Below are 54,956 nucleotides of genomic sequence, written 5' to 3'. Positions count from 1 at the left end.
GCGAGAACATCAACAACCAGGGCAACGTCTGGTACAAGATCCATGCCGCCTACTCGTACAACTACAACGCCACCTACGTGGGGACCGTCTACGTGTACGGCGCTTACGCGGACGGCAACTGGTACTTCCACTACGCCTGGCAGAACGGCGCCATCGGCGAGTGCTGACGGCCGGCTGACCCGGTCCGCCCCGCTCGCGGGCGGGGCGGACCTCCTACCGGGCGGCCGTGCGGGCGGCCGCCTGCTTGATCGCCTCGCGGATACGGGGGTAGGTGCCGCAGCGGCAGATGTTCTGGATCTGGTCGATGTCCGCGTCGGTCGGGGCCGGGGTGCGGCGCAGCAGGGCGGCCGCGGTCATGATCTGGCCGGGCTGGCAGAAGCCGCACTGGGCGACGTCGCAGGCCAGCCAGGCCTCCTGGACGGGGTGCAGGGTGTCGCCGTCGGCCAGCCCCTCGATGGTGGTGACGCGGCGGCCGGCGCAGTCCTTGACCGCCACCGTGCAGGGCTGGAACTCCTCGCCGTCCAGGTGGCTGGTGCAGGCGCGGCAGACGCCGACCCCGCAGCCGTACTTGGGACCGGTGACGCCGAGCTTGTCGCGCAGCACCCAGAGCAGCGGCATGTCGTCCGGGGCCTCGACGGTGACCGGCTGCCCGTTGAGGACGAAGGTGTGGCTGGGCATGGGGAGTTGCGTCCTTCGGGAGTCGGTGGAGCGGATCAGAAGTCGATCGGGAAGGAGCGCGGGCTCATGCCGGTCGCGCGGGCGTACGCGTTGGCGACCGCCGCCGAGGCGGCGGGAACGCCCAACTCGCCCGCACCGCCGGGCGGTCCGCTCGGCGGCATGAGGTGGATCTCGACCGACGGCGGGCTGTGCCGCTGCCGGGCGTAGCGGAAGTCGGCGTAGCTGCCCTCGCGGACGGCGCCGTGGTCGATGTGGTTGCCGGCCTGGAGGACGACCGAGATGCCGTCGATCAGCGCGCCGGTCAACTGGGCTTCCAGGCCACGGGGGTTGATCACCAGGCCGAGGTCGGCGGCGATCACCGCCTTGGTGACCCGGGGCTGCTTCGGGTCGGTGGCGTCCAGCTCGACCAGATAGGCGGCGCGCCCGCCGTTCTCGTCGTGGTAGCCGATGCCCTGGGCCTGGCCGACGGGCATCGCGCGGCCCCAGCGGCCGGCCTGGGCGACCTTGTCGAGCACGGCCCTGCCGACGGCGCCGCGCACCCGCGCCCGGCGGAAGGCGACCGGGTCCTGGCCGAGGCGCCGGGCCAGTTCGTCCATCATGATCTCGTCGGCGACCCGGACCGTGCCGGAGTAGACCGAGCGCCAGCTGCCGGTGTGCATGTCCAACGGGACCTCGGCGAGGAGCTGGGTGGGGATGCCGACGTCGTAGGGGTTCTTCTCGCTGAGCAGGAAGAACGCCTGGGCGAGGCTGATGCCGGCCACCGAGAGGTCGACCCCGGCGGCGGTGAGCGCCTCGCCGAGGCCGTGCCGGAAGTCGGTCCGGACGGTGGCGGCCCGGTGCTCGTAGCTGATGACCTGGCCCAGTCCGTAGGTGGCGCGGATCCGGTGGTGGCTGGCGGGGCGCATCCGGCCGTGGCGCATGTCGTCGTTGCGGGTCCACATCAGTTTGACCGGGCGGCCGGCCGCCCGGGAGATCCGCGCCGCCTCCAGAGCGGCGTCGAAGAACAGCCGGCGGCCGAACGAGCCGCCGCCGCGCACCACATGGACGGTGACGGCGTCCTGCGGCAGGCCGAGGTCGGCGGCGATGGTCTGCTGGGCGACGATCGGGGTCTGCGAGGCGAACCAGATCTCGGCGCGGTTCGGGCGCACGTCGGCGACGGCCGTCAGCACCTCCATCGGCGCGTGGTTGACGAAGGCGAAGTCGAACTCGCCGTCCACGTGCTGGGTCAGCAGCGGCGGGACGAGGAACGGCAGGTGGGCGGCGCGCAGCCGGGCCCGGATGTCGGCGTCGGAGAGCGCGGCGACGGGGCCCGGGTTCCAGGTGGTCTGCAGGGCGTCGCGGGCCTTGAGCGCCTGGTCGAAGGTCTCGGCGAGCACGGCGACGCCGGTCGGGACGGTGACCACGCCGAGGACGCCCGGCATCGTGCGGGCGGCGGAGGCGTCCAGTGACTTGAGGGTGCCGTTGATGGTGGTCGGGCGGGCGACGACGCAGGGCACGGCGCCGGGGACGGCGAGGTCGCCGGCGTACTCGGCGCGGCCGGTGACGATGTCGCGGGCGTCGATCTGGCCGGTGGGCCGGCCCACCAGGCGCTGCTGCTCGGGCGGCTTGGGGGCGGAGGGCACGGCCGGGACGGCGATGCCGGCGGCCGCGGCGGCGAGTTCGCCGTAGCCGGCCCGGCGCCCGTCGGGGGCGAGGACGGCGGAGTCGGCGGTGCGCAGGGTGTCGGCCGGCAGCGACCAGCGGCGGGCGGCGGCGGTGACCAGCCGGGCGCGGGCGGCGGCCGCGGCGGCGCGGACCGGGTCGTACAGCGAGCGCACCGAGTTGGAGGCGCCGGTGAGCTGGTTGAAGAGCAGGTCGGGACGGCCGTCGGAGAGCGGGACGTCGACGTCGGTGAGCCGGGCGTCGAGCTCGTCGGCGACCAGCATGGCGATGGTGGTGGTCAGGCCCTGGCCGACCTCCAGGCGGGGGAGGTGCAGCGCGGCGCGTCCGTCGGCGGTGACCTCCAGCACCAGCAGGTGGGAGGTGGGCAGGCCGGCCAGGATCAGCGCATCGCCGAGGTCGAGGATGTCCGGGATGCCGGGAAGGCCGAGCAACTGGTGCGCGGCGGCGGGCCCTTCGGCGGATGCGCCCTCGGCTCCGGTCCGGACGGTGGCCCGGGCGGTGGCGGGCGCGGCGGCGTCCGGGCCGAGCCGGGCGGCGACGGTGAGGGTGGGGGCGGCGAGCAGGTAGGTGAGGAAGCGCCGGCGGCCGGCGGGGGCCGGGGACGGGTCGGCCGGGAGCTGCGCGGTGGTGGCGTCGGCCGGGCGCTTCTGTGCCGGGCTCTCCTGTGCCGGGGTGGCGGCCGGGGTGGTGGCGTTCCGGGCGCTGTCCGAGGGTGCGATGGAGGTGCTGATGGGAGGAGCCCTTCGAGCCGGTGACGGCTCCGGCCGGGCGGGCCTGGGCGGCCCCGGCCCCGGTGCCGGATCGCGAACGCGGACGAGCATAGGAGGGGGCTACTGGCCGGTCAACACGGGCACTTCGGGCCGGATCGGACATCCCGCCGGCTGTCGGATGGGGCGGACACGGACGGCACCGGACGGGCCGGGCGCGGCTACGGTGCCGCCGCTCGGGTGACGGTTCGTCCGTTCCCGTACCGGAGTTCGGCCCTCGCCGGCCCGTGCGGGGCGACGGCGGCGAGGGGTGGTCGCGGGGTGGGCCCCTGGCGTCCCAAGTGGCCTGCTCGGACGGGCTCCGACTGGACCTGTCCAGTGGTCCACCCGGCCTCTAGGATTGATCATGTCAGGTCAGTGGGGAACGGGCGGTCTTCGGGGCCGCCGTACCGGGGGAGTGTCGTTGCCGATCCGTCTTGCACCACCCGCAGGCGTCCAGCGGACGCTCGCCACCGCCCAGTTGGTCGGCTCGATCGGCGACGGCGCGTACTACACCTGCTCGGCGCTGTACTTCACCCGGGTCATCGGGATGTCCCCCACCCGCCTCGGCCTCGGCCTCGCCGTGGCCTGGGCGGTCGGATCACTGGCGGGCGTCCCGCTCGGCCACCTCGCCGACCGGCGCGGGCCGCGCGGCACGGCGGTGCTGCTGGCGCTCGCCACCGGCGCGGTGGTCGCCTCCTTCCTGGTCATCCGCTCCTTCGTGCCGTTCCTGGTCGCCGTCTGCCTCTACGCCACGACACAGTCCGGGCTGTCCGCGGCCCGGCAGGCACTGGTCGGCGGGCTGGTCGACCGGGCGGAGCGGACGGCACTGCTGGCCCGCCTGCAGGCAACCCTCAACGCGGGCCTGGCCCTTGGCGCCGCACTCGGCGGCATCGTGCTGAGCACCGGGAGCCGGGCCGGGTTCCTCGTCGCCTTCGCGGTCACCGCCGTGGGGTTCCTGGTCAGTGGCCTGGTGCTGCTGCGACTGCCCGAAGTGCCGCCCGCGCAGGCGAGTTCGGGACCGGGGCGGAAGCTGGCGGTGCTCTCCGACCGCCCGTACGCCGTCGTCACGCTGATCAACACCGTGCTCCTGCTGCGGATGCCGCTGCTCAGCCTGGTCATTCCGCTCTGGATCGCGGCCCGCGCCGACCACCTGGCCTGGCTCGGCTCGGCGCTGTTCGTCCTCAACACCGCGGTGGTGATGGCCTTCCAGGTCCGCACGGCCCGGGGTGTGACCGGGCTGCGCTCCGCCTCGCGCGCCGTCCGCGACGCCGGTGTCATCCTGCTCGCCTCCTGCGCCGTCTTCGCCCTCTCGGCCGGGGACGTACCGCTCTGGGTGATGTCCGGGCTGCTCGTGGTGGCCGCGACGCTCCAGGTGATCGGCGAGATGAAGCAGTCCGCGGGCTCCTGGCAGATCAGCTTCGACCTCGCGCCCGCCCACCAGGCCGGCCAGTACCAGGGCTTCTTCGGCTCGGGGGTGGCGGTGGCGCGCACCGTCGGACCGCTGCTGCTGACCACCCTGCTGCTGGACGGGGGCGTGCCCGGGTGGCTGCTGCTGGGCGGGCTCTTCCTGGCGGCCGGCTGTGCGATGGGGCCGGCGGTGCGGTGGGCCGAGCGCCGCCGCCCCGGGGTGGCGGCGCCGGAGCAGGCCGCGGTCGCGGTGCGGGCCTGAGGAGCCGGACGCCGGGCCGCCCCGGCGTCCGCGCAGGGGGCGCGCGGGGCCTGCGCGGCGTCCCCATGGTGGGGTCCGTGTGGCGTCGGTGTGGTGTCGGTGTGGCGTCCGCGTGGCGTCCGCGTGGCGGACGACCGCCACCGGGGAGACGGCCGCGGACTGGCGATGTACCGTCACGGCGCCGTGGATTCTGCGCCCGAGCATCCGTCAGAACCGGGAAATACCGGTCAGATGACGGTTAGCCAGAAGAATCTGCGGCTGTTCATGGTCTTCCGCTCCCGGTCCCCGGCTGCCAGGCTGGCCGGGTTTGCAGAACCGGAGGAGTTCACGTGTCCCGCATATCCAGTCTGGCGTTGACGTTTGCCAGCGCGCTCTCCCTTGTCGCCGGAACCGCCGCCGCGGCGTCAGCCGCGCCGGAACCGCCCTCGGCCGCGCCCGCCGCCGAGGCCCGGGTCGAACCGGTCGCCTGGACGCCCTGCAACCCCGACCCGTCGAAGCCGGACCCCGGCATCTACGACTGCGCCGTCTACCCCGTCCCGCTCGACTACGCGGACCCGTCCGGCGAGAAGATCGGCATCGCCATGATGCGCCGCCGGGCCGGGGACCCGTCCAAGCGGATCGGCTCGCTGTTCCTCAACCCCGGCGGCCCGGGCGGCAGCGGCTACCTCTGGGCCACCACCGGCCGTTTCGACCCCGAGGTGCAGGCCCGCTTCGACCTGGTCGGCTTCGACCCGCGCGGCGTCGCCCGGAGCAACCCGCTGAAGTGCTTCACCACCGACGAGGAGGCGGCCGCCGTCTTCGGCCGGCAGACCGGCGTGCCCGTCACCAAGGCCGAGATCGACGGCACCTTGGCCGCCACCGAGGACTACACCGACGCCTGCGACCGCAACGCCGGCCCGCTGATCGAGCACATGTCCACCGAGAACGTCGTCCGCGACCTCGACCGGATGCGCCGGGCCGTCGGGGACAAGCAGCTCACCTTCGCCGGCTTCTCGTACGGCACGCTGATCGGCGCCACCTACGCCAACATGTACCCGGACAAGGTCCGCGCGCTGATCATCGACGGCAACGTCGACCCGAACCTGCGGTTGCACAACGGCCTGGAGTACGACCGGCAGCGCGCCGCCGGCTTCGAACTCGGCCTGGACGAGTACCTGAAGCGCTGCAAGACGGCCGGAGCCCCGCGCTGCGCCTTCGGCGACGGCGACACCCGGGCCAAGTTCGACGCGATCCGCGACCACCTGCGCACCAGCCCGGTCACCCTGCCGAACGGCACCCAGGTGACCCTCTCCAGCTTCACCAGCCAGGTCGCCGACGCCCTCTACGCGCAGACCCGGCAGGCGCCGCTGGCCAAGTCGCTCCAGGCGCTGCACGAGGTGCTCCAGCAGCAGGGTGCGCCCTCGCTGACGGCCCCGAAGGCCGCCGACGACGCGAACACGCTGGCCGTGACCGTCCCCACCGCCCTGCGCGAGGCCCTGCCGGAGACCCCGTACAGCTCCGACGACTCCTACTACGGCGTCAACTGCCAGGACAAGCCGTACCCGTCGAACCCGCGGGTCTTCGCCAACCTGGCCCGCGCCTGGGAGAAGGACTCGCCGACCTTCGGCCGCTACCAGGCCTTCGACGCGCCCGCCTGCGCCACCTGGCCGGCCCCGGCACGTGACTCCGACCGGTACACCGGCCCGTGGAACCGCCGCACCGCCAACCCGGTGATGGTGATCGGCAACCTCTACGACCCGGCCACCCAGTACAAGTTCGCCCAGAACATGCAGCGCCAGCTCGGCAGTGCCGTGCTGGTCAGCGTCGACGTGATCGAACACTGCGCGGTGGGCCGGAGCAAGGAGCTGAACAAGCTGGTCACCTCCTACCTGGTGGACAAGGCCGTGCCCGCGCCCGGCCGGCTGCTCAAGCCCGACGCCGAGGCCTTCCCGCCGGTCGCCTGACGCCGGGAGCCTGACCGTCGGCCCTCGGCCGCCGGCCGGACAACTGGGCCGCCCCGGGCGACGGTGCTCGGGGCGGCCCTGTGCGGACGGTGGCGGGGCAGCGGCAGGGGGCGGTCAGAGTTCGTTCAGCGGGACGCCCGGGTCGGCCAGGGCCGCAGGGTCCACCGGTCGCCCCGAGCGGACCAGCTCGCGGATCGGGTCGGTGACGTCCCAGACGTTCACGTTCATCCCGGCCAGGACCCGGCCGCCGGACAGCCAGAAGGCGATGAACTCGCGGGCGGCGCGGTCCCCCCGGAAGACCACCCGGTCGTAGCCGCCCGGTTCGACGTAGCCGGTGTACTCCATCCCCAGGTCGTACTGGTCGGTGAAGAAGTACGGCACCCGGTCGTAGACCGCGTCCGGGCCGTCCTGGCCGAGCATCGCCCGGGCCGCGGTCTGCGGCTGGTTGAGCGCGTTGGCCCAGTGCTCGACCCGGACGTGGCGGCCGAGCATCGGGTGGAAGGCGTTGGCGACGTCGCCCGCCGCGTAGATGTCCGGGTCCGAGGTGCGCAGGTGCTCGTCGGTCTTGACGCCGTTCTCGATCTCCAGGCCGGCCGACTCGGCGAGCGTCGTGAGCGGGGCGATGCCGATGCCGACGATCACCGTGTCCGCCGCCACCGTCGCGCCGTCCGCGAGGCGCACACCGGTGACGGCTCCGCCCTCGCCGGTCAGCTCCTCGACCTTGGCGTTGAACCGCAGGTCCACGCCGTGGTCGCGGTGGAGGTCGGCGAAGACCTGGGCGACCTCGCGGCCCAGCACCCGCAGCAGCGGCAGCTCGGCCGCCTCCAGCACGGTGACCTCGGCGCCCGCCGCCCGGGCGGCCGCCGCCGTCTCCAGTCCGATCCAGCCCGCGCCGATCACCGCGACCCGGGCACCCGGCTTCAGCGCAGCCCGGAGCCGCTCGCTCTCCCCGACCCGGCGCAGGTAGAGCACGCCGTCCTGGTCCGCACCCGGCACCGGCAGCCGGCGCGGCACCGAACCCGTGGTCAGCAGCAGCTTCGCGTACTCGATCCGGCCGTTGTCGGCGAGCGTGACGGTGTGCCCGGCCGGGTCGACCGCGACGACCGGGGTGCCGAGGCGGAGGGTGACGTCCTGCTCGGCGTACCACTGCGGCGGATGGACGTAGATCTTCTCGCGCGGCGTCTTGCCGAGCAGGTAGCCCTTGGAGAGCGGCGGCCGCTCGTACGGCCGCTCGTGCTCGTCGCCGATCAGGACGATGCCGCCGCGGTACCCGGCCTCGCGCAGTGCCTCCGCGGCCTTGGCGCCGCCCAGGGAGGCGCCGACGATGACGATGGGCCGCTCGCGCCCGCCGCCGTCGGCCGTTCCTGCTGTGCCCGTGCCCATGCTGAACTCCTCGCTCTCCGGCCGGAATCACGGACAGCCTGCCGCCGTTCGGGGGACCTGTCGAGGCCACGCCAGGCGCGCCGCGACAGGCTCCCCCGAACGGGTGAACCGGGCGAGGGGTACGGGGCGGCCGCCTGCTAGGGAGTCATGGCGTCCCGGACCAGGGCGGTGTCGACGAACTGCTCGAAGCGCACGATCCGGCCCCCGCGCACGGTGAAGTGGTGCGCCACCCGGACCGCCAGCGGGCGGTGGGTGGTCCGGTGCACGGCGGTGTAGCGGGCCAGCACCACCACGTTCTCGCCGTCCACCACGTAGCTGTCGTCGTGGGCCGTCCAGCCGTCCCACTCGGCGGCCAGCCGCTCCATCACGCCGCTGGTGACGCCCTTCGGGGTGCGGTACGTGCCGGCCAGCGGGAATCCGGCCATCTCCGTCCACTCGACGTCGTCGGCGAGCGTGGCGCGCAGCGCGCCCAGGTCGCCGCGCGCCGACGCCAGGTACTGGCGGCGGACCACGTCGGCGGGGGCGTCGGACTCGGCGAAGGAGGCGGCGGACCTCGGGATCTCGATCATCTCGGCTCAGCCCCAGGCCATCTCGCCCTTGGCGACCTTCGTCCCGAGGTCGACCGCCAGCTTCATCCCGAGGTCCGGGAACCGCCGCTCCAGCGCCTCCTTGGCGGCGGCCGCGTCGGTGGCCCGGCCGATCTCGGTCTCGAACGCCCGCAGGTAGGCGCGGGTGTGGTCGATCGCGGTGGTGATGGTGGGTGCGCCGGCCCTCCGGTGGCCGGCCACCACGAACCCGGGCTGCAGCGCCTGCATGCCGTCCAGCAGGTCGATCCAGGCGGCCCGCTGTTCGGGCGTCGGGGTGTCGGCGGTCCAGACGTGCAGGCCCTCGAAGAGCAGCACGCCGCCGAGGATCGTGCGGTGGTGGTGCTGCCAGAGGTAGTGCCGGTCCGGCAGGTGGAAGTCGGCGCCGCGCAGCTCGAACCGGTGGCCCTCGAAGACGAGTTCGTCGCTGTGCAGCACCTCGGGCCGTACCAGCCGGGTCGGCAGCTCGGGGCCGAGGTGCGCCCAGGCCTTCAGCTTGCCCTCGTAGGACTCCTGGATGTGCTCGACGGTGGTCGCCGTGGCCAGGAACCGCGCCTGCGGGAAGGCGTCCTGCACCTCCTGCGCGCCGAAGTAGAAGTCCGGGTCGCCGTGGCTGACGAAAACCGTGGTCAGCCGCTTGCCGCAGGCCCGGATCCGCTCGACCAGCCGGCGTCCGTCGGAGCGGGTGAACCCGGCGTCCACCAGCAGTGCGTCGTCGGGGCCGGTCACCAGGACGGACGTCTTGTTGAGCGAGCTGTCGGGGCTGTCGATGACCTCGAAGTCCAGCGCGCTCATGCCCCCACCCCGCTTCCCTCGGCTCGGGCATGCGCCCGTGCGCGCCCGTCGATGACTCGCTCGCTCTGCTCGCTCATACGGGGTGGTCCTTCCTCGGGCCGTCCCGGCCGTCGGTCCGCGCGCCGGCACGGGCTCCGTGACACCGGGCGCGTGCGCCGCCTGGGAGATGTCAGACAGGCCCCAGCATCGGCGACCGGCGGACCGGCCGCATGTCGGGCGGGGGCGGCGGGTGGTGCCGGCGGGCTGCGGGCCGTCCGGCTCCTCGCCCGGGTCGTACTCCCGTTCGAGCTTCTCGCCGGTCACCGCATCGAAGAGGCCGTGACCACTGCCGGACACCGTCAGCACCAGGTCGTGGCCGGTGGCCGGGGCGGTCGCGAAACCGATGCCGAGCAGCCCGCCGACCGGGATCAGGCCTCGCCCGACCGGCTGCCACGGCGGCGGCGGTGCGACGACGGGCGCGGCGAGGAAACGGTCGCGGAGCAGCTCCTGGTACGCGGTGACGGCCATGGGGAAGATCATCGCACCGGTACTGCGTGGTCGAGGGTGGAGCTGGGGAGCTGGGCGCCGGCGGCGCGGGGCCTCGGCGGCCCGGTGCGGCAGGGGAGCCGGGGCGCCTGCGGGGGCACGTCATCGGTGCGCACCACCATCCGGTGCGGGCGGGCGGGAACAGCGGGCCGAGGGATGGTGTTCGAGCGATCATGACCAGTGACGCCGTGGCCGTGGCCACCCCCGACGCCGACATCCTGCGCTATGCCGCCTTCTCCAGCGACCCGGCCGGGGGGAACCCGGCCGGCGTGGTGCTCGACGCCTCCGGCCTCTCCGCCGAGCAGATGCTCGCCGTCGCCGCCGAGGTCGGCTACTCCGAGACGGCGTTCCTGATACCCGACACCTCGGGTGGCGCCGAAAGCGCCTACACCGTGCGGTACTTCAGCCCGCTGGCCGAGGTGCCGTTCTGCGGCCACGCCACCGTCGCCTCGGCCGTCGCGCTCGCCGAGCGGACCGGTCCCGGCCGGTACGTCTTCGCGACCCAGGCCGGCGAGGTGCCGATCGAGGTCGACAAGGGCGCGGACGGTGTCCTGCGCGCCACCCTCACCAGCGTGGAGCCGCACGTCGAAGAGGTGGGCGAGGCGGACGTCGCCGAGGCGCTCGCGCTGCTCGGCTGGTCGGCCGACGAGCTGGACGCCGCACTGCCGCCCCGGATCGGCTACGGCGGCGCCCGCCACCTGGTGCTGGCCGCCGCCACCCGCGACCGGCTGGCCCGCCTGGAGTACGACTTCGACGGCCTGGCCTCCTACATGACGGCCCGGGACCTCACCACCGTCCAGCTGGTCTGGCGGGAGAGCGAGCACGTCTTCCACGTCCGCGACCCGTTCCCGGTCGGCGGAGTCGTGGAGGACCCGGCCACCGGCGCGGCCGCTGCCGCCTTCGGCGCCTACCTGCGCGAGCGGGGCGCGGTCACCGCCCCGGCCACCCTGACCCTCCACCAGGGCGAGGACCTCGGCCGGCCGGGCGTGCTGAAGGTCGAACTCCGTGAGGGCGACGCCCGGATCCGGGTCTCGGGCACGGCGGTGCCGATCCCGTAGCCGGACCATGGCCGGCCGGCACCCGCGGCGGTCCCGCGGGCGCCGGCCGGGCTTGCGCGGCCCCGGCGGCCGCGTCCGTCCGCAGGGGCGCAGGGCAGCGGGAGGAAGAGACCCCTCGCTCGGAAGGGGGACGACGAGGACGGATCAGCCGGACCGGTGGGGCTGCCGTCGGGTCACCTCCCAGGGCGTCCGGTCAGCGGGACGCTGCGGGGTGCGGTACGTGGAAAAACGGTCGCGCGGGCGGGGCGGATAGGGGAGTCTGCCCGGATGAAGCGAGCGAGCAGCCGGTCCGTCACCGCCCACCTCACCTACGGGGAAGACTACTTCGGGCCGCAGGGCCCGTACGAGGTGAGCGAGGGGTGGTGGTCGGCCGCCGCGCCGGTGGTCGAGCGGCTGTCGGAGGAGCTGGGGGTGCCGGTGGTGGTGCTCCGGCTCGCCGAGGTGGCGGAGGGCGGCGGCGGCCACGGCGGGCATGTGGTCTACCACGTCGAGGCGCTGGAGCGGCCCGCCGGGCTGGTGCCGCGTCAGGCGGGCCCGGACACCGCCGCTCTGCTCGGCCCGGCCGAGCGGCGGGCCGGCTGGGCCACGCCCGCCGGGCTGCGGGAGTCGTTCGACTGGGCCGAGCAGGCCCTCGACCGGGCCGGCCGCCCCGCGACCGGCCGGGCCGAGCAGATCCGGACGTGGAACCTCTCCGGGCTGTTCCGCTACCGCACCGCCACCGGCGGCGACGCCTGGCTGAAGGCGACCAACCCGACGTTCAACGCCCGTGAGGGCGACGTGATCGCGCTGTTCGGCTCCGTCGACCCCACGCTGGTGCCGCCGGTGCTCGGCTCCGACCCCGAGCGCGGGCGTCTGCTGCTCGACCACGTGCCCGGGGAGGACTGCTGGGGGCCGTCCGCCGAGGAGGTCGCCGACGTGGTACCCCGGCTGGTCGCCGCCCAGGCGGCGCTGGCCGCCGACGGCCGCGCCGCCGCGGCCGGCCTGCGCGACCGCACCCTGCCCACGCTGGTCCTCCAGGTGAACGACGTGCTCGACCGGCTCGCGGCCGATCCCGGCCCCGAGCTGACCGCCGGTGAACTCGACGCGGCCCGGGCGCTCGCCGCGCGGCTGCCCGCGCTGGTGGCGCAACTGGCCGCATGCGGGCTGCCCGAGACCCTGGTGCACGGCGACTTCCACCCCGGCAACTGGCGCTCCGACGGCACCCGGTCGGTGGTCGTCGACTACGCCGACTCCTGCCTCGGCCACCCGGCCCTGGACGGGCTGCGCCCGCGCCAGTACGTCGACGACGAGCGGTGGGCTCAGGCCGCCGAGGTGTGGGCGCGGGCGTGGCGGGAGCACGTCCCCGGGTCGTCGCCGGAACGTGCGCTGGAGCTGGTCGAGCCGCTCTACCACCTCGCGTACGCGGTGCGGTACCAGGAGTTCCTGGACCACATCGAGGCCAGCGAGCGGCCGTACCACGAGGGCGATCCGGTGAGCGAGCTTCGGGCGGCGCTGGCCTGCGCGGACCGGGTCTGACGGCCCGCCGGCAGGGGCGGGGTGTGCGCCGCCGCGCGACACACCGCCCCGGCCGCCGGCGCCGCCCCGGCGTGCGGAGCGGCGTCGACGCGGGTCTCATCCGGGCGCCCGGAGGCGGGAGTCATCCGGCTCGGGTCGGGGGCGGCCCTCATCCGGATCGCATCGGCGGGGGCCTCACCCGGTGGGCGTGATCCGGCGGCCGTCGCGGGCGGAGTACAGGGCGAGCGCCTCGACCGGGCAGAAGTCGACCGCCTCGGCCAGCTTCGCCGTCAACGGCTCCCCGACGGGGTCCGCGCCGGCCGGCCGCGGGGTGCGCACCGGGTGGGCCAGTCCGTCGGCGCCGAGCACCAGCGACCCGGGCACGGCGAGCGCGCACATGCCCGAGCCGACGCAGCGCCCGTGGTCGACCCGGACCACCACCGGCTCGTTGAGCGCGGGTCCAGCGGGCCGCGCCGGGTCGGCCGTCACCAGGCGACCTGGAGGGTGTGCGGACTACGGGTCACCAGGCCGCGCCGCCAGTCGATGGCGTCCGTCGGTGTGGTGAGCCGCAGCGCCGGCAGCCGGCGGGCCAGGCGGTGCAGGGCCAGCTCCAGTTCCATCCGGGCCAGCCAGGCGCCCAGGCAGTGGTGCGGTCCGGCGCCGAAGGTCAGCATCGGCGCGGCCAGCGGGGAGAACAGCTCGGTCAGCAGGTCACCGGTGTAGATCTCCGGGTCCTGGTTGGCCGTGCGGGTGTCGGCGGCGACCACGCTGCCGGCCGGGATCACCACACCGCCGATCTCGACGTCCTCGATGCTGCGCCGCAGGAGTCCGGGGAGGTGCGCGGTGTCCACGAGCGGGATGGCGCGCAGCAGTTGTTCGGTCGCGGCCGCCGCGCTCTGTTCGTCGGAGGCGAGCCGCTGCCAGGCCTCGCGGCCGTCGCCGAGCAGGTAGACCAGGGCGTTGCCGAGCGCGGTCATGGTGGTCTCGTGCCCGGCCACCACCAGGCCGATCACCAGCGAGACGAGCTGCGGTTCGGTGATGCCGTCGCTCTCCCCGGCCGCCGCCAGCAGGCTGCTGACCAGGTCCTCGCCCGGGGCGGCGCGGCGTTCGGCGATCAGCTCGACGCTGAAGCCGGCGAACTCCGCCAGCGCCGTTCGGATCGCCTCGGCGGAGTACGCGGTGGTGGCGAGCGCGTGGTCGCTCCAGTGTTCGAGGCGCTTGCCGTCCACGCCGTCCAACCCCATCAGCCGGCTGATGACGGCCGTCGGCAGCGGGCGGGTGTAGGCGGCGACGATGTCGGTGGGCGAGCCCTGGTCGATCAGATCGTCGAGCAGGCCCTCGACCACCGAGGCCACCCACGGCCGCCAGCGGGCGATCGCGCGCGGGGTGAACGCCCGCTGCACGGTGCGGCGCAGCCGCTGGTGTTCGGCGCCGTCGAGGCTGAGCAGGCCCTGCGGGTCGTCCAGGAGGTTCGGGACCAGCGAGACCGGGGGTGCGTCGGGGGCGAGCAGCGGGGCGCGGCCCAGCCGCGGATCGGTGAGCACCTGCCGGACGTCGGCGTGGCGGCTGACCAGCCAGACCGGGGTGCCGGTGGGGAGCGTGCCGAGCCGGGGCGGGCCCGGGGCCAGGCGGCGCACACAGTGCAGCGGGGGGAGCGGGGGCTCGGCGGTGGCGGTTGCGACGGCGGCTCGGGCACTGCCGGTGCCGGCGCGGGTGGCACTGTTCTCGGCGGACATCCGTACTCCAGACTCCAGGGCGGTGGGCGGCGCGAGGCGGCCCGGCGGGGGGCGGATCCGGGGAGGTGCGCGGGGACGGGGAGGTGCGGTCGGGCGGGGGCTTGTAGGGCGTGTACAGGGGCAGGGGCAGAGGTGGAGCCGGCGGGACGGGTGGGTCGGACGGGTCGGGTTCGGTACGACCGTACGTGGGCGGCGCGGCACAGTCAGCAACGATTCCAGCCAACGCCGGGTGGCTGACGGGGTGATGACGGGCGCTCGGCAAAGGCCGCGCGCCCCTGGCCGGCCGTCGGGGCCGGTGGCTCCGTCAGGGCCGGGCGGCTTCGGCAGAGGTGGGCGGCTCGCGGCTCGGGGGGCACGTGGGCCGCCCCGGGTGAGCCGGATCACCGGGGCCGTTCGCCGGGCACGGACCGGCGCGGACGATACGCTTCGTGGGCAAGTCGTTTGAGCAGGTCACGCCGGTGCAGAGCCGCATCGGCCGACGGAGGTGGAATCGGATGGCCCAGCAGGTCAAGGCAGTCATCGCGCGTGCCAAGGGCGCGCCCGTGGAGGTCACGACGATCGTCGTACCCGACCCGGGGCCGGGCGAGGCGGTGGTCCGGATCCAGGCCTGCGGCGTCTGCCACACCGACCTCCACTACCGCGAGGGCGGTATCAACGACGAGTTCCCGTTCCTTCTGGGCCACGAGGCGGCGGGCATCGTGGAGTCGGTCGGCGCCGGGGTGACGGAGGTCGGGCCCGGTGACTTCGTGATCCTCAACTGGCGTGCGGTCTGCGGCCAGTGCCGCGCCTGCAAGCGCGGGCGTCCGCAGTACTGTTTTAACACCCACAACGCCACGCAGAAGATGACCCTGCTGGACGGCACCGAGCTGTCGCCGGCCCTGGGCATCGGCGCGTTCGCGGAGAAGACGCTGGTCGCGGCCGGCCAGTGCACCAAGGTCGACCCGGCGGCCGAGCCGGCCGTCGCGGGCCTGCTGGGCTGCGGGGTGATGGCGGGCATCGGTGCCGCGATCAACACCGGCAACGTCGGCCGTGGCGACTCGGTCGCGGTGATCGGCTGCGGCGGCGTCGGCGGGGCGGCCGTCCTCGGCTCGCGGCTGGCCGGCGCGGCGAAGATCATCGCGGTGGACATCGACGACCGCAAGCTCGCCACCGCGGAGAAGCTCGGCGCCACCCACACCGTCAACTCCCGTACCACCGACCCGGTCGAGGCGATCCGGGAACTGACCGGCGGCCACGGCGCGGACGTGGTCGTGGAGGCGGTCGGCCGTCCGGAGACGTACCAGCAGGCGTTCTACGCCCGCGATCTGGCCGGCACCGTCGTCCTGGTCGGCGTGCCGACCCCGGAGATGAGGCTGGAGCTGCCGCTGCTCGACGTGTTCGGCCGCGGCGGCGCGCTGAAGTCCTCCTGGTACGGCGACTGCCTGCCCTCGCGGGACTTCCCGATGCTGATCGACCTCTACCTCCAGGGCCGCCTGGACCTCGGCGCCTTCGTCACCGAGACCATCGGACTCGACGCCGTGGAGCAGGCGTTCACCCGCATGCACGAGGGCGACGTGCTCCGCTCGGTGGTGGTCCTGTGAGCGGGGGGACCACGGCACGGATCGACCGGCTGGTGACCGCCGGCACCTTCGACCTCGACGGCGGCAGCTGGGAGGTGGAGAACAACGTCTGGATCGTCGGCGACGACGCCGAGGCCGTGGTGATCGACGCGGCCCACGACGCCGAGGCCATCGAGGCCGCGCTCGGCGGGCGCCGGCTGGTGGCGATCGTCTCCACCCACGCGCACAACGACCACATCGACGCGGCCCCGGCGCTCGCCGCCCGGACCGGCGCGCCGATCCTGCTGCACCCGGACGACCTTCCGCTCTGGAAGCTCACCCACCCCGACCGGCTGCCGGACGGCGAACTCGCCGACGGGCAGCGGATCGAGGTGGCGGGCACCGCGCTGACCGTGCTGCACACCCCCGGCCACGCACCGGGCGCGGTCTGCCTCCACGCGCCCGAGCTGGGGACGGTCTTCACCGGGGACACCCTCTTCCAGGGTGGCCCCGGCGCCACCGGCCGGTCGTTCTCGCACTTCCCGACGATCATCGACTCGATCCGGGACCGGCTGCTCTCGCTCCCGCCGGAGACGGTGGTCCGCACCGGCCACGGCGACCCCACCACCATCGGCGCCGAGGCCCCCGCGCTGCCGGAGTGGATCGCGCGCGGCCACTGACGGAACGGTGCCGTCGGACGCCCGGTCCGACCGGGGCCCGGTCAGGCCCGGCCCTGCCTGGGCCCGGTCGGGTCAGGCCCCGGCCTGGCCTGACCCGACCCTGACCAGCCCCCGGCCCGGCGCCTCGGCACCGGGCCGGGCGTCGTACGATCGCGGGCATGGCCCATGATCCGCGCGAACTCGACGAAGCCTTCCTCGCCTTCTGGCAGGAGCGGCACATCTCCACGCTGACCACGCAGCGGCCGGACGGCTCGCCGCACGTGGTGCCGGTCGGTGTGACGTACCAGCCGGAGACCGGGACCGCGCGGGTGATCAGCGGCCGGACCAGCCGCAAGGTGCGCAACGTCCTCGCGGCCGGCCCGGCGGGTATGCGGGTGGCGGTCTGCCAGGTGGACCGGGCGCGCTGGTCGACGCTGGAGGGCGTCGCCGTGGTGCGGGACGAGCCGGAGGCGGTGGCCGAGGCCGTCCGGCGGTACACCGAGCGGTACCGCGAGCCGCGCGTGAACCCGGACCGGGTGGTCATCGAGATCACCGTCGACCGGGTACTCGGCCGGGCGTAGGCCGGACCGGCCCCGACGGGGTCGCCAGCCGCCAGCCCAGCCGCCGCCAGCCCAGCCGCCGCCAGCCCAGCCGCCGCCAGCCCAGCCGCCGCCAGCCCAGCCGCCGTCAGGCGCTCGCTGTCCGTCAGTCGCCGTCCTTGACGAGCTCCCCGGTGTCGTCGGAGGAGTGGGCCGCCCAGTCGCCCTTTCCCAGGGCGGGGGCGGTCAGCAGGTGGGCGAGGCCGGGGCTACTCCGTCAACGGATCGACTGTCACGGAGTTTCGCAGCGAATGACCCGCCGTAGGTGATCTGTGACGATTTGACCAGCGGGCCGCCATGGCCCGATGGGACCCGCGCCCCGCCGTGGGACCGGTGCATTCCACCCGGCCCCGGTGGTGCGGTCGGTCAGCGGCTGCCTTGTTTATCGGGTGTTGATCGTCGGCGCCTAACGTCGGGCACATGAACGAGGGAACGACCGAGGTACAGAGCGTGCGGATGCTGTCCGAGGGGCGGATGACGGAGCAGGACACGGAAAGGTTCCGGGTGTTGCTGGCCCGCCTGGAGAGCTCGCTGATGGCCGACCGGCGGGCGGCGGAGACGGGCTCCGATGCCTGAGGCCGACCCGGCGAGAGCCGGCGGTCTGCGGAGGGTCGAGGTGCTGCCACTGTGGGAGCGCGGCCCGGCGCCGGGGCCGGGGCTGCTGCCGGCGCGTCCCCCGGTCTCGCCGGCGTGGGCCGGTGACGGCGCGCCCGGCCGGGGGCCGGAGCGGGCCGAACCGGACGGATACGTGGGCTACTTCAGGCAGGCCGCCTCCGGGTAGGCCGCCGACGGGTGGTCCGGCAGTGGGCTCAGGACCCGCCGCGCGGGCGGGCTCGCCGCTAGGACGAGCCCGGCTCCGTCTGCGGTCGCGTCAGTTTCCCTCCGAACTCGGGGAGCTCTCCCGGGAAAGGCGTGCGGAGAGCGCTCAGCAGTCGCAGCCGCAGTCACAGCCGTCGCACCCGCAGCCGTCACAGCAGCCGCCGTCGCCACAGCACTGGCAGCAGTCCCCGCAGCCGCTGCAGTCCCCGCAGTTGCAGTCGCAGTCGTTCCGGACGCACCAGCCCTGGCGGTGCTCGCGAGAGAACGGGTCGTTGTGGTCGCAGCACATCAGCTGGCACGTGCAGGCCATCAGCGCCCAGACCGCGCAGCCCGCGAGCAGGTTGCGGCGGTGCGGCGGCCGGGCGCCGGGCGGGTCGAAGCCCGGCCCCTGGGGCACCCACGGCGGGACGGGCGCGCCCGGACCGGTCGGCGGCGCCTGGTTGGGGTCGTACCCGGGCGGTGTTCGGTAGGGGTTGGAGGCGTCCGGCGCCGCTGCGGGCGCCGTCCGGGTCTTGCAGGCGGCGGCGTGCGAGGCCGGGCCGAAGACCCGCTCGACGGCGCGCTCGGTCTCGTGCGCCAGCAGGACGTGCACGAGCGCCCGGTCGGTCAGCTCCACCTCGTGCAGCGCGAGTCGGATGCCGTGGACGGCGTCGCGGCAGAGGCGCTCGGCCTCGGCCCGGTCGGTGCCGGTCGCGGTGAGCGGGTTCCAAGCGCCGGTCGCGGTGTCCGCGGCCTGGTCCTCGGCGGCGTCCAGCAGGTGGGCGAGCCGGCCGAACAGCCGCCCCGCCTCGGCCAGCGGCGCGGCGTTGGCGGGCCGCCCGGCCAGCACGGCGGTGTGCGCGAAGGCGGCGGAGGTGGCGCTCTCGGTGGGCTCGGTGACCAGCAGGACGGACCCGCCCGGCCCCAGCCCGCGCTCCAACTCGCCCTGGCGGGCGGCGGCGTCGAGGAGCACGGCGGTGTCGAAGCCGACCACCGAGGCGCTGCCCGCGCTCTTCCGGTCCCAGTGCCTGGTCACGGCGCGCGCCCCGGCCGCGACCGGCCGGCGGGCGAACAGGCCGTCCCCGTCCTCGACATGGTCACGGATCTTCACCGAGGCGAGTGCCAGCGAGACCGCCGCCGCCAGCCGCGCGCCCTCGCCCTTGGCGACCGACGCCGTCCGCATCCCCCGGAGCGGGCACGGCCCGGCGGTGCGGCGCCAGGAGGCGTCGTCCTTCGCGCTCTGGGCCTCGACCAGCACCGAGATGATCAGACCGTCGTAGTTGGTCGCGGTCCGCGCCAGCTGTCCGTGGTCGTCCCGAAGGGCGAGGCAGAGCCCGCACAGGTGTGCCATCCACGAGCTCTGCAACCGCTCCGAGAGCCGGTGGCGACACGGCCTGATGATGCCGAACATGATCCCCCCTTGACTGCCTGGGCCTTGGCCGGCCCCTGGTCGCGGACATCATATGACCAGCTGGCCGGGGGTCCGAGGAGTCCCGAGGAGCCCCGAGGGGGCCCAAGAGGGTGCGAGGGGGTGCGAGGGACGACGACGCACTCGGCGGCGTGAGGCCCGGCGGCGGCCTGAGGCCTGGTGGCCTGGCGCTACGGCGGCCCGGCCACCCGTGTGCGGGCTCAGCCCGCGCGCAGCGTCGTCGCCGCCTTGTAGGTGCGCAGCACGGGCGCCGTCGCGATCCGCGTCACCGCATCCCATGCCACCCGCCGCGTCAGGTAGTGGTGCAGGGCCTGCAGGGCGTGGATCAGGCGCCGGTCCGGATCATCCAGTTCGAGCACAATCACGAAAATAGCCGACCTTGATGGAAGTGATCACCGATGACGGGTCGTCTACGAGCTCCGGCCAGGACCCCTGCAGTCGATCTCACATCCGGGATAGCATCGCGAATATGGGAATCGACACGGCCGCCGACGAGCGGCTGGCAGCCCGCCTCTCCGAGCTGCGGCTCGAACGCGGGTGGACCTTGGAGGAGTTGGCGCGGCGGGCGGATGTGAGCCGGTCGACGCTGTCACGGGTGGAGCGGGCGGAGGTGAGCCCGACGGCGGCGTTGCTGGGGCGGCTCTGCTCGGTGTACGGGCGGACGATGTCGCGGCTGCTGGCCGAGGTCGAGTCGGCGCCGGCGCGGTTGGTGCGGGCCGGGGAGCAGGCCGTGTGGCGGGACGAGGCGACCGGGTTCGTCCGGCGGTCGGTGTCGCCGCCGCACGGGTCGCTGCGGGCGGAGGTCGTCGAGGGCCGGCTGCCGGCGGGGGTCGACATCGCGTACGACCGTCCGTCCGTCCCCGGGCTGGAGCACCATCTCTGGTTGCTGGAGGGCGGGTTGGAGCTGACGGTCGACGGCGAGCCGCAGCTGCTCGCGGCCGGTGACTGCCTGCGCTTCGTCGCCGAGACCACCCGGTTCCGGTGTCCGGGCCCGGGCGAGGCCCGCTACGTGCTGGTGGTGGTCGTCCCGTGAAGCCGTCCTCCGCCGGTTCGATAGCCGCGGCGCCCCGGGAGCGGTTCGACGCCGCGGGGCGCCGGGTGCTGCTGGTCTGTGTCGCGGGTGGGTTCACCACCCTGCTCGACCAGTCCGTGCTCAACACCTCGATCCCCGCCCTGCGCGAGAGCCTGCACGCCCAGCCGGCCCACCTGCAGTGGATCGTGGCCGGGTACTCGCTCGCCTTCGGGCTGGCGCTGGTGCCCGGGGGGCGGCTCGGGGACGTCCGGGGCCGCAAGTGGTTCTTCGTCACCGGCCTGGCACTGTTCACCATGGTGAGCCTGCTCTCGGCGACCGCCACCGAGCCGTGGGTCCTGGTGGCCGCCCGGCTGCTCCAGGGGGCGGGGGCCGGGCTGGTCAACTCGCAGATGATCGGCACCATCCAGGACGTCTTCAGCGGGCAGCTGCGGGCCAGGGCGCTCGGCATGTACGCCGTGACCGGCGGGCTCGCGTTCGCGCTCGGCCCGCCGGTCGGCGGTGCGGTGCTGGCCGCCGTCGGGCCCGAGCACGGCTGGCGGCTGACCTTCCTGCTCAACGTGCCGTTCGGGCTGGCCACCGTCGCCCTGGCCGCCCGCCACCTGCCGAGGCCGCGCCCGAGCGCCCGGCACGCCGACCTCGACCTGGTCGGACTGCTGCTGGTCGGCGCGCTGACCCTGACGCTGATGCTGCCCTTCGTCCAGCCGCCCGCCTGGACCGGCTGGCTCGGCTTCGCCGGCGGCGCCTGCCTGCTGCTCGGCGCGCTGGCCTGGTGGCAGCGCCGCTACGCCCGGGCCGGCGGCCACCCGCTGATCCATCCGGCACTGACCCGCTCCGCGCCGTACGCGCTGGGGACGGCGGTGGCGATGGCCCAGTTCGGCTCCTCGCTCGCGGCAGGGCTGGTGCTGGCCATGTTCCTGCAGGACGGCCTCGGGCTCTCCCCGATGGGTGCGGCGCTGGTCTCGCTGCCCTCGGCGGTGTCCATGGGGGTCGCCTCCGCGCTCGCCTGGCGGGTGGTGCAGCGGTTCGGCCGGCGGACCGTCACCGCGGGCATGACCCTCTCGGCCCTGGTCATGCTCACCAGCGGCCTGGTGGTGCACTGGGCGCCCGCGGGTGCGCTGCCCTGGCTGCTCGCCGCGCTGCAACTGCTCGGCGGCGCCGCCGTGGGCGTGATGGGGGCCACCAACCAGGCGTACGTGCTGCGGCACGCACCCGCCGAGGCGGCCGGGGTGAGCGGGGCGATTCTGCAGATGACGCAGCGGATCGCGGCGGCGGTCAGCATCTCGGCGCTCTCCGGCGTCTACCTGCGGGCGACCGGGGGCGGCGGCGGGCACCGGGCGGCGTACACGTACGCGAGCGCGGTGTGCGCGGCGCTGGCCGGGCTGGCCGTGCTGGCGTCGGTGTGCGCGGGCCGGGCGTCGGCGGCGCGGGAGGCCGAGGCGGCGGCCGCAGGAGCGGCGGGCCAGGACGAGGCCGTTCAGGAGGACGCCCGGGGAGCGGAGGCTCGACCGGCCGTGCCCGGCCCGGCCGAGGCACGGACACAGCAGTAGGTCGCGGGCAGCGGCGAACCGTTGAGCGGTGGGCGAACGGACGGGCCGGGTGCGGCGGCCACGGCATACGGTGGGCGGCATGACTGATCACCGGATCGTGGAGCTTCCCGAGGTCGCCCTCGCCTACCGCGAGCACGGCACTCCCGGCGGCCCGCCGCTCGTCCTGCTGCACGCGCTCGGCGAGCGGGCCACCGACTGGGACGGCGTCCTGCCGGGCCTCGCCCCGCAGCACCACGTCTACGCGCTCGACCTGCGCGGCCACGGTGACAGCGGCCGGCCCGGCCGGTACGGCTTCGAGCTGATGCGGGACGACGTCCTCGGCTTCCTGGACGCGCTCGGGCTGGAGCGGGTCGACCTGGTCGGCCACTCGATGGGCGGCGTGGTCGCTTACCTGCTCGCGCAGGAGCACCCCGGGCGGATCGGCCGGCTGGTGCTGGAGGACATCCCGGCGCCCTACCCGCGCCCGGCGACCCCGGCGGCCGATGCCCCCGCCGAGCCGGTGAGCTTCGACTGGGCGGTGGTCAGGGCGATCAAGGGGCAGCTCGACACCCCGGCACCGGTCTGGCTGGAGCGGATGGCGGCCATCACGGCTCCGACCCTGGTGGTGGCGGGCGGCCCGGCCAGCCACGTGCCGCAGGACAGGATCGCCGAGATGGCCGACCGGATCCCGGACTGCCGGGTGGTCACCATCGAGGCCGGGCACCTGGTGCACCACCTGCGGCCGGCGGAGTTCGTCGCGGCGGTCGCGCCGTTCCTGAACCCCGCCGGCCGGGAGTGACGGGCCGGCCCTCGGACGCCGTGCTCGGCCTGGGGCGGCGACCCGTCGGACGCCGTGCTCGGCCTGGGGCGGCGACCCGTCAGATGCCGTGCTCGGCCGGGAGCCGGCCCGCCCTTATGGCCGCGAGCAGGTCGGCGTGGTCGGCCTCGGTGCGGTCGGCGTACGCCACCGCGAAGGCGGAGACCGCCTCGTCCAGCGCCTCGTTCTTGCCGCAGTAGCCGGTGATCACGCCGGGGTCGGCGGTGTGCGCGTGGGCCCGGGCCAGCAGGGCGCCGGTGATCCGGGCGTAGTCGTCGAGCTGGCCGGGGAGCAGCGCCGCCGGGTCCACGCTGCCCTTGCGGTTGCGGAACTGCCGGACCTGGTAGGGCAGGCCGTCCACGGTGGTCCAGCCGAGCAGGGTGTCGCTGACCACCTGCATGCGCTTCTGGCCGAGCACCACCCGGCGGCCCTCGTGCGCGTCGGAAGCCGGCGCCGCCACCGCGAAGCCCGCGCGGGCCAGGTGGGGCAGCAGGACCGAGGGGCGCGCCTCCTTCACCTGGAGCACCAGCGGCTGTTCGCGGTGGTCGGTGAGCAGGACGACGTAGGAGCGGGTGCCGACGCTGCCGGTGCCGACCACGCGGAACGCCACGTCCTGCACGTGGTGGCGGGAGAGCAGTGGGTGCAGCTCGGCGGGCACGGTCTGCACGTAGGGGCCGAGCGAGGCGGCGACCGCGCCGGCGGTCGAGTCCGACACCTCGCTGAGGACCGGGGGAGCGGCGGTGAACCGCCAGCCCCCGTCCTCCGTCCGGACGGTGGACTTGGCGGCGAACTTGGCGCTGGTGTTGCCGAGCGCCTTGGCACCGACCTTCTGCAGCGCCTCGGCCAGGTCGTGCGCCTGGGCGAAGGAGACCAACTGGTCGTCGGCGACGGCGTTCCAGGCGTCCAGCGCGGGCAGCTTGGCCAGCGTGCGCATGGTCCGGCGGTAGGAGCCCGCCGCGTCGAACGCGGCCCGGCGGGCGGTCGTCTCGTCGGCGCCGATCTCACGGCCGGCCAGCACCAGGCTGGCGGCGAGCCGCTTGAGGTCCCACTCCCACGGGCCGGGCACGGTCTCGTCGAAGTCGTTGATGTCCATGACCAGCCGGCCGCGGGCGTCGCCGTAGAGGCCGAAGTTGGCGGCGTGCGCGTCGCCGCAGAGCTGGGCGGTGATCCCGGTGGCCGGGGTGGCGGCGAGGTCGGCGGCCATCAGGCCGGCCGAGCCGCGCAGGAAGGCGAACGGCGTGGCCGCCATCCGGCCGAGCCGGATCGGCACCAGGTCGGTGAGGCGGCCGGCGTTGGAGGCCTCGATCGCCTCGACGGCGCCCGGCCGGTCGGTGCCGAGCGCGAACTCGGCGTGCCGCTCGCGCGGGGTGCGCTCGCGCAGTGCCTTGCCGCGCTCGCGGGCGCGGCCGTCGTGGCGTGGCGCGAACCCGTCCACCGCGAACCGCCGCCCCGGCCCCCGGCCGTGCCCCACCGCGTCCGCCCGCAGGCCGGACCCCTCCACCGCTTCGGTCAGCTGCGTCACTGCGCCCCGCCCCCGTCTGTCCGTCGTTCCCGCCCGCGACCTGCGCGGACCCGGCCCCTCGGCGGGCCGGGCAGCAGGCTACCCGGCCAGGGGGCCGGCGTTCGGACCGGCCTGCCGGCACGGCCTGTGGGCGGGGTCCGTCGGGAGGGAGGGACGCCGATCGGGTGGCGGCGGTTCCGGGGGAGGGTGGGCGGCCGCCCCGGGCAGGGCGAGCGGGACGGCGGCGCCGACCAGGACGTTCAGCACCGTTCGACCGGGATGTTCGACACCGTGACTGCTGAATCGATGGATCGGGCCGACTCGTCGAGGCGGCCGCTGCCCTCCTCTCTGCCCGTGCTCAGCCCCTGACTCTCTGCCCGTGCTCAGCCCTTGGCCCGGCGGCGGAGGCCGACGACGTAGCCGATGACCAGGCCCGTCGCCAGCGTCACGGTGAGGACGGCCCAGAGCGGCAGTGTGACGGTGGCGACCCACAGGGTGATGGACACCGATCCGGTGTTGGCCGCGATGAACCACACGGCGAGCACCGCGAGGACGGCGACCCCGATGGTACGCATCCGCACGTCGCGCCCCTTGACCGTGACGGTCGGCGGACGCTGCGGCGGGGGATTTTTCTTCGCCATCTCCCCAGTATGGTGCGTTCCGCGGGCCGGGGCCTGTCCGAAGGGCGGGCGCGGGGTTCTCGCCCCCCGGGACTGCGTGCGTGCCCGTGATCCGGGCCGTGGGTGATCGCCGGGGTGGGTGTCGGGCACCCCTAGGCTGGCCGGCATGGAAGATCTTCGGGGGAGGCGGGCCGGCCGGGCCGTGCGGGCGGCGGCCCTGGCGGCCGCGGTCCTTACGGTGGTGGCCGGGCTGGGCGTGCGGGCGGTGGGCGGCGGGGAGTTCGCCAAGTACGCGGGGGACGCGCTGTACACGGTGCTGGTGTACGCGCTGGTGCTGCTGGCCGCGCCGCGGCTGCGCCCGCTGCCCGCCGCGGGCCTGGCCGCCGCGCTGAGCTGGGCGGTGGAGCTGTTCCAGCTCACCGGTGTGCCCGACGAGCTGGGCCGCCGGAGCACGCTCGCCCGGTTGGTCCTCGGCTCCACCTTCAACCCGCCGGACCTGTTCTGGTACCTGGTCGGCGCCGCACTGGCCGCCGTGCTGCACGCGGGCGCCGGGCGGCCGGCCCGCCGGCCCGGCGCGGGCCCCTTCGGTTCTCCCGGGGGGCCCGCGCCGTCTGACTGCTGACGTGTCGTCAGAGCGGCATGAGATCCGGGCGCTTGGCCTCGACGTGGTCGCCGGAGGACTCGCCGCGCAGCCGCCGGCCGACCCACGGCAGCAGGTACTCGCGCGCCCACTGCAGGTTCTCCCGGCGGTGGTCGGCGGCCGACTGGACGGGGAGGGCCGGCCACGGCGCCTCCGGGTCCTGCTCGGTGCGCAGGCCCAGCGAGCGGGCGGCCAGCAGGGCGACCCGCTGGTGCCCCTCGGGGGAGAGGTGGAGCCGGTCGTCGCTCCAGGCCCGGCGGTCCTGCACGGCGCGCAGTGACCAGAGGTCGGCGACCTTGCAGCCGTTGCGGTCGGCGACGGCGCGCATGTGGCCGTTGTAGGTGGCGATCTTGCCGCGCAGGTGCTTCAGCAGTGGCACGCCCCGGGTGTCGAAGCCGGTGCAGATGAGCACCGTCCCGGCGGAGTCGGTGAGTTGGGTGATCGCCGCCTCGAAGCGCTCGGCCACCTCGTCCGGGTCGCTGCCCGGGCGCAGGATGTCGTTGCCGCCGGCACAGAAGGTGACGAGGTCGGGCTGGATGCGTCGGACCTGCGGCACCTGCTCGGCCGCGATCTGGTCGAGCAGCCGGCCGCGTACCGCGAGGTTGGCGTACCGGAATCCGCCCGGCGGCTGTCCGTCGGCGAGCAGCCCGGCCAGCCGGTCCGCCCAGCCGGCGAATGCACCGGCCGCGCCGGGGTCGTTCAGGCCCTCGGTGAAGCTGTCCCCGAGGGCGGCGTACGAACTGAGGTCAAGGGTCTCCTGGAGGTTCGGCATGTAGGAGATAGTTCACTGTCTGAAGTGACTTACGCCACCGTAGGTGGCCCGTGGCGGTACGTGAGATCGGCCACGTGGGGGAGTGGGCGAGGGGGAGGTGCGCGGGCGAGGGGGAGAGGCCGCGGGGCGCGCGGGGTGCCGTCGTGCGCCGGAGGCCGCGCCGGGTGCGCGGGGTGGTGCGTCGGCCGGGGGCGTCCGCGCGTGTGTGCGGACGGCGCGGGCGGGGCAGCCGCCCTCTGGGCCGTGCTCGCGTGCGACCGCGGCCCGTACGCCCGTGTCCCGATCCCCCCGAACAACCGGACGGCGGAGGTTGCCGCATGCCGAACCGAACCCCGGAGCGCACGGCCAGGCCACGGCGCTACCTGATGTGCCGGCCGACGCACTTCACCGTCGACTATGCGATCAACCCCTGGATGGACCCGGGGCGCCCGACGGACACCGCGCTCGCCCTCCTCCAGTGGGATCGCCTCCGCACGCTGTACCGGCGGCTCGGCCACACCGTCGAGCTGATCGACCCGCTGCCCGGCCTGCCCGACATGGTCTACACCGCCAACGGGGCGACGGTGCTGAACGGCAGGGCGCTGGTCGCCACCTTCCGGCACCCGGAGCGGGCGGGGGAGTCGGAGGCGTACCAGGAGTGGTTCCGGGCCCACGGGTACCGCGAGGTCCACCGGGCCGGCCACGTCAACGAGGGGGAGGGCGACCACCTGGTGGCCGGCCGCCGGGTGCTCGCCGGGACGGGGTTCCGCACCGACGCGGCCGCGCACGCCGAGGCCCGGGCGCTGTTCGGCGTCCAGGTGCTCAGCCTCACCCTGGTCGACCCGCGCTTCTACCACCTGGACACCGCGCTCGCCGTCCTCGACGACGACCACGTCATGTACTACCCCGCGGCCTTCTCGCCGGACAGCCAGGCACTGCTGCGCAGCCTCTACCCGGACGCGATCCTCGCCGACCGCGCCGACGCCGAGGTGTTCGGCCTCAACGCCGTCTCGGACGGCCGGCACGTCCTGCTGCCGGAGGCCGCCAAGGCGCTGGCCGGCCGGCTCGCCGAGCACGGGTACGAGCCGGTTCCGGTGGACGTCTCCGAGCTGCTCAAGGGTGGTGGCGGGGCGAAGTGCTGCACGCTGGAGCTGCGGCCGGTCTGACCGCGGTCAGTGCTCCGTGACGAGCAGGACCTCCAGGGTGCGCGGGCCGTGGACGCCCTCGACGCGGTCGAGTTCGATGTCGCTGGTGGCCGAGGGGCCGGAGACCCAGGTCTGCGGACGGGTGGGGTCGAGCCGGGGGAGGGCGAGCGGGACGGAGGCGACCACCTGCCCGGGTGCCAGGACGACGCAGAGGTGGTGCTCGGGGACGAGGCTGAGCAGGCGGCGGCCCTGGGCCGGGCCGGCGTCCAGGACCAGGGTGCCGGCCTCCGCGATCGCCAGCGCGCACCCGGTCAGCACGCTGTCCGTCCGGTCCAGCCGGTCGGCGGTGAGGGTGCCGTCGTCCGCTCGCTGTTCGACGGTGGTGGCGGCGCAGAGCCAGGCCGGTGGCAGGCCGGCCGGGACGGCGACGCTTCGGGAGCCGCGCGCCGCGAGGAGCGCGGCGACGAGTGCGGGCAGTCCGGCGGCCGTGCAGCGGTGGACCTCGGCGCGGTGGTCGGCCAGGTTGTGGTGCAGCAGGTCGAGCAGGGCGGCCGGGTCGTCCGCCGGTGCGTGGCTCGCCGAGTAGCCCCGGGGGAGCGGCTGTTCGCCGGAGTCGTGAGCGGTGCGGCCGTGGAACGCGGCGCGGATCCGGCCGAGGATCAGCTCACGGGATCCGGGCGGGCGGTGCGTGGTCATCGGCGGTTCCTCCGCCACCAGTCGCGGAAGGGTTCGGCGGGTGGATCCGGGAGGTCCCGGGTGTCGGTCCAGGCCCGGCCCGGCCCGGGCAGCCGGCGCGGAAGGAACCGCCTGGCCCGGGCCGCCGCCCGCTCGGCCGCACGGAGCAGCCCCGGGTGATCGAGCACGTATCCGGCCGCCGCCATGGCCGCCCGCTCCAGCGGGTGGCCGCGCTGCCCGGCGACCCGCTCGCGCAGGTGGACCAGGACCTCGGGGATGTCGATCGCCACCGGGCAGACCTCGTAGCAGGCTCCGCAGAGCGAGGAGGCGAACGGCAGCGAGGCCTCCACCCTGCCGGTGGTGCCGCGCAGTTGGGGCGTGAGGATGGCGCCGATCGGCCCCGGGTACACCGAGCCGTACGCGTGCCCTCCGGCCCGCTCGTAGACCGGGCAGACGTTGAGGCAGGCCGAGCAGCGGATGCAGCGCAGCGCCTGGCGGCCGACCTCGTCGGCGAGGGCGGCAGTCCGCCCGTTGTCGAGCAGGACGAGGTAGTCCGACGGTCCGTCGCCCGGGGTGGTGCCGGTCCAGAGCGAGGTGTACGGGTTCATCCGCTCGGCGGTGGAGGAGCGCGGCAGCAGTTGCAGGAACACCTCCAGGTCCCGCCAGGCCGGCACCACCTTCTCGATGCCGACCACCGAGATCAGGGTGTCCGGCAGGGTCAGGCACATCCGGCCGTTGCCCTCGGACTCCACGACCACCAGCGTGCCGGTCTCGGCCACCATGAAGTTGGCTCCGGAGACGGCCACCCGGGCCCTGAGGAACTTCTCGCGCAGGTGCAGCCGGGCCGCCTCGGCGAGATCCGCGGGCGTGTCGGTCAGCCCCTCGGGTGCCGGGCGCCCCCAGGAGGCCATCCGCCCGGCGAAGATCTCCCGGATCTCGGCACGGTTGCGGTGGATCGCCGGGACGAGGATGTGCGAGGGCCGGTCGTCACCCAACTGCACGATCAGCTCGGCGAGATCGGTCTCGTACGCCGTGATGCCCGCGGCGGCGAGCGCCTCGTTCAGCCCGATCTCCTGGGTGGCCATCGACTTGACCTTGACGACTTCACGCTCGCCGGTCGCGCGGACCAGCCGGGTCACGATCGCGTTGGCCTCGTCCGCGTCGGCGGCCCAGTGCACGGTGCCGCCCGCCGCCGTCACGGCCTCCTCCAACCGGACGAGGTAGCAGTCGAGATGGCGCAGCGTGTGGTCCTTGATCGCCTTGCCGGCGGCGCGCAGCTCGGCCCAGTCCGCGAGCTCGGCCACCGCACGGGCCCGCTTGTCGCGGATGGTGTGGGTGGCGTGCCGCAGGTTGGCGCGCAGCGTCGCGTCCCGGGTGGCGCGGGCGGCGGCCTCCGGGAAGGCGGGCATGCCGAGAAAGGTGCTACCGCTCAACTCGCCCTCCAGGGTTCGGCCTCGGTGCTCGCCAGGATCTCGGCGAGGTGCAGCGGACGCAACGCGCCGCCCCGGCGGTGCAGCATTCCGCCGAGGTGCAGCAGGCAGGAGTTGTCGGCGCCGCAGAGCACCCGGGCGCCGGTGGCGAGGGCGCTGCGCAGCTTGTCCTCGCCCATCGCCGCCGAGACCGCCGGGTTCTTCAGGGCGAAGGTGCCGCCGAAGCCGCAGCACTCCTCGGCGCCCGGCAGCTCCACCAACTCCAGCCCGCGGACCGCCCGGAGCAGCCGCCGGGGCCGATCGCCGAGGCCCAGCACCCGCAGCCCGTGACAGGACGGGTGGTAGGTCACCCGGTACGGGAAGTGAGCGCCGACGTCCTCGACGCCCAGCACGTCGGTCAGGAACTCGGTCAACTCGTACACCCGCGGAACGAGTTGCGCGGCGACATCGGCCAGTCGGGTGCCTCGGCCCTCGGCGGCGGCCCTGGCCCCGATCCGCGGGTAGTTGTCGCGGATCATCGCCACGCAGGACCCGGACGGCGTCACCACGTGGTCGTACCCGGCGAACACCCGGGCCGTCCGGCGCACCAGCGGCTCGCAGGCCCGCCGGTAGCCGGTGTTGAACTGCGGCTGCCCGCAGCAGCTCTGCCCGGCGGGGAAGTCGACGTCCACCCCGAGGCGCTCCAGCAGGCGGACGGTGGCGACCGCCGTCGACGGATACAGCGCGTCGTTCACACAGGTGGCGAAGAGCGCGACCCGCATCGTCCCTCCCTGCGCCGGTGGTCGGGGGAGCCGTCGGCCGGCTCGCCGGTGATCGTGCGGCAGCGATGCTACCGAGCGGGCCTGGCGGGCGGGAGAGTGCCGCGCCGGGCGGGAGGATGCCGCGCCGGGCCCGCGTGGGGCTCCGGGCCCGGCGCGGCGTGGCCGTTCAGGCGTCCCGGCCGAGCCAGAGGTCGGGGCCGAACACCTCGTAGTGGATGGCCGCGGCCGGAACGCCCGCCGCGAGCAGCTGGGTGCGCACCGAGCGCAGGAAGGGCAGCGGGCCGCACAGGTACGCGGTGGTGCCGGCCGGGACCGCGACGGTCGAGAGGTCGACCAGGCCGGTGCGCTCCCGCGGCCAGTCGCCGAGCGGCTGCTCGTAGAAGACGTGGGCGGCGGCGCCGGGCAGCTTGGCGGTGAGCCGGTCGAGGTCGGCGCGGAAGGCGTGCGAGAGCTGGTCGCGGTCGCCGTGGACGGAGATCACCGTCCGGGTGGAGCCGGTGGCCGCGAAGTGGGCGAGCATCGCCGTCATCGGGGTGTTGCCGATTCCGGCCGAGGCGAGCAGTACCGGGCCGTCGGCGCCGGCGCCATCGGCGAGCGTGAGGTCGCCGAGCGGCGGGGCGAGGTCGAGGACGTCGCCGGCGTGGACGTGGTCGTGCAGGTGGTTGGAGACCTCGCCGACCGGTCCGCCGGCGGCCGGGGCCGCCGCCCGCTTGACGGTGAACTGGAGGGCGCCGTCCGGGTTTCCGGAGAGGCTGTACTGGCGGATCTGCCGGGCGCCGTCCGCCATCGTGGCGCGGACCGAGACGTACTGGCCGGGCCGGGAGGGCGGCACCGGGCCGCCGTCGGCCGGGCGGACCAGGTACGTGGTGACGTCGTCGGTCTCCTGGTAGCGGGCGACCACGGTGTACGGGCGCCAGAGCCCGGCCGGGTCGCCGCCCTGGGCGGCGGCGGACTCCGTCCGCAGCCGGTCCTCGACGGCGATCAGGGCGTTCGCCATCAGCCAGTAGACCTCGTCCCAGGCGGCGGCGACCTCGGGCGTCACGGCCTCGCCCAGCACCTCGACGATGGCGGCGAACAGGTGCTCGTGGACGACCGGGTACTGGTCGGCGCTGATGCCGACCGAGACGTGCTTGTGCGCGATCCGGGCGAGCATGGCGTCAGGGCGCCGGTCGGGGTGGGCGATCAGGGCGGAAGCGAAGGCGGCTATCGAGCCGGCCAGTGCCTGCTGCTGGCTGCGGTTGGCCTGGTTGCCCCGGTTGAACTGGTCGCGCAGCAGCTCGGGGTGGGCGGCGAAGAGCTTGTCGTAGAAGAGCGGCGTGATCGCGCCGATCGCACCGCCCACGACGGGCAGGGTGGCTTCGATGACCTCGGCGGACTGGGCGGACAGCATGGGGCTCGCTCCAAAGTGGTATCTGAGAGTCGTATTTTTGGTCGCGGGAAGGCAGGGCAGTGGTGATGGGCCGGTGTGGCGAGGGGTACCGGTTCGGCGAGGGGGGTATCGGGCGGCGAGGGGATCAGTCGGCGGGTCTGCCGGAGAGGCTCAGCAGCACCGGTCCGGTGGGAGAGGCGACCAGATCGCCGATGGAGAGCGGATCGAGCGCGACGAAGAACGCCTCCTGCGCCGTGCGCAGCGCTCCGCGCAGCCGGCAGGCGGCCCGCAGCGGACAGGGCGGCTCGTCCTCGCAGCCGACCACGTCGCCGACGCCCTCCAGCTCGCGCAGCAGTAGCCCGAGCGAGCCGGTCCGGCCGGCGAAGGTGAGGACCAGGCCACCGCCGCGCCCGCGCCGGGCCTCCACCACGCCGAGGTGCTGGAGCCGGGTGACCACCTTCGCCGCGTGCGTGTACGGCACTCCGACCGCCTCGGCCACCTCCCGGGTGGTCGGGTTGGCGTCCTCGTCGAGGACGGCCAGCCGCATGGCGATGCGGAGGGCGATGTCGGTGCTCTTGGTCAGCCTCACGTCCGAAGGCTATCTAATACGACTCCAGGAATCCAATTTCTTCCGGCGTGGCCCGGCGGGCGGTCCGGTAGGCGGTTCGGCGGGTGGCACGGCAGGCGGTCCGGTAGGTGGCGCGGCAGCCGGGTTGTCGGGCGGTTCGGCGGCCGTCCGGCCCGCGGCCGAACCCCGCCGGCCCGTCGGCGATGGAAAGTGTTTCCCGAACCACTTCTTGATGGTGAGTCACTTGCTGACTTTACTTGACATGGCTCCGTCGTAGGCGGGGCCGGTTTCCCTGCATGGTTCCGCATGGTTCCCTGCACCTTCCGCTTCAGGAGGACACCCGCATGGCGCTCTCCCGTTTCCGCCGCGTCACCGTGGCGGTCGCGGCCCTGTCGCTCGCCGCCCTGGCGGCCGGCCAGGCCGCGGCCGCTCCGGCGCCCGCCCCCGCTCCCGCCCCGGCCCCGCAATCCGCGGGCCGGGTCGCCACGATCGAGGACCAGGTCGCCCGTGACCTGGCCAGATCCCTCGCCGACCCCGCCTGGCGCTCCCGGGTGCAGTCCGCGGCCGGGTCCGCCGGCACCGCACTCGCCCCGCTCGCCGCCGCCTCCGGCACGCCCGCCGCTCACACCCTCGCCGAGACCGCGGCCGCCGCCGACCAGAAGATCGCCACGGCGAAGGGCCTCGACGCCGGTCTCGGCCCGCTGCTGCGCGTCCAGTTGGCCGATCCGTCGATGCGGGCGGCCCTCGACGCCGGCGTCACGCCGCTGGTGGCCACCGCCGTGGCCGACGACCGCGCCCGCACCGTCCGCGCCTACGACACCGCGGGCCACGTTCACACGCTCGACGCCACCCGGGTGCCGGGGCAGCCGGTCTACCTGGTCGACATCGACACCGCGAAGGCGATGGCGGCCGGATCCGAGGTGCTGAGCCGGGAGTTCGCCGCGCAGGGCCTTGCGGGTACGCAGGCCGCGGGCGGCTGGTGGGCCACGAAGATCGACAGCATCGAGGTGTCCGACGACCAGGAGCCCTGGTTCAAGGGCGCGGCCGAGGTGTTCGGCCTGGTCACCGGGTTCGGGCAGGACGGCAAGGTCCGGGTGGACTCGGTCGCCATGCCCTACCTGCGCTACGACGGCACGGTGTACAACCCGAACCAGATCCTGGTGAACTGGTCGAACTACAAGTACAACCTGGCCGACGTGGTCCTGATGGAGGACGACGGCGACACCAACTACCTGGCCCTGGCCCAGGCCGTCGCCGCCGTCCTGCTCACCATCGCCGACCAGGGCGCCTACATACCGCTCGTCAACGCGGTGCTCGCCGCGCTGCCCACCTCCTGGTGGACCGACGACCCGGACTACGTGGAGTCCTGGTACACCCTGGCCCGGACCAGCTCCGGCCGGCTCAACGGGGCCACGGGCAACGGCTGGATGACCGTCGCGCCGTACTGGGTGGAGCAGTTCTGAGCCGGTTGGTCCCGCCCACCGGCTGACGCGTCGACCTGCCGGCCGGTTGATCCCACGCCCCGGCCGGTCTGCGGGCCCGCGGTGTGGACCACCCCGCCGACCCGGCACAGGACGCAGGGCCGGCCCGGCGCGGGTACGGCGGCCGCCCCCGTGCCCGCAACGGCACGGGGGCGGCCGCCGTTGTGCACCGCCGGGCATCGGGGCCGCCGTCGTTGTGCACCCCCGCGCATCGGGGCGGCCCGGGATCAGCCGGCTCCGCGTCCGGCCTCACCCCCGGCCTCACCCCCGGCCCCGGTGATCTCGCGCACCACCTCGTCGTAGCGGTGGAACAGACGGGGCCCGGGCGCGGGGTCGGACCGTTCGGCGTGGAGCAGCAGCCGCCAGCAGTCGGCGGTCAGCGCGCGGGCCTCGGCGCCGGGCCAGGGCCGGGGCAGCAGCTCCGGAGGCAGCAGCGGGTCGAGGGTCGTCGCCCGGGTGAACTCGGCGGCCAACTCGACCGTGATGGCGAGGCGTTCGGTCCGGCCCGGGAGCCCCGGGGAAGTGGCGGCGGTCAGCCGGGCCAGCCGAGCGCGTGCGACGGCCGCCAACCGGCGGTGCCCGTCGGCGAGTTCGTCCAGCGGCCAGAGCCGGCGGGCCAGGGCGATCGGGTCCGACTCGCCGCCGATGCGCAGGTCGGTGCTGGTCAGGAGGGTGAGACGGCCGCGGACGCCGAGCCGGTCGGCCTCCGCCTCGACGTACGGTTCCCACGCGTTGGCGCAGGCGTAGACACCACCCTGGACGGCCGCTCCGCCCAGCCGGACCAGCGTCTCGCGCAGTGCGTCCCGGGCCTGACGGGCGGGCTCGGGCACGGCGAAGGCGGCGAGGTGCCAGCTGCCGTCCCAGGGGGCGAGTCCGGCGTCCTGGGCGTACATGTGCCGGACGAAGTCGACCTCGGGGTCGGCCACCCGCTGCGCCTCGGCCGTCTCCCGCAGCACGGCGCGCCGCCCGCGGCCCTCCTGGACCAGCAGGCCGTCCGCCGCCATCCGCTTGATGCAGAGCCGCACCTGCTGGTCGGACATCCCGAGCGCGCCCGCCACCTCGTACAGCTCGCCCGCGTCCACCGTGCCGTCCGCCCGGACGAGCCCCTCCACCAGCGTCCTGGTGGGGACTTCGGTCCGCAGTTCCTCCGTCATCGTGCCGCTCCCTTCCTCCGGGGAGTGTAGTACGCTCGAAACTATCGAGAGAAGAACGATAGTTTCAGTTGCGATAGATATGGTGGCGAGATGGCACGAGGGACACCCCGCACCCGGATCCGGTGCCTGCTCGGCTCCCTGCTCGCACTGGCCCTGGCGGCCGGCGCCGCGGGCGGCTGGGTGGCCTACCAGCACAGCTACGACCTGCGCGAACAACGCGTCACCATCACCGGTGGCGCCCAGCCGCTGGACGGCGTGCTCGCCCGGCCCGAGGGCGGTGACGGGCCGTTCGGCCTGATCGTCTTCGTCCACGGCGACGGGCCTGCCGACGCCACCCGCGACACCTTCTACCGCCCGATCTGGGAGGCCCTCGCCAAGGCCGGCTATGCCTCGCTCTCCTGGAACAAGCCCGGTGTCGGCGGCGCCCCCGGCGACTGGCTCGACCAGAGCATGGACGACCGGGCCGCCGAAGCCGCCGCCGCCATCGCCTGGGCCAGGTCGCAGCCCGGGATCGACCCCGGCCGGATCGGCCTCTGGGGCATCAGCCAGGCCGGCTGGGTGCTGCCCAAGGTGGCCAACCGGGTGCCCGGGGTCCGGTTCGTGATCGCCGTCTCCCCGGCCGTCAACTGGCTCCGGCAGGGCCGCTACAACCTGCTCGCCGAACTCGCCCACGACCATGCCCCGCAGACTCGCGTCGATGCGGAAGTCGCCCGCAGCGAGCGGGTCGACGAGCAACTGCGCCAGGGTGCGACCTACGAGCAGGCGCGGGCCGCGCTCGGCCCCGACCTCGGCGACCTGACGCCCGCGCGGTGGCGGTTCATCGGCAAGAACCGCACCGCCGACGCCACCGCCGACCTGACCGCGCTGGCCGCCCGCAAGGTGCCCGTCCTGCTGGTGCTCGGCGGCCGGGACCGCAACGTCGACGTGGCCGACACCGAGGCCGGCTACCGCCGACTCCTCACCGGGCCGGGTCAGTTGACAGTCGTCCGGCACGTGGACGCCAATCACAACCTGGTGCGGCCCGAGGTCGAGGACGACGAGACCCGGGGCCTGCTCACCATGCTCGCCGCACCCCGGTCGATCTACGTCGACGGCTATCTCGACGACCTCCGGCGCTACGTCGCGGCCGTTCCTCCGACCGGGACCGGGGGGCACCGATGAGGATCCTCGCGCTGGGAGGTGCCGGAGCCATGGGCGCCGCCGCCGTCCGTGCGGCCGTCGCGCTGCCCGGCGGCCGCGCCGGGACGGGCTACACCGTCGGCGACCCCGAGCCGGTCACCCTGAGCCGCAGCCTCGCCCCCACCGGGAACGCGGCCTGCCTGATGGTGGTCACCCGGGGCACCGTCGCCTTCCTGGACGGGCTCCGTCGTGACCTCGACCGCGGCCGGCTGGACAACGAGTCCGCCGCTTCCCTGCTGACCGGCCCCCCGCTCGGCCGCGCCCTGACCGCGGGCGTCCGGGCGGCGGGGTTCCGCGGCCCGGCCAGCCTGCCGCCGTTCTTCGCCGTCGCCACCGGCCGGCGCGACGGCCGCCCGCTCACGGTCCTCGCCCGCCCCGCCGGGGATCCGCCGCGCCTGCTCGCCGACATGGCCCTCGCCACCGGTGTCCCGCTGGCCCTCGGTCTCGCCCAGGTGCTGGACGGTACGGCCCGGCGCCCGGGCGTCCACCCGCCGGAGGCCGTCATCGACGCGGCGCGGTTCTTCCGCGACCTGGAGCAGTACTCCCCGGGCGTGGTGGTCGAGGAGGCCGCGGCACGGTGGGGCCGGCCTCGGCGTCCACGGTGGAGGGCTGACCGGCGTGCTTCCACAGCCCGGCGGCGGTAGCGGTCCGGCTTTGGTGCGGGCCCCGCGTCGGAGAGGGTGAGCCGCCCCGGCCGGTGCTCACTGCCGAGGGGCGGTGCCCCCGAGCAGAAGAGCGCGGTCCCGCCAGGCGCCTTCCCACTGGCGGGTCAGCGCCGGGTAGACGACCAGGTGGCGGAAGGGCGCGATGAGGGCCATGTAGAGCCGGCCGGACCGGCCGTTGGGCTTGACCAGGACCGCCATCCGCAGCTCGTGACCGCCGTCGCCGGTCGGCACCCAGCCCAGGTGCATGAGGGCGTGGACGGTCTTGTTCGCCAGTTCGAGGACGGCCTCGTCGGCGAGCCGGTACACGGGGGTGAGCGGCATTCCCTCGAAGGCGAAGCCTTCCGCGCTCTCGCGGAGGTCGTCCGGCAGGCGGTCGCGCAGCGACCGGACTCGCGCCCCGAGCCCCGCGTCGGTCCTGTCCCAGCCGAGCAGGGCGCCGAGCTTCCACCGCACCGCGAACAGGAACCGGGCCGGCGGGCTCTGCTCGGCGCTTCCGGCGCCGGCCCGTATCGCGGCGAGCATCACGGGAAAGTCGTCCGGCCCGGCTCCGGGGGTGCGGAATGACCACACGTCCTCGGTCCGGAAGTCCTGGGTGAACTCGTGGCTCCGCCACGGCCGGCGGGTGTGGGCTGTGAGAGGAAGTTTCATGGCTGCTGCCGCCTTTCCCGCTCGGGGCGCCGCGTGCCGCCCCCGTTTTATACGCTTGCGTACAAGGCGAGGCTAGACCCTGATATACGGTTGCGTACATCAGGGCGACGAGTGAGGTGGGACACACCGTGGGCACTGCTCGCACACCGCGCGACCGATGGGTCGAGGAAGGCCTGCGGGCCCTGGCCGGCGGCGGACCCGACGCCGTCAGGATCGAGGCGCTGGCGAAGCGGCTCGGCGTCACCAAGGGCGGTTTCTACGGGTACTTCGCCGACCGTGACGCACTGCTGGAGGCGATGCTGGACACCTGGGAACGGGAGGCCACCGACGAGGTGATCGACCGCGTCGAGCGCGAGGGTGGCGACCCGAAGACCAGGGCGCGGCGCGCGGGCATGCTCACCTTCTCCGGCGACCGCCTGCTCCCCATCGACCTCGCCGTCCGCGACTGGGCCCGGCGCGACGAGGCCGTCGCCGAGCGCCTGCGCCGGGTGGACAACCGGCGCATGGCCCTGTTGCGAGAGACGATCGGCACCTTCTGCCCCGATCCCGACGAAGTCGAGGCCCGCAGCCTGATCGCCTTCTGCGTGGCGATCGGCCACCACTCCCTCGCCGCCGGCCACGAGGGCCGCACCCGCGCCGACGTGCTCGCCCGCGCGGCCGACCTGGTGTTCGACCCGCCGCGGTAGGGCCGGGCGGTCCCTCTCGCCGGGATCCGTGGCCAGGGCTCCCGTGACCGGCGGCGGAGGCGTCCCCGTTCTCAGGTGAACGTGACCCCCCGCTTGGCCGCGTCAGGTGCGACGAAGGCGAGAAGGCGCTCGGCCTCGTCCAGCACGGCCTGTGTGCCCGCGCGCGACAGCGGCCGGAAGGGGGAGATGCGCAGGACGGAGCCCTTCACCGCCCATGTGCCGTGGACGAAGCCGTCAACGAGGAAGGTGGGCCGCACCATGGCCTGACCCGGCATCACCAGCTTGCGGTCTGCCTCGCTGATCACTCGCGTGCGGTCCGCGTGCCCGAGGAGCAGATTGTCGAAGGCGGGCAGGAATCGCACCGGGACGGGCAGGTCCGGGTCGGCGAGCGACGCGTCGGGCAGGTCGAAGAGCTCGGTGCCCCGCTCGTCGTGGAAGACGCGCAGCTGTGACCGCAGCCCGTCGAGAGTCTCCCGCAGGCGGGTCAGCCCCGACCACGTCTGGATGTCCCTGACGCCGGCCGGGCCGAACGCCGCCAGGTAGCGGCGGATCACCGTCTCGACGCGTGGCGTTGCCATCGGTCGGCCGATCCAGTCCTCCGCGAGGGTGATGGCGATGTTGGGCCGGTTGCCCCAGGCGCCCCAGGCGCCGGTGACCGGGGCGTGCACCATCGGTACCCGCAGCTCCACCGCCCCCGCGAGCACGCGGCCGTCGCGGCCCGGGAAGCGCTCGGCGAGCGACAGGGCGAGCTCCCGCCGGGGCAGGATGTGGCCGGCCGTCAGCTCCCGGCCGGCGTCGGTGAGCTCGGCGATGCTCAACCCGGCGGTCTGCGCGGCGAAGTACCGCGCCCGGGCGGTGCGGTCCAGGACGGGCTGGAGGGCGGGCCGCAGCCAGCGGAAGTCGTTGCCGCTGGTCAGGTGCTGGGTGCTGCGGAGGGCTGCGGAGCGCACCACGCGCCCGTCGCGGAGCAGTGCCGTCAGGTCGTCATGGCGGAAGCCGGCCAGCCGGGTCCACAGCCCCACGTAGGGCCAGTTGGGCTCCTGCCCCTGCAGGGCGACCAGGTGTTCGACGACGTCGAGCGCCGGGCGGGAGGTTCGGGCGGTCAGGAACTGCCGCTGGAGCAGTGTCCGGTTCAGGGTGCGGGTGGACAGTACGAGGGCGTCGGTCATGTGGTGCCGGTTCTCCTTGGATGGTGGGGGCGTCACCGGGAGAGGGCCGCCCGTCCGGGGGTGACGGGCGGCCCGCTTCGTGCCTCAGCCGGCGACCCTGACGGAGACGTTGCCCCGGTAGGTTCCCTTCAGCAGGGAGACGAGCGCCTGGGGAGCTGCCGAGAGGCCGCCTTCCACGATCGTGTGGGGGAACACGAAGCGGTCCTCGCTCAACCAGGTGCTGAAGTGCTCGGTCCACGCCGCGATCTGCTCGGGGGTGTGACGGGTGGAGAACGGCCGGACCTCGATCCCCTTGGCGGCCGCCGCGGTGAGGTCCGGCTCGGGGAACCGGTCCTCGTGGTCGCCGATCTGCGTGGCCAGTGCGCCGCACAGCGCGAAGCGGGCCCCCGGGGCCGCCGCCTCGACGGCCGCATCGAACTGCTTTCCGCCGACGTTGTCGAAGAACACGGTGATGCCCTCGGGCGCAAGCTCCCGCAGATGGTCGAGGACGGGTCCGTCGCGGTAGTCGAACGCCGCGTCGAAGCCGAGCTCGTCAACCAGGTAGTCGATCTTCGCCTGGCTGCCCGCGCTGCCGATCACCTTCGCGGCGCCCCGGCACCTGGCGATCTGTCCGGCCAGCGACCCGACGCCGCCCGCGGCGCCGGAGACGAAGACGACATCGCCGGCACCGGCCTTGGCGATCTCGGACATCCCGTAGTAGGCGGTGGGCCCCTGGCTGAGGTGGTGCACCGGGCTCGGGAACAGGTCGGGGTCCAGCCTGGGGTACTGGTCGGCGGACCCGGCCGAGTACTCGCACCAGCCGGCCATGGTGCGTACCCGGTCGCCGACGGCCAGGTCCGCACTGGTGGACCGCACGACCGTGCCCACCGCGGCGCCGCCGATGCGCCGGCCGACCTCCCACGGCGGGATCGGCAGACGGGAGTCGGCCCGCAGCATCTCCAGGTACGCCACCGACAGACCCAGGTAGTCCGTGCGGACCAGCACCTCTCCCGTGGCCGGCTCGGGCGTGGGTACTCGTACCAGCTCGAAGGTGTCCGTCCCGAGGTCTCCCTTCAGGTGCTTGGCCAGCCGCACTTCCCCCATCGTGGCGGGGGTCGTCATCGTGGCGGGGGTCGTCGACATCGTGCTGTCGGTCATGGGTCTCCGTAAGGTGTTAGTCGGCCCGGGAGGGCCGGATGTGGCTTATGGGTTTCTGCCTTCAATGGCTCCCGAGGAGTGGCCGTCCGGCTCTCCGGGGCGCCCTGGCTGCTGATTGAGATGTGCGCGCCATGTGCGGTCGCTGTTTACGGAGACGACGGCGGGGTGTTCCTCGGGCCAACGGGATGACGGCGGGTGCGAGGAGGGGCGAGTGAGCGAGCGAATTGCCCATGCCTGGGCGGGTGTTGACGCAGCCAAGGGTCACCACTGGGCGGCGGTGGTCGATGACGCCGGCGCGACGCTGTGGTCGAAGAAGATCGAGAACGAAGAGACGGCGATCCTGACCGCACTCGGCGAGATCCTGGAGCTGGCCGATCAGGTCCACTGGGCGGTGGACATCTCCGGCACAGCCTCCGCGCTGCTGCTGGCCCTGCTCGCGGCCCACGGCCAGCAGGCCGTCTACGTGCCCGGACGGACCGTCAACCGCATGTCCGGCGCTTACCGGGGCGAAGCGAAGACCGACGCCCGCGACGCCTACGTCATCGCCGAAACCGCCCGCCAGCGCCGGGACTTCACCGCGATCGAGGTACCCGCCCAGCTCGCGGCCGACCTTGCTCTGCTGACCGCCCACCGCACGGACCTGATCGCCGACCGCGTGCGGATGATCAACCGGCTCCGCGACGTGCTGACCGGCATCTTCCCCGCCCTGGAGCGGGCCTTCGACTACTCCTCCCACAAGGGCGCCCTGGTTCTGCTGACCGGCTACCAGACCCCCGCCGCCGTGGCCGGGCCCGGTTGACGGCCTGGCTGGCCAACCGCAGCGTCCGCGGCGCCGATGCGGTGGCCGCCACCGCCCTGGAGGCCGCCGACGCCCAGCACACCGTCCTGCCCGGGGAAGAGGTCGCCGCCGCGATCGTCGCGGACCTGGCCGCACAGATCCTGGCCCTGGACGACCGGTTGAAGCGGATCGACAAGCAGATCCGCGACACCTTCCACACCCACCCGCAGGCCGAGATCATCGAGTCGATGCCCGGCATCGGGCCGATACTCGGTGCCGAGCTCGTCGTCGCAGCCGGCGACCTGATGGCCTACGCGGACGCCGGCCACCTCGCCTCGGCGGCCGGGCTCGTGCCGGCCCCCCGCGACTCCGGCCGCCGGACCGGCAACCTGCACCGGCCCAAACGCTACAGCCGCCGCCTGCGACGGGTGTTCTACATGTCCGCGCAGACCAGCATCATCAAGGACGGCCCCAACCGGGACTTCTACCTCAAGAAGCGCGCCGAGGGCTGCAAGCACGTCCAAGCGATCATCGCCCTGGCCCGCCGCCGGGTCAGCGTCCTGTGGGCCCTCCTGCGCGACAACCGGATCTTCACTCCCGACCCGGTCGCGCAGGCGGCTTGACTCAGTCATTGAGACTCCTCGTTTCGATCGGTCGGCGCGCCCGGCCCGGGCCCGTCCCGTTCTCGTGAGACCCACGCTAGGAGCCATAGCGGTCACTTTCCGGCCTCAATTGCCGCCATCCTGGAGGGCATGGCGAACACAAGCTCACGGACTCTGCGGCTGCTGTCCCTGCTCCAGACCCACCGGCACTGGCCGGGCGGCGAGCTGGCCGACAGGCTCGGGGTCTCTGCGCGTACCCTGCGGCGCGACGTCGACCGGCTGCGTGAGTTGGGCTACCCGGTCGAGGCCAGTCGCGGTGTCGACGGCGGCTACCAGCTCACGGCAGGCGCCGCCCTGCCGCCGTTGGTGCTCGACGACGAGGAGGCGGTCGCGCTCGCCATCGGGTTGCGTGCGGCCGCCCAGGGCGCGGTCACCGGAATCGAGGAGTCCTCGATCCGCGCGTTCACCAAGGTCGTGCAGGTCATGCCGGCGCGACTGCGTCGACGGGTCGACGCCCTGCGGGTGGTGACCGTACCCTCGGTCGAGGGCGGTGGGGAGACCGTCGAGGCCGGAGTGCTGACCGCCATCGCGCAGGCATGCCGGGACGAGGAGCGGCTTCGCTTCTCCTACACCGCCCGCGGTGGCGAGCGCAGCGCCCGCCATGTCGAGCCCCACGGGCTGGTCTCGCTCGGGTACCGCTGGTACCTGGTCGCCTACGACCTGACCCGGCAGGACTGGCGTAGCTTCCGCCTCGACCGCCTCGACGATCCGCGCGGGACGGGAGAGCGCTTTCGCCCGCGCGAGCTGCCCGCCGACGACGCCGCGGCCTTCGTCCGTGCGGGCAGCGGCGGCGTCGCCGTTCCGCACACCGTCGAAGCGCTTGTGCACGCCCCCGCAGCGGCTGTTCGCGCGCGCGTCGGCCCGTGGGCGACGGTCCAGGAGGTCGACGAGCAGCGGTGCCGGGTGAGGATGACCTCGCAGACCCTGGACTGGCCGACTCAGGCACTGGGCAATGTGGGTGCGGAGTTCGAGGTGCTGGGCCCTCCCGAGTTCGTCGACTTCGTCCGGGAGTGGGCGGCCCGCTTCACCCGTGCCACCCGCCCGTGATGCCGGGTGGCGGAGGTCCGCCGCCCGCGAGGGCCCGGCCGCCGCCCGCGCCCCGCGGCGAGGCCGGCGGCCGGCCCCGGGTGAATCTCGGCCGGGCCTGCCCTGCGGAGGGTAGGCCGGGTGAGCATTGGTTGAAGACGGCCGTCCTACCGGTGTCCCGCCGCCACCCGGGTCATCGGATGCACCATCAGCTCACAGGCCTCCGAGGACATTCCATGGCGGCCTTCGGGCTCACCTTGGCCGGCGCCCACGCGCCGTCACGTCCGGTAGCGGTAGAGGATCCGGCCACGGGTGAGGTCGTACGAGCTGAGCTCCACGAGTACCCGGTCGTACGGGAGGATCTTGATGTAGTTCTTCCGGATCTTCCCGCTGATGTGCGCGAGCACCTTGTGCCCGTTCTGGAGCTCCACCCTGAAGGTGGCGTTGCGCAGACACTCGACGACGGTGCCTTCGACTTCGAGGCCCCCTGCTGTTCTTGCCATGGTTCTCCCAGTTCTTCGGTCGATGGTGATGTGGTGGGGCGTCAGCGGCACACCAACTCCAGGTTGCTGCCCGCGCGCCGGGCGCCGACGCCCTCGAAGAGCGCCGCCGCCGCCCCGTTGGACTCGTTCACCTCGGCCGACGCCGTTTCGACCCCGGAGCGGTGCAGCGAACCCAGCACGTGGGCCAGCAACGCCCGGGCGATGCCGACGCGGTGCTGGTCGGCCCGGACGGCGATCAGCCCGATCCGTGGCCGTCGGGTCACCGGCGCCAGCCTGAGCAGGCCGACGTACTGGCCCGACCGCGCTGCCACCGCGTACGTCGACGGATCCGGCACGGTGGTCCCGTGCGGGCGGGGCAACACCTCGGCCGGCATCGCCTGCCAGCCGACGGTGGCCTCGACCTCCTCGCGAACGGCGCGGTCCAACGCGCGCAGAGGGCCCTCCTCCGCTTCGCCGACGGGCACGATCGTCACGCCCGGCGGCGGTTGCACCGCGTCGAGCCCCGTGATCTGCGGGTCGGTGGGCACGACGTACTCCCACTCGCGGCGTCGGACCGTGAAACCGACCCGCTCCCAGGCGGACGTCACGTCGCCGTCGGCCTCGTCGACCACCGTGTACAGCGGCCTCGGCAGGTCGGCGAGCATCGCCTCGGCAAGTCGGTCGAAGACCGCGCCGTGCCACGAGTCGATGCTCAGGAAGATCCGCCCGTCGGGCCTGCGTGAAACGTCACCGCTGCCGACCACCCGGTCGTCGGCCAGAGCGTGCCACTGCTGTTCCGCGACCCGCGTGACCACTGCCGGGGGCTCGTCGGTGCCCGCAGTGAAATGCACAGAATTCATAGGTGTCTGCCTTTCGGGAAAGCCTTGTGTTCAGGCGCTCCCGGCGACACCTACGTCAGTCGCCCGACCATGAAGGAAAAGGGGGAGCACCCATGGGACACAGCGTTCACGGGTCTCACCTCCTGATGACGGCTTCACGGTCGCCCGAACGCTACCAGCCGGGATCGTCCCGCCCAACCGCTTTTTGGCGCCCTTCCGGCAGGCCGCCGGGGGCGGCGCACAGATGGCCGGGGTCGCTCCGCGTTCCCTCTCTCGGCGCGGTGGTGCGGTAGCCGTTGCCGGGAGGCCGTTCAGCATCGATCAGGCCCCGGTCGGGCACGGATGGACAGTCAGAACCACCAGCTGATCATGTGGTTTGATGTCCGCTGCTGATCTTCGAGGTGAAGAACGAAACGGGGGCACCACGATGGACAAGCTGAGGCGGCACGGGCGCACTCTCGCCCTGGCGGGGACGGCCGCCGCGCTCGCCCTGGGGGTGGGCGCGTGCAGCTCCGACGGCGGCGGAGCGGCGTTCAGGGCCGGGGTCGCGCTGTCGCATCCGGACCAGGTGCAGGACGCGCTGCCGAGCCCGGCCTCGCTCCCGTCGGGCTGGCGGCTCGCCTCCGGTGCGAAGCCGCCACAGGTCATCGCGCAGGCCGAGGCGTCCAGCACCTGTCGGAAGAAGCTGTCGATCAGCTGCTCCGGTCTCCAGCAGGGCGGGACCGTCCGGTACGAGTTGGCTTCCAACACCGACAACGACATCCGCTTCACCCTGCTGGCCTTCGACGCCGTGGAGAACGCGGGCCCGGCCTTCGAGGCGATGGTGACGTCGCTGGAGAAGGACGACGACAAGGCGCGCCGGATCAATCTGAAGGCGGCCGCCGAGCAGTCGCAGGGCTTCGAGCGGCCGGCCGATTCGAGTGATTCCGCGAGTGGGGTCGTCGCCTCGGCCATGGTCATGCGGGTCGGCACCGTCGTGGTCCTGATCGAGCTCGACGAGGACGAGCGCGACCACAAGACGCTCCAGCAGTTCACCGCTCTCCAGGCGGAGCGGATCAAGCGGGTCCAGCAGGGCACCAACCCGGACGCCTGAGTCCGGGCCGTTACCGGACGAGCATGGCGCACGACTGACCGAACGGCGCCTGGGATCGGCGTCAGGGGCCGGCGTTGCCCATGACCTCCGCCAAGGCGTCGGCCGACTCGGAGGCCGGACGGTAGAACCCCTGGAGGCTGGCCGCGCGTTCCAGGCGCCCATCCACCACGTATTTCGGACCCCGGGTCTGGCCACAGCGATTGCCGGTGACTGGCGTCCTGTGCGACAGCCGCCGCAGCCTGCCGTCCTCTCCAGTTCACCGTGCTCCAGGCCGAGCGGATCAAGCCGGTCCAGCAGGCACCAGCCCGGACGCGGATGCCCCCAGGCCTCGGGCTCTCGCGGCGTCCCACCGGCCCGTTCGTCCTGGTCGGTACGGGTGCGATACAGGTGCGCCGAGGCGCACCTGTCATCGGTCTCCTGCCGGTGGCCCCGCCACCTGCCGCAACGCCCCGCCCTACTCGGCGGGGATTCCGCGGAGGAGGAAGGGGAGGTGGGCGCCGCGGGCGAGGGCGGTGAGGGCCTGGGTGGTGAGGCGGTGCTGGTGGGTGGCCATGACGTCGGGGAGCCGGGCTTCGGGGACCCAGTGCAGGCCGGTGACGTGCGGGGGTGGGAGGTGGCGCGTGACGGTCGTCTCCTGGGCGCGGGTGAGGCGGCCGCCCCAGTAGACGAAGTGGACGGCTTCGGGGAGGAGTCGGGTGTCGGTGTAGTCGGTGGCGAGGAGGGTGCGGAGGGGGAGGACGAGGCCGGTCTGGGTCTCGGTGTGGCGGCGGGCGGCTAGGTGGGGGAGTTCGTCGCGTTCGGCGTTGCCGCCGGGGAGGGTGTGGCCGTTCTTGTGGGTGGTTTCGAGGAGGAGGACGGCGCCGTCCGAGTTGAGGACGAGCGCCTGGTGGCCGAGCCGGCGGCGGGGCGGGTTGGTGAGGATCTCGGGGAGTGGGTACAGCAAGTCGGGCTCCTTGGGGTCGAGTTGGTGGTGAGGGGCACGCCCGGTTCGTGAACCGGGCGGGAGTTGGGGGTGGCTCGGTCGGGTTCGGTCGCCGCCGGGAGCCAGGGGGAGCAGGCCGGAAGGCCGGCGACGATGCCGGTCACGAGCAGCAGAGCGACGATGAGCAGGCGCGGCCCGCAGGGCCCGTCGCGGATCGGCCAACAGGCGAGGACGGCTGCGCCTGCGCTGACGGCGGGCACGGCGGTGACGGCCGCGAGGAGTCCGGGGGTCGGGCTCATGCGGCGTCGTGCGCGCGGGGCCTGCTGGGGTGCTGGACGGTGAGGTGGCGGGGGTGGTCGAGCCGCTGGAGGTGCTCGGGCTTGGTGGTCCACTCGCAGCCGCCGGCGGCGGGGCGCAGGTAGGCGAGGCCGCCGAGGGTGTCCATGTAGACGCCTTCGGTGGGGTCGCCGGTGGCTGCGCGGTGGGCGAGGTCGCGGACGATCTCTCCGACCTCGGGCCTGTAGGCGGGCATGCGGGGGCAGCTGGGCATGTCGGCTCCAGTGGTAGCTCTGTGCTTCGAGTCCTTACGGTTCGTGTTTATGATGGCTCGCCTCGGCGCAGGATCAGCCCGAGATCTGAATTTGATGCTGATGATCCACAAGTTGGTGAGACATGGTGAACCGTAAGCAACTTGATCCGACGTCAGGTCCTTGGGCGCCGTTCGGGGTGCAGCTTCGCAGGTCGCGTGAGGCGAAGGGGCTCACTCAGGCCCAATTGGCGAGGAGGGTCGGGTTCGACCCGTCCTACGTCTCATACGCTGAACTTGCAACGCGCGAGCCCCCCAGTGAGAAGTTCGCCGGCAGGGCGGATGAGGCGCTGGAGACCGGTGGCACGCTGCTGTTGATGTGGCTGCAGAACAAGCACTCGGCGCTACTTGAGGGGTTCCCGGAGTATGCGAGCCATGAGGCGAGCGCAGTCGAGATACGGATCTTCGAGGCTGGCGTCGTCACCGGGCTGCTCCAGACCGAGGCGTACGCAACCGCCTTGGCCTTGGCCGATGTTCGCGGAGGAACAATCACTCGAAGGCAGGCCGAGGAGCGAGTGACCTTCCTGCTCACTCGTCAGCAGTTGCTCAAGCGGAGCGGCCCGCCGCTGGTTCACGCCGTATTGGACGAGAGCTGTCTTCGGCGCCCGATCGGCGGACCGGCCGTGATGCATGAACAGTTGACCTTCCTTGAGGAACTGTTCGACGCGAGCCACGTGATTCTCCAGGTCGCCCCGTTCGCGATGGCTGAGCACAGGCCGTTCGCTCTGCCGATGGTGCTGCTGACGCTCGCCGACCAGTCCTTGTTGGGCTATTCGGAGTCCGAGGGCCGCAGCCATCTTGAGCGGGATTCCGACACGCTGGCAGTTTGGAAGAGGCACTACGATCGACTGCAGGTGGGAGCGCTGGCTGAGACGGCGACTCTCGATGTGATTCGCGCAGCTCGGGAAGGAAGTTCATGTCCGACTTCAACTTGACTCGCGTCGCGTGGGTGAAGTCCAGCTACAGCCAGCAGGGCGGCAACTGTGTCGAGGTGGCGCCGGGGTTCTCCGGGCTCGCGCCCGTGCGTGACTCCAAGGATCCCTCTGGGCCCGCGCTCGTCTTCCCCGCCGAGGCCTGGCAGTCGTTCATCGCCGGCGTCCGGGCCGGCGAGTTCGGCGCGGTCTGACCCCGCCCGTCAGCCCGAGAGCCCCGGCCGGCACCCCGGTCGGGGCTCTCGCGTGTACTGTCCGCCGCCGTACCGCAGCCTCGCCGACAGCCCTGTTGGCCCGCCGGGATCCGCACGAAGCCGACGATCACGCGTGTGAAGCCATCAGCACCGTCTCCGGTGGGGGCGACTACCGGTGCACGTCCGTGCCCCAGGGTTCGGGCACGCCCACCCGGACGTCCAGGTCCCACAGGACGCATTCCTCGTCGGGCCGGGCCACGAACGACCAGGCCACGGCGGTGCGATGCAACTGTTCGTGCATCGACCCCGCGCGTCGCGCGCTGCCCGGGAGCTCGCCACCCTGGGGGTGGTGGTGCAGGAACCGTCCGTAGGCCGCCTGGCAGAAGGCCGCGTAGCGTTCGGTGCAGAGGATCAGCCCGTGCCATGCCTCGTCGACGGCGAACGAGGGCATGCCGATGATCTGCTGGTCCAGCATCGCCGCTCCGCAGCACCTCAGCCACTGCCGGAGCCCGGTTTCGACCAGCTCCCGCGGCTGGAACGGGCAGGTCTTGTAGACGGCGGGGGGAAGTTCGAGCGTGTCGACCGCAGACTGCACGCGGTCGACCCGTCGTGAAAACGTTCGTGAAAGCACGCCGCTCTCCGTTCTGGGTGGTGGGTGGCCGAGCCGGGGGCTCAGCTGCCGCCGCCGCAACCCCCGCCGCAGCCGCCTCCGCCACAACCGCCCCCGCCGCAGCCGCCTCCCCCTCCGCCGCAACTCCCGCCGGAGTCGCCGCTGCCGCCGGTGTCCCCGCCCGTGTAACGGGACCTCCTGCTGTCGCCGTCCCTGCCCGCGGCCCAGGCGATGATCTTGATGACGACCAGGATGACTCCGCCGATGATGATCAAGCCTATGAAGCTCATCTCTCTACTCCCCCCAGTAGCGCCGGACGAGGCGCATCGCGGAATGTGACCGGATGGCTTCCGCGAGCGGTCGCGACGATTGCGCGGGATCCGGGATCAGCCGCGCCAAGACGTCCCCTCGTCAGCGGCGATACTTCATTATGCTCCCAGGTACTGACACTGAAACGCCGTCAGATTGCCTGCGGAAGAACGCTGACCCGGTGGTCGAGGCGTTTGCACGGACGGTCACGGAACCGCAATCCGTCACCTGTCGCACCTGCCGCGCTCGTCGTACCTGCCGCAACCCTGTCGAGCCGGCCCCGGCGGCAGCCGACGGCAGCCCGACGGCGGGCCTCACCCCGCGTCGAACGTCCGGCGCAGGCCGCCCACCAGGCCGTCCGGGGTGGGCGGGTGGAACCGCCCGGCGAGGTAGCCGTCGGGGCGGATGAGGAAGGCCTCGCCGGGGCGGGCCGCGTAGGCGGCGGCGAACCCACCCTCGGCGTCCCGCACGGACGGCAGGCGCCACCGGGGTGCCGGCGCGTCCGGGGCGAGCACCGCGTACACGTCCAGCAGGCCGTGGGCGGCGGACAGCGCGGCCATCGCGCACGTGGTCACCTGCTCGTCCGGGGTGCCGGTGCCCACGTGGAACAGCAGCGTGTGGCGCGGGCTCCGCAGCAGGTCGAAGAGGCGGACGGGGTAGTTCGCGAGGTCCCGCTCCAGCCCCCGGCAGTCCGGAGCCCGCTCACCGGGGGCGGGCCCGCCGGTCGTGCCGTCGGCAGCGGGGACCGGCTCCACCAGGGGGCTGTCCGGATACCCGACCAGCAGCTGTGCCTCCCGCCGCAGCACCGTGTCGAGGTTCCCGTCGTCGCCGGGCACGCCGTCCCGCGCGTGCCGCACCGTCCGGCCGACGACCTCCTCGCCGACCGGGTGCCGCTCGGCGTGGTAGCTGTCGAGCAGTCCGGCCGCGCCGATGCCCCGCACCGCGAGGCCCAGCTTCCAGGCCAGGTTGACGGCGTCCTGGATGCCCGTGTTCATGCCCTGCGCCCCGGTCGGCGGGTGGATGTGGGCGGCGTCCCCGGCCACGAAGAGACGCCCCGCCCGGTAGCTGTCCACCAGGCGGTGGCTGATCCGGAAGGTGGACGACCAGCGCAGCGCCGAGGCCTGCGCCGGCCGGGGCGAGAGCCGGTCGAGCACCGCCTGGATGTGCCGCAGCTCGGGTACCCGGTCGCCCTCCAATCCGTGGGCGACAGCGTCCCCCGCGCCGCCGTCGCCGGACAGTTCGTCCGGCACGAGCATCGAGATCCGGTACCGGCCCCGCCCCGGCAGCGGGATGCAGACCAGGATGTCGTCCACCCGGCCGGCCTCGTCGTGGTGCATGGCCCGGATGCCGTAGCCCTCGGGGAGGTCCCAGTCGACCTCGACGTCGCCGAGCATGTACTGCTCGGGAAAGGCGTCGCCCTCGAACCGCAGGCCGGCCGCCTTCCGGACCAGGCTGTGCGCGCCGTCGCAGCCGATCACGTAGCGTGCGCGCACCTCCTGAGGCCCGGACGTGGTCCGGAGCAGAGCCCTGACGGCGTCGGCGTCCTGCTGGACGGAGAGCAGCTCGGTGCCCCGCTCGACCTGGGTGCCGTACCCGGCGAGGTGCTCGGTGAGCAGGCGTTCCGTCGTGTACTGGGGCAGCGCGGCGAAGCCGTACGGGATGTCGGGCGGCAGGGTGAGGTCGATCTGCGGGCCGGGCCGGCCGTCGGCGAAGAGGAGTTGACCGCGCATCGGGACGGCCTCGTCGAGCGCCGCGCGGACCATGCCCATCAGGTCCCACAGCTCCATCGTGCGCGGCTGCACCCCGACGGCCTTGGCGTAGTGCTGCGGAACGGCCAGCCTGTCCACGATCCGGCAGCCGACCCCGTGGCGGCGCAGCTCGGCCGCGGCGGTCAGGCCCACCGGGCCCGCGCCCACGACCAGTACGTCGATCTCGTCCATGACTGCTCCTCGGCCGCGGCCCCGACCGCTTCCCGGGCGTGCGCGGCGGCCTCTTCCAGGCTGCGCCCGACCGGCTCGGGGCCGCCACCCGTGGCGCCCGGCCCGCCTCGGAGGTCAGGCCCGGGCTCCGGTGCGTCCGGCCTGGCCCGGCCCGCCTCGGCGACCCGACCCGGCCTGGTCCGCCCGCTCCCGCCCGGCCGGGTCCGCAGGCTAGCTGCCGTAGCCGTCATCGGGCAGGCTACGGTCGGTCGGGCTCCGGGCACTCGCCGTGGGAGAGGCCCCACAGGTTGACCTTGTCCAGGATCCAGTCCTCCAGCAGCGGGGAGTCGTAGCTCTCCCGGCTGACGAAGGTGAAGCTCACCCGCACGTCGTCGTCCGGCCCGGTCTGCAGACTCCGCTGGTCGGTGAGGTTCTCGTACTCCACGGTCTCCCATCGGCAGCCGGCCCGGACGAGCGCGGCGGTCAGCTCCGACTCGGTGACGCGTGAGTCGACCGTGCGCAGGTCACCCGGGCGGGGGCCGGGGAGCTCCAGCTCCTCATGCCAGGCTGGAATGATCATGGAGTCCAGTCGGCGGCACCGGCAGACGACCAACTGCACGCTGCCGTAACGGAACCAGCGCGGCCAGCGGCTCTGCTCGTAGACGCGCCCACCGGTCACGGGCGCACCGTGGGCGGCGGCCAGTCCGGGAAGGGTGGCACCGTAGGACAGGGCTCCCAGCTTCCCCGTCGTCGCCAGTACGGCCAGTTCCTCCGTGAAGTCCATGCGGTGGATCATCGCACCGCGGGCACGGCCTGCGGCCTCCGGGGCCCGATGCGGGTGGACCATCGGACCCTGGGCTCACAGCGGGTCAGCCCCAGTGCGGGGGAGGGGCGGAGCCCACAGGCGGACGCCGGGCGGCGGGGGCGGACGCCGGGAGGGCAGCGAGGGCAGGGAGGCCGGAGCGGTACGAGGCCGGGAGGCGGTACGACCTCACCCGATGGGTGCGACTCGGGCGATCCGCCCCGCCGCCGTACCCGGCCGGGCGGGGCCGCATGCCACCTTGGCGCTACTGCCCGGCCGGGGGCCGTCGACCCGCCGGCAGCCGAAACCTCCTCTGCCACCGTCCCCACCGGAGCCATCCCATGCGCCGACGCAGGAGCCTGCTCCCGCTCGCAGCCACTCTCCTGGCACTCACGGTCAGTACGACCCAGACCGCCTCGGCCGCCGACACGCCGGGTGCCCGCCCGGACGTCCAACGGGGCGTCGTCCGCAGCGGGGACACCCCGATCGGGGCGGCAGACGTGACGCTGTACCGGGCGGGCGACCGTCCGGGTGCGCCGGCGGAGGCCCTCGCCCGGGGCCGGACCGACGCCGAGGGCCGCTTCCGCCTCGGCTACCACCGGCCCGCCGACCCCCGGGCGGTGCTGTACCTGTTCGCCGAACGCGGCCGCGGCGGCCCGGTCGGCCTGGCCGCCGTGGTCGGCTCCGCGCGCGAGCACGCCGCCGTGCCGGCGATCAACGGGGCCCGGGTGGACGAGGTGGTGGTCAACGAGCGCACGACGGTGGCGGCGGCCTACGCGCTGGCCCGGTTCGCCGGCCCGGAGGGCATCTCCGGTGGCTACCCCGGGCTGCAGAACGCCGCCGCGATCTCGCACAACCTCGCCGACGTCGAGGACGGGGGCGTCGCCCGGGTGCTCGCCACCGCGCCCAACGGCCCGGAGACCTCCACGCTGCCCGCCTTCAACACGCTGGCCGACATCCTGGCCGGCTGCGTGGACGGGCCGACCTGCGCGGAGCTGTTCCGGCTGGCCCGGCAGCCCGGGCAGGCGGAGCCGGCCAACACCTTCGAGGCCGCCGTCGCGATCGCCCACGGGCCCGGCGAGCACGTCGGCGAGCTGTTCGCCCTGGCCGCCGTGCGACCGCTCTACCGGCCGGCGCTGCCCGCTGCCCCCGACGCCTGGACGCTGGCGCTGCGGTACACCGGCAACGGCCGCGAGCTGGACGGTCCGGGCAACATCGCCTTCGACGCGGACGGCAACGCCTGGGTCACCAACAACTACCAGTACGCCGCGGACCCCCGGGCCTCCGTGTGCGGCGGCCGGAGCCTGCTGCGGCTCACCCCGACCGGCCAGGACGTGCCGGGCGCGCCCTACCGGGGCGGCGGCCTCTACGGCGCCGGCTACGGCATCACGTTCGACCCGAAGGGGGACGTCTGGGTCGGCAACTTCGGCTTCCAGGGCTCCGGTTGCCCGCTCGACCCGGGCCCGCTGTACCGCAGCGTCTCGCAGTTCGGCCCGGACGGCGCGGCCAAGTCCCCCGCGGAGGGCTGGCGTTCCGGCGACATCGTCCAGCCGCAGGGCACGATCTCGGACCGGGAGGGCAACATCTGGATCGCCGACTGCGGCGGCCGGAGCGTCACCGTCCTGCCGCACGGCGACCCGCAGGCCGCGCGCCGGATCGTGCCGCCGGACGGCGCCCTGGTCAAGCCCTTCGACGTGGCCGTCGACGGGTACGGACAGGTGTCGGTGACGGGCAACGGCAGCGACAGCGTCCTCCAACTGTCACCGGAGGGTGAGCCGGTCCGCACCGTCACCGGCGGCGGCATCGACCACCCGCTGGGCGTCGCCACCGACAGCCGGGGCAACGCCTGGGTGGCCAACAGCGGTGTCGTTCCGCTTCCGTGCGAGGACGGCACGCCCGCCGGCCTGGCCGACACCGTCCGCGACGTGGTGCAGCGGGTGCCGGGCGCCTCGGTGACCATGGTCGGCCCGGACGGGACCACCCCGGACCGGCCCTTCGTGAACGACGGGCTCTTCCTGCCGTGGGGCATCGCGGTGGACGGCGACGACACCGTCTGGGTTGCCAACTTCGGCGGCCACCGGGTCGCCCAACTCTGCGGCACCCGGCTCTCCGCCTGCCCGCCCGGCCACCGGACGGGGCAGCCGATCTCGCCGCCCGGCACCGGCTACACCTTCGACGGCCTGTCCCGGAACACCGCCGTGCAGATCGACCCTTCGGGAAACGTCTGGCTCGCCAACAACTGGCAGACGGTCCCGCTGCAGACCAACCCGGGCGGCCGCGAACTGGTCGTGTTCATCGGCGTCGCCGCCCCGGCCTGCGCCCCGCTGATCGGCCCGCCGCAGCAGCCCTGACGCCGGGAGGCCCCGCCGGGGAGGGTGACGTGGCCACCCGGCGGCGTTCTCCTGGAGGTCACTGTCAGGGCGTGACCGGTTCTGAACAGTTGGAGACAATCCCGGTCAACTCCTGACGTTCCGTCAAGCCATCTCCTACGCTTCGTCCGGCCCCGGCAGGCGCCGGTGCCCCGCGTGACCCGATGGTCCGACGAGTCTGGAGAAGACCCCCGTGAGAATACGTTCCCCGCGCCGCTCCTGGACGGCCGTGGTCGCCACCGGTGCGGCCACGGCCGCGCTGTTGTCGCAGCCCGCCGCCGCCGAGGCGGCCGCGCAGGCCGCGCCGCCGCCCGCCGTGACCGGCACTGTCGCGGTGGCGGCGTACCCGGCGGGAGTCGCGCTCGCGCCGGACGGGAGCCGGGCGTACGTGACCAGCCAGAGCACCGGCGCCGTCAGCGTGCTCGACACCGCGACCAACGCCGTCACCGGCACCTTCACGGCCGGCACCGGCTCGTACGCCGCCGCCTGGACGCCGGACGGGCGGCACGCCTACCTGACGCACCACCTCGACGGCACGGTCAGCGTGCTGGACACGACGGGCAACACCGTCACGGCCACCGTCCCGGTCGGCGCCGGGGCCTTCGGCGTCGCGGTCGCGCCCGACGGCGCGCACGCGTACGTCAGCAACACGGGCGACGCCACCGTGAGCGTGGTCGACACCGCGACCAACACCGTCACCGCCACCGTCCCGGTCGGCGCCGAACCGCACGGCGTGGCCGTCGCCCCGGACGGCGCGCACGTCTACGTCGCCGCCTCGGGCGCCCAGGCGGTGGACGTCATCGACACCGCGAGCAACACGGTGAGCGCGAGCGTCCCGGTCGGGCACGGCGTCTTCGGCCTGGCGCTCAGCGCCGACGGCTCCCGCCTCTGGACGGCCAACGGGGGCGACAACACCGTCAGCGTGCTGGACACGGCGGGCGGGACCGTGGCCGGCACCGTGACGGTGGGCACCAACCCGTTCGCCGTCGCGTTGTCGCCGGACGGCCGGTACGCGTACGCGTCCAACTACGCCGACGACACGCTGAGCGTGATCACCACCACTGACCGGGCGGTCACCGCGACGGTGCCGGTCGGCGCGAGTCCGTTCACCCTGGCGCTCAGCCCCGACGGCCGGCGCGGCTACCTGGCCGACTTCACCGGCGACGCCGTGACCCTTCT

General features: G+C 73.9%; 53 protein-coding genes and 1 pseudogene (2 of these 54 running past the window's edge). 26 read left to right on the top strand and 28 right to left on the bottom strand.

Annotation, left to right across the window (positions count from 1 at the left end):
* Positions 1–167, top strand: partial view of a hypothetical protein gene (locus tag OG286_RS05225; RefSeq protein WP_396323369.1) — the 3' end only. It extends 268 nt beyond the left edge of the window; 167 of the gene's 435 nt are visible here — the last part of the coding sequence; the start codon falls outside the window, past its left edge; it ends in the stop codon at positions 165–167.
* A gap of 46 nt (positions 168–213) precedes the next feature.
* Here OG286_RS05225 and OG286_RS05220 read toward each other — a convergent pair whose 3' ends face one another.
* Together OG286_RS05220 and OG286_RS05215 are read right to left on the bottom strand one after the other, a co-directional pair.
* Entirely contained in the window at positions 214–678 is a 465-nt protein-coding gene (locus OG286_RS05220; protein ID WP_396323370.1) for a (2Fe-2S)-binding protein, read from the bottom strand.
* A 35-nt stretch (positions 679–713) separates the two neighbouring features.
* Complete coding sequence (locus tag OG286_RS05215; protein ID WP_396323372.1) at positions 714–3,161, bottom strand: molybdopterin cofactor-binding domain-containing protein; 2,448 nt, start codon at positions 3,159–3,161, stop codon at positions 714–716.
* Between the two features lie 349 nt (positions 3,162–3,510).
* Between OG286_RS05215 and OG286_RS05210 the strand changes: the two genes are divergently transcribed.
* Complete coding sequence (locus OG286_RS05210) at positions 3,511–4,758, top strand: MFS transporter (RefSeq protein ID WP_405362935.1); 1,248 nt, start codon at positions 3,511–3,513, stop codon at positions 4,756–4,758.
* Positions 4,759–5,111: 353 nt separating this feature from the next.
* Positions 5,112–6,701, top strand: a complete 1,590-nt coding sequence (locus OG286_RS05205; RefSeq protein ID WP_405364782.1) for an alpha/beta hydrolase — start codon at positions 5,112–5,114, stop codon at positions 6,699–6,701.
* Positions 6,702–6,815: 114 nt separating this feature from the next.
* Here OG286_RS05205 and OG286_RS05200 read toward each other — a convergent pair whose 3' ends face one another.
* The 3 genes from OG286_RS05200 to OG286_RS05190 form a co-directional block, all read right to left on the bottom strand.
* Positions 6,816–8,084 carry an NAD(P)/FAD-dependent oxidoreductase gene (locus OG286_RS05200; RefSeq protein WP_396323376.1) on the bottom strand — a complete coding sequence of 423 codons (1,269 nt, stop codon included), beginning with the start codon at positions 8,082–8,084 and terminating at the stop codon, positions 6,816–6,818.
* 137 nt (positions 8,085–8,221) lie between these two features.
* Entirely contained in the window at positions 8,222–8,653 is a 432-nt protein-coding gene (locus OG286_RS05195) for a nuclear transport factor 2 family protein (RefSeq protein ID WP_396323378.1), read from the bottom strand.
* 6 nt (positions 8,654–8,659) lie between these two features.
* Entirely contained in the window at positions 8,660–9,970 is a 1,311-nt protein-coding gene (locus OG286_RS05190) for an MBL fold metallo-hydrolase (protein WP_405364780.1), read from the bottom strand.
* A 191-nt stretch (positions 9,971–10,161) separates the two neighbouring features.
* On the opposite strand from OG286_RS05190, the gene OG286_RS05185 reads away from it, so the two are divergent.
* Positions 10,162–11,046, top strand: a complete 885-nt coding sequence (locus OG286_RS05185) for a PhzF family phenazine biosynthesis protein (RefSeq protein WP_396323382.1) — start codon at positions 10,162–10,164, stop codon at positions 11,044–11,046.
* A 267-nt stretch (positions 11,047–11,313) separates the two neighbouring features.
* The gene (locus tag OG286_RS05180; RefSeq protein WP_405364778.1) at positions 11,314–12,561 is read left to right on the top strand and encodes a phosphotransferase family protein; all 1,248 of its coding nucleotides are present in this window, start codon (positions 11,314–11,316) and stop codon (positions 12,559–12,561) included.
* A gap of 174 nt (positions 12,562–12,735) precedes the next feature.
* Here OG286_RS05180 and OG286_RS05175 read toward each other — a convergent pair whose 3' ends face one another.
* Together OG286_RS05175 and OG286_RS05170 are read right to left on the bottom strand one after the other, a co-directional pair.
* Complete coding sequence (locus OG286_RS05175; RefSeq protein ID WP_405364776.1) at positions 12,736–13,029, bottom strand: ferredoxin; 294 nt, start codon at positions 13,027–13,029, stop codon at positions 12,736–12,738.
* Positions 13,026–14,276, bottom strand: a complete 1,251-nt coding sequence (locus OG286_RS05170; protein ID WP_396323385.1) for a cytochrome P450 — start codon at positions 14,274–14,276, stop codon at positions 13,026–13,028. The genes OG286_RS05175 and OG286_RS05170 overlap by 4 nt, the downstream gene beginning before the upstream one ends.
* Before the next feature lie 494 nt (positions 14,277–14,770).
* Between OG286_RS05170 and OG286_RS05165 the strand changes: the two genes are divergently transcribed.
* The 5 genes from OG286_RS05165 to OG286_RS05145 all read left to right on the top strand — a co-directional run bounded on the left by OG286_RS05165 (position 14,771) and on the right by OG286_RS05145 (position 17,853).
* A complete protein-coding gene (locus tag OG286_RS05165) occupies positions 14,771–15,856 on the top strand; it encodes an S-(hydroxymethyl)mycothiol dehydrogenase (RefSeq protein ID WP_396323386.1) in 1,086 nt (361 codons plus the stop codon).
* Positions 15,853–16,494 (top strand): MBL fold metallo-hydrolase, encoded by a 642-nt coding sequence (locus OG286_RS05160; protein WP_396323387.1) that lies wholly within the window; start codon positions 15,853–15,855, stop codon positions 16,492–16,494. Before OG286_RS05165 ends, OG286_RS05160 begins: the two co-directional genes overlap by 4 nt.
* A gap of 158 nt (positions 16,495–16,652) precedes the next feature.
* A complete protein-coding gene (locus OG286_RS05155; protein ID WP_396323388.1) occupies positions 16,653–17,054 on the top strand; it encodes a pyridoxamine 5'-phosphate oxidase family protein in 402 nt (133 codons plus the stop codon).
* A 438-nt stretch (positions 17,055–17,492) separates the two neighbouring features.
* Positions 17,493–17,648, top strand: coding sequence for a hypothetical protein (locus OG286_RS05150; protein WP_396323389.1), 156 nt, complete (start codon positions 17,493–17,495; stop codon positions 17,646–17,648).
* Positions 17,641–17,853 carry a hypothetical protein gene (locus OG286_RS05145; RefSeq protein ID WP_405362941.1) on the top strand — a complete coding sequence of 71 codons (213 nt, stop codon included), beginning with the start codon at positions 17,641–17,643 and terminating at the stop codon, positions 17,851–17,853. The genes OG286_RS05150 and OG286_RS05145 overlap by 8 nt, the downstream gene beginning before the upstream one ends.
* A 144-nt stretch (positions 17,854–17,997) precedes the next feature.
* On the opposite strand, the gene OG286_RS05140 is transcribed toward OG286_RS05145, so the two are convergent.
* Together OG286_RS05140 and OG286_RS05135 are read right to left on the bottom strand one after the other, a co-directional pair.
* Positions 17,998–19,281 carry a DUF5685 family protein gene (locus OG286_RS05140; RefSeq protein WP_405364774.1) on the bottom strand — a complete coding sequence of 428 codons (1,284 nt, stop codon included), beginning with the start codon at positions 19,279–19,281 and terminating at the stop codon, positions 17,998–18,000.
* A 218-nt stretch (positions 19,282–19,499) separates the two neighbouring features.
* Complete coding sequence (locus tag OG286_RS05135) at positions 19,500–19,658, bottom strand: hypothetical protein (RefSeq protein WP_396323391.1); 159 nt, start codon at positions 19,656–19,658, stop codon at positions 19,500–19,502.
* A gap of 110 nt (positions 19,659–19,768) precedes the next feature.
* Between OG286_RS05135 and OG286_RS05130 the strand changes: the two genes are divergently transcribed.
* The 3 genes from OG286_RS05130 (at position 19,769) to OG286_RS05120 (ending at position 22,657) form a co-directional block, all read left to right on the top strand.
* Positions 19,769–20,332, top strand: coding sequence for a helix-turn-helix domain-containing protein (locus OG286_RS05130; RefSeq protein WP_405364772.1), 564 nt, complete (start codon positions 19,769–19,771; stop codon positions 20,330–20,332).
* On the top strand, positions 20,329–21,879 hold the full coding sequence (locus tag OG286_RS05125; RefSeq protein ID WP_405364770.1) for an MFS transporter: 1,551 nt from the start codon (positions 20,329–20,331) through the stop codon (positions 21,877–21,879). Before OG286_RS05130 ends, OG286_RS05125 begins: the two co-directional genes overlap by 4 nt.
* A gap of 79 nt (positions 21,880–21,958) precedes the next feature.
* The gene (locus tag OG286_RS05120) at positions 21,959–22,657 is read left to right on the top strand and encodes an alpha/beta fold hydrolase (RefSeq protein ID WP_396323394.1); all 699 of its coding nucleotides are present in this window, start codon (positions 21,959–21,961) and stop codon (positions 22,655–22,657) included.
* A gap of 79 nt (positions 22,658–22,736) precedes the next feature.
* Here OG286_RS05120 and OG286_RS05115 read toward each other — a convergent pair whose 3' ends face one another.
* Positions 22,737–24,197 carry a DUF2252 domain-containing protein gene (locus OG286_RS05115; protein WP_405362946.1) on the bottom strand — a complete coding sequence of 487 codons (1,461 nt, stop codon included), beginning with the start codon at positions 24,195–24,197 and terminating at the stop codon, positions 22,737–22,739.
* Positions 24,198–24,559: 362 nt separating this feature from the next.
* Positions 24,560–24,817: a LapA family protein gene (locus OG286_RS05110; protein WP_396323396.1), complete on the bottom strand. Its 258-nt coding sequence runs from the start codon at positions 24,815–24,817 to the stop codon at positions 24,560–24,562.
* A gap of 145 nt (positions 24,818–24,962) precedes the next feature.
* Between OG286_RS05110 and OG286_RS05105 the strand changes: the two genes are divergently transcribed.
* Positions 24,963–25,418, top strand: coding sequence for a DUF2809 domain-containing protein (locus OG286_RS05105; RefSeq protein WP_405362949.1), 456 nt, complete (start codon positions 24,963–24,965; stop codon positions 25,416–25,418).
* 7 nt (positions 25,419–25,425) lie between these two features.
* Here OG286_RS05105 and OG286_RS05100 read toward each other — a convergent pair whose 3' ends face one another.
* Complete coding sequence (locus tag OG286_RS05100) at positions 25,426–26,208, bottom strand: SGNH/GDSL hydrolase family protein (protein WP_396323397.1); 783 nt, start codon at positions 26,206–26,208, stop codon at positions 25,426–25,428.
* Between the two features lie 317 nt (positions 26,209–26,525).
* Here OG286_RS05100 and ddaH point away from each other — a divergent pair, with 317 nt between their 5' ends.
* Positions 26,526–27,353 (top strand): dimethylargininase, encoded by an 828-nt coding sequence (ddaH, locus tag OG286_RS05095; RefSeq protein WP_396323398.1) that lies wholly within the window; start codon positions 26,526–26,528, stop codon positions 27,351–27,353.
* Between the two features lie 6 nt (positions 27,354–27,359).
* On the opposite strand, the gene OG286_RS05090 is transcribed toward ddaH, so the two are convergent.
* From OG286_RS05090 to OG286_RS05070, 5 genes are all read right to left on the bottom strand, one after another.
* Positions 27,360–28,028: a lactate utilization protein C gene (locus tag OG286_RS05090; protein ID WP_396323399.1), complete on the bottom strand. Its 669-nt coding sequence runs from the start codon at positions 28,026–28,028 to the stop codon at positions 27,360–27,362.
* Positions 28,025–29,416, bottom strand: a complete 1,392-nt coding sequence (locus OG286_RS05085; RefSeq protein WP_405366034.1) for a lactate utilization protein B — start codon at positions 29,414–29,416, stop codon at positions 28,025–28,027. The genes OG286_RS05090 and OG286_RS05085 overlap by 4 nt, the downstream gene beginning before the upstream one ends.
* 20 nt (positions 29,417–29,436) lie before the next feature.
* Positions 29,437–30,198 (bottom strand): (Fe-S)-binding protein, encoded by a 762-nt coding sequence (locus OG286_RS05080; RefSeq protein WP_396323400.1) that lies wholly within the window; start codon positions 30,196–30,198, stop codon positions 29,437–29,439.
* Between the two features lie 166 nt (positions 30,199–30,364).
* Entirely contained in the window at positions 30,365–31,588 is a 1,224-nt protein-coding gene (locus OG286_RS05075) for a globin domain-containing protein (RefSeq protein WP_396323401.1), read from the bottom strand.
* A gap of 124 nt (positions 31,589–31,712) precedes the next feature.
* Entirely contained in the window at positions 31,713–32,156 is a 444-nt protein-coding gene (locus OG286_RS05070) for an RrF2 family transcriptional regulator (protein WP_396323402.1), read from the bottom strand.
* A 323-nt stretch (positions 32,157–32,479) separates the two neighbouring features.
* Between OG286_RS05070 and OG286_RS05065 the strand changes: the two genes are divergently transcribed.
* Positions 32,480–33,598 (top strand): DUF3103 family protein, encoded by a 1,119-nt coding sequence (locus OG286_RS05065; RefSeq protein WP_405362953.1) that lies wholly within the window; start codon positions 32,480–32,482, stop codon positions 33,596–33,598.
* Positions 33,599–33,843: 245 nt separating this feature from the next.
* On the opposite strand, the gene OG286_RS05060 is transcribed toward OG286_RS05065, so the two are convergent.
* Positions 33,844–34,770, bottom strand: a complete 927-nt coding sequence (locus OG286_RS05060; protein WP_396323404.1) for a PaaX family transcriptional regulator C-terminal domain-containing protein — start codon at positions 34,768–34,770, stop codon at positions 33,844–33,846.
* Positions 34,771–34,860: 90 nt separating this feature from the next.
* On the opposite strand from OG286_RS05060, the gene OG286_RS05055 reads away from it, so the two are divergent.
* Positions 34,861–35,931 (top strand): alpha/beta hydrolase family protein, encoded by a 1,071-nt coding sequence (locus OG286_RS05055; RefSeq protein WP_396323405.1) that lies wholly within the window; start codon positions 34,861–34,863, stop codon positions 35,929–35,931.
* Complete coding sequence (locus tag OG286_RS05050; RefSeq protein WP_405364768.1) at positions 35,928–36,593, top strand: hypothetical protein; 666 nt, start codon at positions 35,928–35,930, stop codon at positions 36,591–36,593. Before OG286_RS05055 ends, OG286_RS05050 begins: the two co-directional genes overlap by 4 nt.
* A gap of 57 nt (positions 36,594–36,650) precedes the next feature.
* Here the strand turns inward: OG286_RS05050 and OG286_RS05045 are convergent, their stop codons facing one another.
* Positions 36,651–37,262, bottom strand: coding sequence for a DUF2867 domain-containing protein (locus OG286_RS05045; RefSeq protein WP_396323407.1), 612 nt, complete (start codon positions 37,260–37,262; stop codon positions 36,651–36,653).
* 128 nt (positions 37,263–37,390) lie between these two features.
* Between OG286_RS05045 and OG286_RS05040 the strand changes: the two genes are divergently transcribed.
* Positions 37,391–37,948, top strand: a complete 558-nt coding sequence (locus OG286_RS05040) for a TetR/AcrR family transcriptional regulator (RefSeq protein ID WP_396323408.1) — start codon at positions 37,391–37,393, stop codon at positions 37,946–37,948.
* Positions 37,949–38,019: 71 nt separating this feature from the next.
* On the opposite strand, the gene OG286_RS05035 is transcribed toward OG286_RS05040, so the two are convergent.
* Both OG286_RS05035 and OG286_RS05030 read right to left on the bottom strand, forming a co-directional pair.
* Positions 38,020–39,117: a winged helix DNA-binding domain-containing protein gene (locus tag OG286_RS05035; protein ID WP_396323409.1), complete on the bottom strand. Its 1,098-nt coding sequence runs from the start codon at positions 39,115–39,117 to the stop codon at positions 38,020–38,022.
* An 84-nt stretch (positions 39,118–39,201) separates the two neighbouring features.
* On the bottom strand, positions 39,202–40,254 hold the full coding sequence (locus OG286_RS05030; protein ID WP_405362960.1) for a zinc-binding dehydrogenase: 1,053 nt from the start codon (positions 40,252–40,254) through the stop codon (positions 39,202–39,204).
* Between the two features lie 211 nt (positions 40,255–40,465).
* On the opposite strand from OG286_RS05030, the pseudogene OG286_RS05025 reads away from it, so the two are divergent.
* Both OG286_RS05025 and OG286_RS05020 read left to right on the top strand, forming a co-directional pair.
* A pseudogene (locus OG286_RS05025) lies at positions 40,466–41,655 on the top strand (IS110 family transposase).
* Positions 41,656–41,784: 129 nt separating this feature from the next.
* Complete coding sequence (locus OG286_RS05020) at positions 41,785–42,741, top strand: helix-turn-helix transcriptional regulator (RefSeq protein WP_396323411.1); 957 nt, start codon at positions 41,785–41,787, stop codon at positions 42,739–42,741.
* A 257-nt stretch (positions 42,742–42,998) separates the two neighbouring features.
* Here OG286_RS05020 and infA read toward each other — a convergent pair whose 3' ends face one another.
* On the bottom strand, positions 42,999–43,223 hold the full coding sequence (infA, locus tag OG286_RS05015) for a translation initiation factor IF-1 (protein ID WP_396323412.1): 225 nt from the start codon (positions 43,221–43,223) through the stop codon (positions 42,999–43,001).
* 41 nt (positions 43,224–43,264) lie between these two features.
* Positions 43,265–44,062, bottom strand: a complete 798-nt coding sequence (locus OG286_RS05010) for a GNAT family N-acetyltransferase (protein WP_396323413.1) — start codon at positions 44,060–44,062, stop codon at positions 43,265–43,267.
* Between the two features lie 406 nt (positions 44,063–44,468).
* Here OG286_RS05010 and OG286_RS05005 point away from each other — a divergent pair, with 406 nt between their 5' ends.
* Positions 44,469–45,134 (top strand): hypothetical protein, encoded by a 666-nt coding sequence (locus tag OG286_RS05005; RefSeq protein ID WP_396323414.1) that lies wholly within the window; start codon positions 44,469–44,471, stop codon positions 45,132–45,134.
* A 454-nt stretch (positions 45,135–45,588) separates the two neighbouring features.
* Here OG286_RS05005 and OG286_RS05000 read toward each other — a convergent pair whose 3' ends face one another.
* Together OG286_RS05000 and OG286_RS04995 are read right to left on the bottom strand one after the other, a co-directional pair.
* The gene (locus OG286_RS05000) at positions 45,589–46,077 is read right to left on the bottom strand and encodes an NUDIX domain-containing protein (protein ID WP_405364766.1); all 489 of its coding nucleotides are present in this window, start codon (positions 46,075–46,077) and stop codon (positions 45,589–45,591) included.
* A 274-nt stretch (positions 46,078–46,351) separates the two neighbouring features.
* Complete coding sequence (locus tag OG286_RS04995; RefSeq protein ID WP_405359145.1) at positions 46,352–46,606, bottom strand: hypothetical protein; 255 nt, start codon at positions 46,604–46,606, stop codon at positions 46,352–46,354.
* A gap of 122 nt (positions 46,607–46,728) precedes the next feature.
* Between OG286_RS04995 and OG286_RS04990 the strand changes: the two genes are divergently transcribed.
* On the top strand, positions 46,729–47,577 hold the full coding sequence (locus OG286_RS04990; RefSeq protein ID WP_405364764.1) for a helix-turn-helix domain-containing protein: 849 nt from the start codon (positions 46,729–46,731) through the stop codon (positions 47,575–47,577).
* On the top strand, positions 47,559–47,768 hold the full coding sequence (locus OG286_RS04985; RefSeq protein ID WP_396323418.1) for a DUF397 domain-containing protein: 210 nt from the start codon (positions 47,559–47,561) through the stop codon (positions 47,766–47,768). Before OG286_RS04990 ends, OG286_RS04985 begins: the two co-directional genes overlap by 19 nt.
* 169 nt (positions 47,769–47,937) lie before the next feature.
* Here OG286_RS04985 and OG286_RS04980 read toward each other — a convergent pair whose 3' ends face one another.
* The 3 genes from OG286_RS04980 to OG286_RS04970 form a co-directional block, all read right to left on the bottom strand.
* Complete coding sequence (locus OG286_RS04980) at positions 47,938–48,363, bottom strand: hypothetical protein (protein ID WP_405362971.1); 426 nt, start codon at positions 48,361–48,363, stop codon at positions 47,938–47,940.
* 638 nt (positions 48,364–49,001) lie between these two features.
* A complete protein-coding gene (locus OG286_RS04975) occupies positions 49,002–50,627 on the bottom strand; it encodes an FAD-dependent monooxygenase (RefSeq protein WP_396323421.1) in 1,626 nt (541 codons plus the stop codon).
* Between the two features lie 238 nt (positions 50,628–50,865).
* Positions 50,866–51,390, bottom strand: a complete 525-nt coding sequence (locus tag OG286_RS04970; protein WP_396323422.1) for a hypothetical protein — start codon at positions 51,388–51,390, stop codon at positions 50,866–50,868.
* A 359-nt stretch (positions 51,391–51,749) separates the two neighbouring features.
* On the opposite strand from OG286_RS04970, the gene OG286_RS04965 reads away from it, so the two are divergent.
* On the top strand, positions 51,750–53,759 hold the full coding sequence (locus OG286_RS04965; protein ID WP_405362973.1) for a hypothetical protein: 2,010 nt from the start codon (positions 51,750–51,752) through the stop codon (positions 53,757–53,759).
* A 211-nt stretch (positions 53,760–53,970) separates the two neighbouring features.
* Positions 53,971–54,956, top strand: the 5' portion of a protein-coding gene (locus OG286_RS04960; RefSeq protein ID WP_396323424.1) for a beta-propeller fold lactonase family protein. The gene runs 670 nt beyond the window's last position; the window shows 986 of its 1,656 coding nt (coding positions 1–986); its start codon is at positions 53,971–53,973; its stop codon lies beyond the right edge, outside the window.

This window comes from Kitasatospora sp. NBC_00039, assembly GCF_045160625.1.
In the GTDB taxonomy this organism is placed as follows: Bacteria; Actinomycetota; Actinomycetes; order Streptomycetales; family Streptomycetaceae; genus Kitasatospora.
The sequence above is the reverse complement of the archived record's forward strand: the minus strand, read 5'-3'. Positions and strand labels throughout refer to the sequence as shown.

Bases quoted from the DNA above. Each gene is read 5' to 3' on its own strand.
- infA (WP_396323412.1), bottom strand. From the start codon at position 43,223: ATGGCAAGAACAGCAGGGGGCCTCGAAGTCGAAGGCACCGTCGTCGAG.
- OG286_RS05190 (WP_405364780.1), bottom strand. From the start codon at position 9,970: ATGGCCGTCACCGCGTACCAGGAGCTGCTCCGCGACCGTTTCCTCGCC.
- OG286_RS04975 (WP_396323421.1), bottom strand. From the start codon at position 50,627: ATGGACGAGATCGACGTACTGGTCGTGGGCGCGGGCCCGGTGGGCCTG.
- OG286_RS04995 (WP_405359145.1), bottom strand. From the start codon at position 46,606: ATGCCCAGCTGCCCCCGCATGCCCGCCTACAGGCCCGAGGTCGGAGAG.
- OG286_RS05110 (WP_396323396.1), bottom strand. From the start codon at position 24,817: ATGGCGAAGAAAAATCCCCCGCCGCAGCGTCCGCCGACCGTCACGGTC.
- OG286_RS05055 (WP_396323405.1), top strand. From the start codon at position 34,861: ATGGCACGAGGGACACCCCGCACCCGGATCCGGTGCCTGCTCGGCTCC.
- OG286_RS05060 (WP_396323404.1), bottom strand. From the start codon at position 34,770: ATGACGGAGGAACTGCGGACCGAAGTCCCCACCAGGACGCTGGTGGAG.
- OG286_RS05030 (WP_405362960.1), bottom strand. From the start codon at position 40,254: ATGACCGACAGCACGATGTCGACGACCCCCGCCACGATGACGACCCCC.
- OG286_RS05220 (WP_396323370.1), bottom strand. From the start codon at position 678: ATGCCCAGCCACACCTTCGTCCTCAACGGGCAGCCGGTCACCGTCGAG.
- OG286_RS05195 (WP_396323378.1), bottom strand. From the start codon at position 8,653: ATGATCGAGATCCCGAGGTCCGCCGCCTCCTTCGCCGAGTCCGACGCC.
- OG286_RS05020 (WP_396323411.1), top strand. From the start codon at position 41,785: ATGGCGAACACAAGCTCACGGACTCTGCGGCTGCTGTCCCTGCTCCAG.
- OG286_RS05145 (WP_405362941.1), top strand. From the start codon at position 17,641: ATGCCTGAGGCCGACCCGGCGAGAGCCGGCGGTCTGCGGAGGGTCGAG.
- OG286_RS05120 (WP_396323394.1), top strand. From the start codon at position 21,959: ATGACTGATCACCGGATCGTGGAGCTTCCCGAGGTCGCCCTCGCCTAC.
- OG286_RS05085 (WP_405366034.1), bottom strand. From the start codon at position 29,416: ATGCCCGCCTTCCCGGAGGCCGCCGCCCGCGCCACCCGGGACGCGACG.
- OG286_RS05005 (WP_396323414.1), top strand. From the start codon at position 44,469: ATGGACAAGCTGAGGCGGCACGGGCGCACTCTCGCCCTGGCGGGGACG.
- OG286_RS05075 (WP_396323401.1), bottom strand. From the start codon at position 31,588: ATGCTGTCCGCCCAGTCCGCCGAGGTCATCGAAGCCACCCTGCCCGTC.
- OG286_RS05035 (WP_396323409.1), bottom strand. From the start codon at position 39,117: ATGACCGACGCCCTCGTACTGTCCACCCGCACCCTGAACCGGACACTG.
- OG286_RS05105 (WP_405362949.1), top strand. From the start codon at position 24,963: ATGGAAGATCTTCGGGGGAGGCGGGCCGGCCGGGCCGTGCGGGCGGCG.
- OG286_RS05065 (WP_405362953.1), top strand. From the start codon at position 32,480: ATGGCGCTCTCCCGTTTCCGCCGCGTCACCGTGGCGGTCGCGGCCCTG.
- OG286_RS05165 (WP_396323386.1), top strand. From the start codon at position 14,771: ATGGCCCAGCAGGTCAAGGCAGTCATCGCGCGTGCCAAGGGCGCGCCC.
- OG286_RS05045 (WP_396323407.1), bottom strand. From the start codon at position 37,262: ATGAAACTTCCTCTCACAGCCCACACCCGCCGGCCGTGGCGGAGCCAC.
- OG286_RS05080 (WP_396323400.1), bottom strand. From the start codon at position 30,198: ATGCGGGTCGCGCTCTTCGCCACCTGTGTGAACGACGCGCTGTATCCG.
- OG286_RS05215 (WP_396323372.1), bottom strand. From the start codon at position 3,161: ATGCTCGTCCGCGTTCGCGATCCGGCACCGGGGCCGGGGCCGCCCAGG.
- ddaH (WP_396323398.1), top strand. From the start codon at position 26,526: ATGCCGAACCGAACCCCGGAGCGCACGGCCAGGCCACGGCGCTACCTG.
- OG286_RS04970 (WP_396323422.1), bottom strand. From the start codon at position 51,390: ATGGACTTCACGGAGGAACTGGCCGTACTGGCGACGACGGGGAAGCTG.
- OG286_RS05155 (WP_396323388.1), top strand. From the start codon at position 16,653: ATGGCCCATGATCCGCGCGAACTCGACGAAGCCTTCCTCGCCTTCTGG.
- OG286_RS05170 (WP_396323385.1), bottom strand. From the start codon at position 14,276: ATGTCCGCCGAGAACAGTGCCACCCGCGCCGGCACCGGCAGTGCCCGA.
- OG286_RS05180 (WP_405364778.1), top strand. From the start codon at position 11,314: ATGAAGCGAGCGAGCAGCCGGTCCGTCACCGCCCACCTCACCTACGGG.
- OG286_RS04985 (WP_396323418.1), top strand. From the start codon at position 47,559: ATGTCCGACTTCAACTTGACTCGCGTCGCGTGGGTGAAGTCCAGCTAC.
- OG286_RS05140 (WP_405364774.1), bottom strand. From the start codon at position 19,281: ATGTTCGGCATCATCAGGCCGTGTCGCCACCGGCTCTCGGAGCGGTTG.
- OG286_RS05010 (WP_396323413.1), bottom strand. From the start codon at position 44,062: ATGAATTCTGTGCATTTCACTGCGGGCACCGACGAGCCCCCGGCAGTG.
- OG286_RS04990 (WP_405364764.1), top strand. From the start codon at position 46,729: ATGGTGAACCGTAAGCAACTTGATCCGACGTCAGGTCCTTGGGCGCCG.
- OG286_RS05090 (WP_396323399.1), bottom strand. From the start codon at position 28,028: ATGACCACGCACCGCCCGCCCGGATCCCGTGAGCTGATCCTCGGCCGG.
- OG286_RS05200 (WP_396323376.1), bottom strand. From the start codon at position 8,084: ATGGGCACGGGCACAGCAGGAACGGCCGACGGCGGCGGGCGCGAGCGG.
- OG286_RS05150 (WP_396323389.1), top strand. From the start codon at position 17,493: ATGAACGAGGGAACGACCGAGGTACAGAGCGTGCGGATGCTGTCCGAG.
- OG286_RS05185 (WP_396323382.1), top strand. From the start codon at position 10,162: ATGACCAGTGACGCCGTGGCCGTGGCCACCCCCGACGCCGACATCCTG.
- OG286_RS05130 (WP_405364772.1), top strand. From the start codon at position 19,769: ATGGGAATCGACACGGCCGCCGACGAGCGGCTGGCAGCCCGCCTCTCC.
- OG286_RS05100 (WP_396323397.1), bottom strand. From the start codon at position 26,208: ATGCCGAACCTCCAGGAGACCCTTGACCTCAGTTCGTACGCCGCCCTC.
- OG286_RS05050 (WP_405364768.1), top strand. From the start codon at position 35,928: ATGAGGATCCTCGCGCTGGGAGGTGCCGGAGCCATGGGCGCCGCCGCC.
- OG286_RS04965 (WP_405362973.1), top strand. From the start codon at position 51,750: ATGCGCCGACGCAGGAGCCTGCTCCCGCTCGCAGCCACTCTCCTGGCA.